The sequence below is a fragment of the Actinophytocola oryzae genome (genome assembly GCF_004364325.1).
Classification (GTDB): domain Bacteria; phylum Actinomycetota; class Actinomycetes; order Mycobacteriales; family Pseudonocardiaceae; genus Actinophytocola; species Actinophytocola oryzae.
Map to the genome: position 1 here is coordinate 113,050 of NZ_SOCP01000015.1, position 57,171 is coordinate 170,220.

Sequence of the window (57,171 nt, forward strand, 5' to 3'; positions counted from 1 at the left end):
GCCCGCTGTGGGTGCTGGGCAGCCGCTGGTTCGCGCCCCTCGGTGACGGCAGGTACGTGGTACTGCGCTCCGACCACCTCGCGGTCCTCGACGAGCACGCGGGCACGGTGACCGACGTCGACACCGACCTGACGGCGTGGAGCTCCGACGTTGCCGTGCACGGCAACACAGTCGTGTCGGCGGCGGGTGGACCGCTCACCGAGCCTGCCGTCGTGCGGCTGGACCTCGACACCGCGGCGACCACGTTCGTGTCCGGCCCCCGCGAGGACCTGCCACCCGTCGAGTACCTGCCCACCCCCGACCACCGGGTCTTCACCAGCCCGGACGGCCGCCGGATCCCGGCGCACGTGTACCTGCCGCGCAACCCCGGGTTCGCCGGCGAGGAGGGCGGGGCGCCGCCGCTGCTCGTGACCGTGCACGGCGGCCCGACCGGCAAGGCCTCCGACCAGCTCAGGCGGGAGGTCGCGTTCTTCACCAGCCGTGGCCTTGCCGTCGCCGCGGTGAACTACGGCGGCTCGTCGGGCTACGGACGGGCCTTCCGCGAGTCGCTGAACGAGCAGTGGGGTGTCGTCGACGTCCAGGACTGCGCGACCGTCGCGGCCACGCTCGCCGACGAAGGCGTCGTGGACGGCGCGCGGATGGCCGTGCGGGGCGGCAGTGCGGGCGGGTGGACCGCGGCCGCGTCGATGACCTCCCTGGACACCTACGCGTGCGCGACGATCATGTTCCCGATCCTGGACCTCACCGCGTGGACCGACCACGGCGGCGAGACACACGACTTCGAGTCCCGCTACATCGAGGGGCTCGTCGGCAGGCTGCCCGACCACGCCGACCGCTACGCGCAGCGCTCGCCGAGCAACCACGTGGACAAGCTGGCGGGGCCGGTACTGCTGCTGCAGGGTCTCGAGGACGAGGTGTGCCCGCCGGAGCAGGCGAACCGGTTCGTCGCGAGCCTGGACGGCAGCGGCCTGCCGCACGCGTACCTGACGTTCGAGGGTGAGCAGCACGGGTTCCGGCGCGCGTCGTCGGTGACCGCGGCCCTGGAGGCCGAGCTGTCGTTCTACGGGCAGGTGTTCGGGTTCGTCCCGCCCGGCGTGCCGGTGCTGGAGCTGAGGTCGTGAGCAGGGTCCGGCCCGCGCGGCTGCGGGTGGGGAGCAAGGTCGCGCTGGTCTCGCCGGCGGGCCCGGTGGCCGAGCCGATGCTGCGGCGTGGCGTCGGGATCCTGGAGAGCTGGGGGCTGGTCGTCGAGGTCGGCGAGCACGTCCTCGACCGCCACCCCACGCTGCCGTACCTGGCGGGGCTCGACACCCACCGTGCCGCCGACCTGCAGAAGGCGTGGTGCGACCCGACGGTGGACGCCGTCGTCTGCGTGCGGGGCGGCTACGGCACGATGCGGATGGTCGACCTGCTCGACTGGGACGCCATGGCGGAGGCGGGCCCGAAGGTCTTCGCCGGGTCGAGCGACATCACCACGCTCCACGAGGAGATCGGGTCGCGGCTGAACCAGGTGACGCTGTTCTCGCCGCTGGTCGGCGGTGAGCTGTCGTTCGACGTCGGCGGGCAGAAACACTTCCGGCAGACGCTGTTCGAACCGGAGTCGGAGCTGATGCTGACCGGGCCGTCGGCGACGTCGATGGGTGACGGGGTGGCGACCGGCATGCTGGTGGGCGGGAACCTGTCGCTGCTGGCGTCGGGTGTCGGCGCGCCCGACGCGTTCGTCCCGCCGGACGGGTCGCTCGTACTGCTGGAGGACGTCACCGAGGACCCGTACCGGATCGACCGCATGGTCACGCAGCTGCTGCGGTCGGGCTGGTTCACCGGCGCCGCGGGCATCGTGCTGGGGTCGTGGACGGGCTGCGGTCCGCCGGACGCGGTGCGCGACGTGGTGACCGACCTGCTCGTGGGACTGGGCGTCCCGATGGTGTGGGAGCTGGGGTTCGGGCACTGCCCCGACCAGCTGACCATGCCGCTGGGCGCGGAGGCCACCCTGGACGCGGACCAGGCCACGATCACGCTGGCAGAACCCGCGCTCAGCTGAACCCGGGGCGCCTACCATTCCCGGATGGAGGAACTGGGGCGCAGGGCCGTACTGACCGCCGGGCTCGCCACGGCACTCGGGCTCGCCGCGTGCGACAGTCCGACACCCGTGGCCGAGCCGGCGTTCGACCCGCACGACTGGAACGCGGTGCGGGCGTTGTTCCCGCTCGACCCGAAGCTCGTGCACATGGCGGCGTTCGTGCTGGCCACCCACCCGAAACCGGTGCAGGAGGCGATCGAGAGGCATCGTCGCGGGCTCGACCTCGACACCGACTGGTACCTGCACGCCAACGACGGCCCCCGCGAGGACGCCGTGCGTGCGGCAGCGGCGGCCTACCTCGGCGGCAGACCGGAGCAGGTGGCGCTCACCGACAGCACGACGATGGGCCTCGGCCTGCTGTACTCGGGGCTGCGGGTGCGCCCCGACCAGGACGTGGTCACCAGCACGCACGACTTCGTCGCCCATCACCGCGCGCTGGACGCCCTCTCCCACCGCACCGGCGCCCCGGTCCGCAAGATCGCCCTCTACGACGACCCCCGCGCCGCGACCGAGGCCGACGTCGTCACCCGGCTGAGGGCGGCGATCGCGCCGAACACACGGGTCGTCGGCGTGACGTGGGTGCATTCCGGTACAGGTGTACGACTACCGGTCCCCGCCATCGCCGCCATGCTCGCGGAGGTCAACGCAGGCCGAGCACCGGACGACCGGGCGCTGCTGTGCGTCGACGGCGTGCACGGCTTCGGCGCGGTTGACCTCGACGTGGCGGGCCTGGGCTGCGACTTCCTGTCGACCGGCACCCACAAGTGGCTGTTCGGCCCGAGGGGCACCGGTCTGCTGTGGGGCCGGGCGTGGGACGCGCTCGCCCCGGTCATCCCGTCCTTCGAAGCGGACGACGCACCCGGCGGCATCGGCCGCACCCCGGGCGGTTACCACTCCTTCGAACACCGCTGGGCCGTCCTCGAGGCGTTCGAGCTGCACCGGGGTATCGGCCGCGACCGGATCGCGCAGCGGGTGGCAGTACAGGCGACCCGGCTCAAGGCGGGCCTGGCCACGGTCCCGTCCGTCCGGCTGGTCACACCGGACGACCCGGCGATGTCCGCGGGGATCGTGTGCTGCGAGGTCGACGGCGTGGACGCCGTCACGGCGAGGGGTGCGCTGCGGGAGGCCGGCGTGGTCGCGAGCGTGACCCCGTACGCGCAGCAGTACCTGCGGTTCGGGCCGAGCATCGTGACCACACCGGCGCAGGTGGACGAGGTCGTCGGCGCCGTGCGGGCACTCAGGCCGTAGGCAGCGCGGAACCCGTCTCCAGCAGGGACTTCAGGCTCGCCAGGATCGCGGGCCACCCGTCGCCGACGGCCGAGGTCACCGCGGGACCGCCCTCGTGCACGACGGTCAGCTTCACGACGGGGCCCTGCTGGTCGAGCTGGAAGGTGACCGTCGAGCGTGGTTCGGCACGCAGGTCCGCGACCCGGTCGGCGGGCAGCTTGGCGTTCGAGGCCCAGTCGTCGGTGAAGGTGTGCCACGTGTAGGCGAGCCGGGTGTAGGGATCGGACTCGACGACGACCTGCTCGGGGTCGGCTGTCGTGGCACCCCGCTCGTGCCAGGTCATGGGCGAGCCCTTGGCCCAGTCGGTGTCGAACTCGACGCCCCAGTACTGCCTGGTGAAGGCGGGGTCGGTGAGGGCCTGCCAGAGGCGTTCGGGGGTGGCGTTGATGTAGGTGGTGTAGACGAACTCGGGCTTGCTCACGGGAGCCTCCAGGGCGGTTTTGAGGTCCGCGAGCGCGTGGACACGCGGACGGTCGTACTGGTTGATCCAGCGCTCGGCGATGGCGTTGATCGGCTCCGCGTTGACGTAGTGCAGCTTTTCGCGGCCACGCCACACCGTGCTGACGAGGTTGGCGCCCTCGAGCACGGCGAGGTGCTTGCTGACCGACTGGCGCGCCATGTCCAGGCCCGCGCACAGCTCACGCAGCGTCTGACCGTTGCGGGCGTTGAGCCGGTCGAGCAGCGCACGCCTGCTGGGGTCCGCCAACGCCCTGAACACCTCATCCATCGGAGCCCGTTCCATATGCAGCCATCTGGGTGCCTAATTTAGGCAGCCGCGAGGGTGCATGTCAAGGTGCGGCCACAGCCCACGCCTCCGGCGCGCTACACGCTTGCTGTCCTGACCGGGCGCACCAGTGCGTAGCCCGCCAACGCGGACAGGGCCACGGCCACGAACATCAGGGGCCACTCGTACAGCAGCTGCTCCCCCGCCGCCGAGTACGGGGCCACCATGAACACCGAGCCCCCGGCCGCCACCGCCAGCCAGCGCCGCCCCCACGGCAACGCGGCACCCAACGCCAGCCCCCACGTCAGGTACCACGGCAGCATCGTCGGCGACAGGACCGCCACCAGCAGCAACGCGACAGCCGCCCGACGCACCGCGTCCGGGCCACCGTCACGCGCCGACCACCACTGGCGCACCACCAGCACCACCAGCACGACCTCACCGAGAATCCGCGTCACGGTGACGAACGGATCGCGCGACGAGTCCACGAAGATGCCCACCAGCCCGTGGATCACCTCACCGAGCGCGGTCGGCGGCGACAGCCAGTTCACCAGCCGCGACGACGCGTTCAGCATCGACAGCCACCCGAGATCCACCCCGGCCGCGAGCGTCAGCACGGCGAACACCACCACGAACACACCCAGCGCGCACGCCCCGGCGCGCACGAAGTTGCGCCACCTCGTCGACGGCAGCCGCGCCGCCCACACCCACACCAGGAACGGCAGCGCGACCGCCGAGCTGGCCTTGACCGCCACGCCGACCGTCACCACCGCGATGCCGAGCGCGTGCTTGCCGTCCAGCACCAGCACAGTCCCCGCGGCCAGCAGACCGATCATCATGAGATCGTTGTGCGGCCCCCCGACCAGGTGCACGATCGTGATCGGCCCCGCCAGCAGCAGCCACGCGGCCACGGGAAGCCGCCCGCCCAGGTGCCGCACCAGCCCCGGCAGCGCACACACGAGCAGCCCCAAACCGACCAGCTGCAGGAGCCTGGTCACCACGATGCCCGCGTAGGCGTTCGAGCCCACCAGCCACACGGTTGCCTTGGCCAGCAGGATGAACAGCGGCCCGTACGGCGCTGGGGTGTCCTGCCAGAACGGGTGCACGTTGTTGACGAACTCCGTCCACATGCCCAGAACCGTGGGCGGCGCGGTGAACGGGTCGTACCCGTCGAGCGCGACCGCGCCCTGTGCGAGGTAGGAGAACACGTCCCGGGTGAACATCGCGGGCGCGAACAGCATCGGCACGGTCCAGCACGCGGCGGCGACCAGTACCGGCCGGGTACGGACACGGTCGGCGATCACCAGCCGTCCCAACCAGATCCACGCCGCCGCCATGAGCGCGTAGCCCGTGTAGACCGCGACCTCGGCGAGCATCCGACCGTGCCCGTAGTTCACCCAGTCGAGTGGTCCACTCAGGAACGGGTGCCGGAGCGAGCCCGCCCCGGCACCGAGACCACCGGCCAGCAGCAGGACGCTGCCCGCCGTGCCGAGGATGATCGTGGGCCGGGGGTTCGCCTGCGCGTCGGGAAGGGGTTTCGGGGCGGTCTGCGCCGTGTCAGCGCTCAACGCTCGGCCCGCCCGGCAGGAGCGGCTCGTGGTGCGGGAACAGGTTCAGCGGGTCACGGCGCAGCAGGGACAGACCCGCCAGGATCGACACACCCGCCGCGATCGCCATGAACAGCCAGTCGTACAGCAGGTCGTCGCCCGCCGGGGTGTAGGTGAGGACCAGGAACACGGCGAAGGTGACGAGCACGGCGAGCTGGCGGCGTTCCCAGCGCAACGCGGCGGCGATCACGAACCCCCACGCGAGGTACCACGGAAGGGTGGCTGGCGAGAGCACGGCGAACGCGAAGAGTGCGATCGCGGCTCGGCGGATGGCGTCCGGGCCGCCGTCGCGGGCGAGCCACCACTGGCGCACGAGGATCCACAGCATGAGGGCGCCGCCGATGATCCGCACCGCGGTCACGAACCACACCTTCGGCAGGTCGGCGAAGATGCCGACGAGGCCGTGCAGGATCTCGCCGGCGCCGGTCGGGATGGAGAGCCAGTTCACGATGGCCGTCGGCGCGTCGAGCGCGGAGATCCAGCCCAGGTTGACCCCGGACACGACGGTGGCGGCGGCGAAGGTCACCACGAAGATGCCGACCGAACACGCACACGCCCTGGCGAAGTTCCGCCATCGTGTCGACTCGAGGTGACCGGCCCACACCCACACGAGGAACGGCAGGGCGACCGCAGCCGTGGCCTTCACCGCGACCGCGAGGGTCACCACGACCAGGCCGAGCACATGTCGTCTGTCGAGCACCATGACCGTGCCGACGGCCAGGAGCCCCACCATGAGGATGTCGTTGTGCGGCCCGCCGACCAGGTGCACGACCGTCATCGGCCCGGCGACGGCGAGCCACAGCGCGACGGGAAGCTTGCCGCCGAGGTGGCGCACCAGCCCCGGCATGGCCCACACCATGAGCGCGACCCCGACGACGAGGCCGAGCTTCATCAGGATGACGCCACCGATCATGTTCGTGCCGGTGATCGAGATGACGCCCTTGGCGAGCAGGATGAACAGCGGCCCGTACGGGGCGGGGGTCGCCTGCCAGAACGAGTCGACGTTGTCGACGACGGGGTCGACGTCGAGGATGCCGGGGCCCACCGAGTACGGGTCGTAGCCGTGCAGCGGGAGCGTGCCGTACGCGATGTACAGGTAGGCGTCCCTGGAGAACACGGGCGGCGAGAACAGCATCGGAATGGTCCAGCACGCGGCGGCGATCAGCACGGGACGCGCGCCGACGCGACCGGCGAGCACGTGCCTGCCCAGCAGCACCCACGCCCAGACGACCAGCGCGAAGCCGGTGTAGAGGACGAGGGTGGCGAGGATGCGGCCGTGGCCGTACCGGATCCAGGAGAGGGGACCCCGCCCGATGAGGGGGTCCTCGGCGAGGATCGCGCCGGCGCCGAGCGCACTCACGAGGATGAGCAGGCTGCCGATGGTGCCCAGCGTGACAGTGCGCGTCGGGAACGCGGGCGCGCGGCGCCGCGGCGTGGCGGGCGCGGATGTCGCGTTGTCTACGGTGCTCACTGCGGGGGGCACCCCGTGGGCGTCGGTGGTCGTGGTCATGGCGGTCTGAGATTACACAGGCCGGTTGGTCCGTTCGTCGGAACCGTGGCCTTACGCCGCACCGGGCGTGCCGGGCGCGACACCGCAGGTAGCGGACCGGCCCCGTCAGACCGCGAACACCTGCGCGTCGTCGGCGAAGGCCTTGAACTCCAACGCGTTCCCGGCCGGGTCGAGCAGGAACATCGTCCACTGTTCACCGGGCAGGCCCTCGAACCGGACATAGGGCTCGATGACGAACTCCGTGCCCGCGGCACGGAGGCGGTCGGCCAGTTCGTGGAAGTCCGGGACGGTCAGGACGAGGCCGAAGTGCGGGACCGGGACGTCGTGCCCGTCGACGGGGTTGTGCACCCGCTCCCGGCGGCCAGGGGCGAGGTGGGTGACGAACTGGTGGCCGTGGAGGTTCCAGTCGGTCCAGGTGTCCGCGCTGCGGCCCTGGGCGAGGCCGAGGACCTCGCCGTAGAAGCGGCGGGCGGCGGCCAGGTCGTCGACCGGCACGGCAAGGTGGAATCTCGGCATCATGTCCTGATGTTAACATTCGGACATGGGGAACTTCGGTGTCGCGCCCGCCCGTCGCCGAGGTCTGGCGGAGGAGGTCGCGGACCGCCTGCGCGACGCGATCTTCGCGGGGGTCTACGTCCCGGGTGCGCAGTTGCGGGAGGTGGAGCTGGCGGGGGTGCTGGAGGTCAGCCGGGGTCCTGTCAGGGAGGCGCTGCTGCGGCTCGAAAGCGAGGGGCTCGTCCACAGCGCGTGGCATCGGGGGACCACGGTGACGCCGTTGTCGCCCGAGGACGTCGCCGAGCTGGACAGTCTCCGTGGTGCGCTGGAGCGGCTGGCCGTCGAGCGGGTGATCTCCTGCGCGACGGACGAGGACCTCGTCGCCGTCGAGCAGGCCGCCGACCGGATGGCGCTGGCCGGGGACGAGCACGCGATGGTCCGTCATGACGTCGAGTTCCACGACGCCGTGTACGCGGCCGCCCGGCATGCCCGGCTGCGGGCGGCGTGGGAGGCGATCAGGTCGCAGGTGTACCTGTTCCTGCTGACGCGGATCGGGGTCAGTGCCCAGGACTACCTGGCGCACGTGGCCGGCGAGCACCGCGACTTGGCAGCGGCCCTGCGCGCTCGTGACGCCGAGGCCGCGCAGGCGTTGTTCGCCACGCACCGGCGACACGCACTGGAGGTGTTGACCCGGCCGGATCAGATCCGGTCGGCGCCGTCGACGTCGCGGTAGAGCCAGTGCGGCTCGAGGACCCGGTAGGTGGGATGGGGCTCATGGAGCCACCGCTCCTCGACCTCGACGCCGGTCTGCCGCTCGAGGTGGGCCATACAGACCTGCCAGGTCACCGCCGACTCGACCTCGGGCCCGATGGCCCATGCCGGACGCCGGTCACCCCCACGCGGCCGCGGTTCGACGGGAAAGACCGACTCGAAGCTCGCGGTGACCACCCCGTCGACGGCCTGCGTCGTCATGCCTGCGGCGTGGATGTTCCAGCAGACGCTGAAGAACCACTCGCCGTCGGCGGAACACCGGCGTGCGATCTCCGGGAATGACCCACTCCAACCGTTGTGTTCGAGAGTGACCGTGTACTCGTCGCGCGTCAGCACCTGCAGAAAGGGCTCCACGCGCCCGGGGTCGGGACCGCGAAGCCGATCCAGTTCGGTGAAGACCGCGGTACCCACGGCCACGGCGTCACCGCGACCGAAGATCTCGACCACCTCGTCGTGGTCCCGGCGACGCATTACCGAGACAGTCCACCCCTCGATCGTGTTGACCCAGGCGTATTTGCCGACCAGAGCATCCAGTTCCATCCGAGGCCTACCGACAACCCTGGTCGACGGCGATGTCGGTACCGGTGAACGAACCTGACGCGATGAGATCCGGACGGCTGACGACTACCAGGAACTGCTCGCCGTCCGGTGGATACTGGTGGCGGTAACTGCCTCCCTGGCAGAGGTTCTCGCGAGCCGGTACCTCCTCGGTTCGGGCACCCGCACCTCCCTGCCTGGTGCTCGCCATCGGGTACTCGTCGCATTGCCCGCCATGGCCTCGCGTGAACTTCCCGCAGGCCTGCTTGCGGTTGGCGACCTGCCGGCCCCGATCCATCGTGAGAACGGCCGGTAGTCCCGACTCCCATGCCAGTTTCGTGTTCCGGGCGATGAAGGGCACCTTCGCGGCCTCGACGATGAGGATCCGCAGTCCGTCACAGGACCTCTGGGCGAGGATGGCGGCGCGCTCGCAGTTGACCAGCTTGGCCTCCGCGTTCGCCGCGACCATCAGTGCCCCCTCTCCCTCGCCGATGACGACCGCGTCGTTCGCGCCGACCAGGCCACCGAGGAACGTGCCGAACCGGTCCAGCGTCTTCGGCGCCGCGTAGGCGCCGAACCCGATCAGCGCGACTACCGCGACCGTTGTGGTTCTGCTCGCCATCGGGCGACCCCCAGAGCCGATCCCACCGAATTCGGATGGGCATCACACTGAGTGTCGCGGCTAATACTGATCGTCAGAAACGGCGTTCACCCGCTTGAGACTTGACTTTCACCCTCTCGCGACAGCGTCTCATTCGGATGAGTGGTCGGCAGGGCGGCCAACAATGACTTCGTGTAGGAGTGTTGGGGTTTGTTCAGCACCTCGTCGACCGAGCCTACTTCGACGAGTTCTCCCTTGTACATCACGGCGACGCGGTCGGCGATATTCCACGCCAAACCCAGGTCGTGGGTGATCACCAGTGCCGCCAGCCCGAGTTTCGCCCGCAGCCGGAGCAAGAGCGCCAGAATCTCACCCCGTACCGACGCGTCGAGCGACGCAACGGGTTCGTCAGCTACCAGAAGTTTCGGTTCCAACGCCAGTGCCCCGGCAATGACGACACGCTGCCGTTGGCCGCCCGAAAGCTGGTGCGGCAGCAGCGGCATGAACTCCTCCGGCGGCCGCAGCTCCGCGGCATCCAGCGCCGCCGCCACGTTCTCCCGTTCGTCACCGGGAACGCGGTGGATGCGCAGGCCCTCCGCGATCGCCTCGTAGACCGAGTGCCTGGGGTTCAGCGCGCTCGTCGGGTCCTGCAGCACCAGCTGGACCTGACGACGGTAGGCCTTCAACCCGCGACTCGACCGGGGCACCGCCTTCCCCGCGTAGGTCACCGAGCCGCTCGTCGGCTCCTGCAGCCCCAGGATCGTCCTGGCCAGCGTCGTCTTGCCCGAGCCGGACTGGCCGACCAGCGCCACGATCTCACCGGAGCGGACCTCCAGGTCCACGCCCTTGACCGCGTGCGTCAGGCCGCCCGACCGGAACGTCACGTGCAGGTCTGCGGTCCGCATCAGCACCTCACCGGGCGCCGGGGCCTCGTCGGGCAGCCCCAGCGCGCTGGTCGTCGCCGGCGCGTAGCGCGACACCGGGTCCCCGACCGTCGGGAACGCCGCGGCCAGGGTCCTCGTGTGCTCGTGGCGCGGCGAGGCGATCACCGACGCCGACGGACCCTCCTCGACGAGCGACCCCTGGTACATGATCGCCAGCCGCTCGCACGTCGACGCCAGCACCGCGAGGTCGTGGCTGATCATGATCAGGCCGATGTCCTTGCGTTCGACCAGGTCCGACATCAGCGCGAGCACCTGCGCCTGCACGATCACGTCCAGCGCCGTCGTCGGCTCGTCCGCGATCACCAGCCGCGGCTCGCACGCCAGCGCCATCGCGATCATCACGCGCTGCTTCTGCCCGCCGGACAGCTCGTGCGGGTAGGAGTCGCCCTTCGCCACGGGCAGCTCGACCTGGGTCAGCAGCTCGTCGACCCGCTTGCGCACGGCCTGGGCCGACAGCTGCGCCGTGCTGTGCAGCTCGATGGGCTCGGCGATCTGGTCCCGCACCCGGCGCACCGGGTTCAGCGCGTGCATCGCGCCCTGGAACACGATCGCCGCCGACGTCCACCGCACGGCTCGCAGACGGCCCCACTTCATCGTGGTGACGTCTTCGCCGTCCAGCAGGATCTGGCCGTCGATCTCGGCGTTCGCGGGCAGCAGCCGCAGCACGGACATCGCGAGGGTCGACTTGCCGCAGCCCGACTCCCCCGCGAGCCCGAGGGTCTCCCCCGCGTCCAGTGTCAGGGACACGCCACGCACGGCCTCGATCGACCGGTTCCGGTACCGGACGGACAGGTCCCGCAGTTCCAACAGCGGCACGTCAGCCCTCCCGCAGTCGTGGGTTCAGCACGGTCTCGAGTGCTCGTCCACACATCGTGAACGCCAGCACCACGATTCCGATAGCGATGCCGGGCGGTAGGAGATACCACCACGCACCGACGAGCGCGGCCGAGTCCAGCCACGCCGAGCGCAGCATCGAACCCCACGACGGCCGCATCGGGTCCGGGTCGCCGAGGCCGAGGAACGACAGCGTCGACTCGGCCACGATCGCCGACCCGACCGCGAGTGTGGTGTTGACGAACACCAGCGGCATGACGGCGGGCAGCACGTGTTTGGTGATCACGTGCAGGTGGCCGCCGCCGAGTGCTTTCGAGCGTTCGATGTAGGGCCGGGCCTCGACGGTGAGCGTCTGGGCCCGGACCACCCGCGCGGCGGCGGGCCACGACGTCAGCCCGATGGCCAGGATGATCGTGCCCATCCCCCGCGCCAGCACGGTGGACAGCGCGATCGCGAGCACGAGCGAGGGCAGGACCAGGAAGAAGTCCGTGACCCGCATCAGGGTCGCCGACACCCAGCGGCCGAAGTGCGCGGCCAGGATGCCGATGATCGTGCCGATCGCGACCGACAGCAGCGTCGCGACGAGCCCGACGGACAGCGAGACCCGCGCGCTCCACAGCGTCAGCAGCAGCACGGAGCGCCCGAGCCGGTCGGTGCCGAGCGGGTACTCCCCGCTCGGCGACTCCATGGGGCCGCCGGTCGCCTTGATGACGTCCAGGCCGTCCTGGTCGGTGATCACCGGTGCCAGCAGGGCCAGCACCACGATCACGAGCAGGATGGCGAGCCCGACGAGACCGGACCGGTGCCGGGCGAACTCCCGCCAGCCGCCTGCGAACGCCGCGCCGCGGCGTCGCCAGGCCAGCGCACGGGGCGAAGGAGCCGTCATGACGCACGCACCCTCGGGTCGAGCACGCGGTAGAGCAGGTCCGCGAGCATGTTCATGAAGATCACCGCACCGGCCAGGACGATGAACGTGCCCTGCAGCAGCGGCAGGTCACCGGCCTTGAGCGCGTCGTAGGTCAGCAGCCCGAGGCCGGGCCAGGAGAACACCGTCTCCACGCTGATCGCGCCCGCGATGACCATGCCGAGGTGCAGGAACACCAGCGTCACGGTCGGCAGCAGCGCGTTGGGCACGGCGTGCCTGCGCCGCACGACGTCGTCGCGCAGTCCCTTGGCGCGGGCGGTCGTGAGGTAGTCGGCGCCGGACTCCTCGATCAGCGACGACCGCATCACCAGCTGGTACTGCGCGTAGGTGACCGCGACCATGGTGATGGTCGGCAGCACCATGTGGTGGGCGATGTCGATGGCCTGCGAGAAGAAGTCCGGCGGGGTGTCGGAGTTGACGAGCCCCGCGGTCGGGAACAGGCCGGTCGTGGCGGCCATCAGCAGCAGCCCGAGCCAGAACGTCGGCGTCGACCACAGCGTGAGCGCCACGCCGGTGGAGATCCGGTCGAACCTGCTGCCCCGCCGCCAGCCCGAGCGGGTGCCCAGCCACAGCCCGAGCGCCACCGAGATCAGCGTCGACACGCCGACCAGCAGCACGGTCGGCCAGAGCCGCTCCCCGATCTTCTGGAGGACGGGCACGTTGTAGAAGTAGGAGGCGCCCATGTCGCCGTGGAACAGGTCCCCGAGGTAGTTCAGGAACTGCTTCCACAGCGGTTGGTCCAGGCCGAGGCGGTGCTCGAGCTCGGCCATCATCTGCGGTGTCGCGGGCCTGCCCCGGGTCATCGTCTGGACCGGGTCGCCGGGCAGCGCGCGGAACAGCAGGAAGCCCAGCACGATCACGAGGCCGAAGCTGACCAGCGCGCCGCCGATCTTGGTCAGCACGTAGCGGAGGGCTCCGCCACCACGGGTGGGTGGCGGAGCCTCCGCGAGTGCCTCCTCCGTCGGGACGAGGATGTCGGTCACGGTTCGCTACTCGCGATCGTCGGCCGTCTTGCGCCTGCTCCTGGCGAGCAGCAGACCACCGACCAGCAGGATCACGACGACGCCGCCGATGATCCCGAGGATCAGCCCGGTGTTGGAGCCGGTGTCCTCGGCCGCGGCCTGGGTCGTGCCCTCGCCGGAGGCGGTGTTCTGTCCGCCCTCGCCGAAGTGCGGGACGGGACCCTCACCTTTCGGGGTGGCGCCGTAGTAACCCCAGTACCCCTGCTGGTTCATGATCACGCCCTTGTTGGGCTGCAGCGGGAAGCCCTCGAACGCGTCCTTGTTGTAGGCCTCGAGCGCGTTGTCGTAGCCCAGGATGACCAGCGGGGCCTGGTCGTACAGGCGTGCCTGCATCTGCTTGACGATGTCGGCCCGCTTGGCCGGGTCGAGTTCGCTGAGCTGCTTCTTGTACAGGTCGTCGTAGGTCTTGTCGCAGAAGAACGAGTCCGGTGTGCCGCCCTTGCCCTGTGCGTTGGGGCGGTTGGCGCAGGTCTGCAGCGACAGCACGTAGTCGGGGTCGGGGTTGGCGTTCCAGCCGGAGAACGCCAGGTCGAACTCGCCGCGGGTGGTGGCCTCGTTGACCTGGGTGTCCGACACCGGCTCGATGGTGATGTTCAGGCCGATCTCCTTGAGCCAGCCCTTGATGAACGGCCCCGCGTTCTCGTCGACGACCGACTCCGCGTGGGCCAGCAGCCGCAGGTTGAGCGGCTTGCCCTGCTTGTCGGTGCGGATGCCGTCCGGGCCCTTCTTGTAGCCGGCCGCGTCGAGTGCCTTGTTGGCCGCGTCGAGGTCGAACGTGCGCTTCTTGTCACCCGGTGACCAGGCGTAGTCCTTGAACGCGGGCGGGATGTAGCCGGCGGCCTCGGAGGCGTAGCCGCCCCACACCTTGTCCACGAGCGTCTTGGAGTCGATCGACTGGGCGATCGCCTGCCGCAGCTTGACGTCCTTGAGCGCGGGGTTGCCGTTGCCGATGGGCGTCCCGTCGTTCGCGGCCGCGCCCGGGTTGATCACGATCTCGTTGAAGCGCCGGTTCTGCGCGTTGTTGGTCGCGACGTTCGGCAGGCCCTTGAGCGCGTCGAACTGCGTCGAGGTGAGCCGGTTGACCAGGTCGACCTGACCGCTCTGCAGCGCCGTGACCGCGGCGTCGGAGTTGCGGTAGTAGATGAAGTGCACCTCGTCGACCTTGGACTTGCCGCGCCAGTAGTTCGGGTTGGCCTTCATCTTGGTGAACTGGGCTTCCTTGAACTCGGTCACGTAGAACGGACCGCTGCCCACCATCGGGAACTGTGGCTCCGCCCCGAAGTCGGTGACCTTCGACCAGACGTGCTCCGGCACGATCGGCACGTCGATGGCCAGCATGGTCGACTGCGGCACCTTGGTCTTGATCACCAACGTGTAGTCGTCGGTGGCCTTGACCGAGGCGAACTGCGCGATGTAGCTGCCGTTCGCGGTGCGCGCGGTCTCGTCCTGCAGCATCTTGTTGAACGTGAACGCCGGGTCCTTGGCGGTGACGGGCTTGCCGTCCGACCACTTGACGCCCTTGCGGATCTTGAACGTCCACGTCAGCTTGTCATCCGACGTCGTCCACGACTCCGCGAGGCTCGGCTCGACGGAGTAGTCGTCCTGGCTGTAGACCGTCAGGTAGTCGAAGTTCGCGCGCAGGATATCTGTACCCGTTCGGGTGATAGAGATGAACGGGTTCAGTGAGTCAACCTCTTGCGTGACGCCGATACGCAGGATCTTGGAGCTCTGACCGCTCGCCGCGGTGGCGGCGGCCGGTAGCACTACCGGGCCTGTGATCAGGGCCGACGCCATTAGGGTGACACCGAGCGCCCGTAGCGTCGATCTCACGATGATCACCTCTTCCTCGTAAGTTGAGAGGAAGTAACCACTTATGGGTACTTGAAGTCAATCTGTGTCGGCAACGTGTGCCAAGACGTAACGTGTGCGCTTGTGCGGATCATGATCTCAGCCGACATGGAAGGCGCCAGCGGCGTCACCTGGACGGCAGACGTGCAGGTCGGGACCGATGAGTGGCAACGTTTCCGGAAGATGTTCACCAGCGACGTGAACGCGTGCGTGGCCGGGCTGTTCGCGGGCGGCGCGACCGACGTGCTGGTGAACGAGGCCCACTCCAGCCAGCGCAACATCCTGCTCGAGGACCTCGACACGCGGGCGAGGATGCTGACCGGGCGGCACAAGCCGCTGTCGATGATGCAGGGTGTCGACACGGGCATGGACGGTGTGGTGTTCCTCGGATATCACACGGGCGCGGGGGTGGAGGGTGTGCTGTCCCACACCTACCTGCCCAACCAGATCACCGGCGTGTGGCTCGACGGCGTGCACGCGAGCGAGGGCAGACTCAACGCGGCACTCGCGGCCGAGCACGGCGTGCCGGTGCTCGTGGTGACCGGTGACGACCTGACCTGCGAGGACGCCGGCTCGTACGCACCGGAGGCGCGGCCGGTGGCGGTGAAGGAGTGCGTGAGCCGGTACGCGGCGATCTGCCTGCCGCCCACGGTGACCGCGACGGCCATCGAGGAGGCGTCCAGGGCGGGAATGGCGCGGGCGGGACGTTTCGCGGGGTCGGTGAGCGGGCACCGCATCGAGGTCGAGTTCGACGCCGCCCACCTGGCCGCCGCGGCCGCGGTGGTGCCGACCGTGGAGCAGTTCGACGTGCGGCGGGTGGGGTTCGACGCCGAGTCGATGACCGAGGCGATGAAGGCGTTCAAGGTGGTCACGGCGATCGCCAGTGGCGCGGTGGAGGGAAACTATGGGTGAGTTGGCCGTTGACGAGCTGTGTGCCGAGCTGATCAGGTTCGACACCACCAACCTTGGCGCCGGCCAGTCGCGGCTCGGTGAGCGGGCGATCGCCGAGTTCGTCGCCGAGTACCTGACCGACTTCGGGTTGGCCCCGGCGATCCTGGAACGCTCGCCGACCCGCTCGAACGTGGTCACGCGGGTGCCGGGCACCGACCCGTCGCTGCCCGCGCTGCTGGTGCACGTACACCTCGACGTCGTGCCTGCCGACCCGGCGGAGTGGACCGTGCCGCCGTTCGCGGGCGAGATCCGCGACGGGTTCGTGTGGGGCCGTGGGGCGGTCGACATGAAGGACATGTGCGCGACGCTGCTGACGGTGCTGTCGCGCTGGTCGGCGGCGGGCACGGTGCCGCGTCGGGACCTGGTGCTGGCGTTCGTGGCCGACGAGGAGGACCGCGGCCAGTGGGGTGCGCACTGGCTGGCCGATCACCACCGGTCGCTGTTCGAGGGTTGCGCGGTCGCGATCGGCGAGTCCGGCGGCTACACGGTCCGCACCACGCACACCGACGGCGGCCCGGTCCACCTGTACCCGGTCGCGACGGCCGAGCGCGGCACCGCTCACATGCGCCTGACCGCGGACGGGCGGGCAGGCCACGGCTCGCGCCGCAACGACGACAACGCGGTGATCAAGCTGGTCCACGCGCTGTCCCGATTGGCGGCACACCGGTGGCCGGTGCACCTGACGCCCGCGGTGCGGGCGTTCCTGCGCGCGGCCGAGCCTGCGCTGGGCATCGAGGTGGACCTGACCGACATGGACAAGACCCTGGCGCGTCTGGGGCCGGCCGCGAAGATCATCGAGAACACGGTCCGCAACAGCACCACCCCGACGGTGCTGGAGGCGGGCTACGCGGTGAACGTGATCCCCGGCACGGCGTCGGCGCTGGTGGACACCAGGGTGTTGCCCGGCACGGAGGACGAGCTGCTGGCGGAGATCGACCGCCTGACCGGTCCTGGCGTGACCCGCGAGTTCGTCCACCGCCAGGGCGCGGTGCAGGCGCCGGTGGAGTCGCCGTACTTCGACGCGATGGCGGCGGCGCTGCGTGCGTTCGACCCGGCGGCGGTGGTGGTCCCGTTCTGCATGGGCGGTGGGACGGACGCGAAGGCGTTCGTGCCGTTGGGGATCGACTGCTACGGCTTCGCACCCCTGTACCTGCCCGACGGCTACGACATCCAGCGGATGGCCCACGGCGTGGACGAACGCGTGCCGGTCGAGGGCCTACGTTTCGGGGTGGACGTGCTGGACCGGTTCCTGTCGACGGTGTGAGCGGTAGTGGTAGCGGGAGACCTCGGTGTACCCGGCGCGCTGGTAGAGGCGTCGGGCACCGAGGTTCTCGGCGCGGACCTGCAGCCATGAGCGGGTGATGCCGCGTTCCCGGCCCGCGGCGAGCAGCCCGTCGAGCACGAGACGCCCCAGACCGCGACGGCGCGCGTCGGGGCGCACGGCGAGGCAGTAGACGCCGCCCCAGTCGTCGACGAGGGCCAGCCGTCCGACGCCTGCGGCGCCGTGTTCGTCGCGCACGGTGGCGTAGAGGGCGGGGCCGCCGGCGAGGATCTTCTGGGCGACGGCCAGGGCGTCGCTGTCACCGCGGCCGTCGACGGCCCACCATAGGTCGAGCCAGTCCTGGTCGGGTGCGTCGGCGATGTCGACCCCGGGTGCTGCACGTGGCGTTCCCAAGTCGACTGTATGGACAGAGGTGGGCGAGCCGCCGACGTAGCCTCTGGCGGCGAGCGCGTGGTCGAGGTCGGTGCCCGGGGTGAGCTGGAACAACGTGGGGAGACCGCGTTGTTCGTAGAGGTCCTGGACGGTGGCGATCGCGGCGTCGAGGTCGGCGGGTGCGGCCTTCGGCACGACGGAGTTGGCGCGCTGGGTCACGCCGCTGGAGAACCGGGCGATCCACCCGTCGACGCGGGCCTCTTCGATGGCGGGCCATCCCGCACGCATCAGTTCGTCGAACATCCTTTGAGGATAGTCATGCACTCAACCGAATAATCATCCATCCATGGCGAGCGGGTCGTCTGGCTATATAGAGTTCTCCATATGACGACTCCGCGGATGACGTTGCAGACGCAGGCCGTGCTGGCGGTGCTGCTGGAACGCGAGTCGTGGGGGTTCGACCTGAGCAGGGAGAGCGGGCTCCCGGCGGGCACGATCTACCCGATCCTGCGGCGGCTGACCTCGGTCGGGTGGGTCACGAGCCGCTGGGAGCAGGCGGAGGCCGCGCAGGAGGATGGCCGTCCGCCGAGGCGCTACTACTCGCTGACCACCGAGGGCCGAGCGCGGGCCACGAACGCCCTGGCCGAGGCGGCGAAAGACCGTGGCCGCCTGACGGGACTGCTGGCTCCCCAGCCGGGGCAGGAACACGCATGACCGCCCCACCAGCCGACAGGCCGGCGCCGACCGCCCACCGACAGCTGGACCGACCCGGCATCAACGCCCCGGAGGAGACGGCCCCCAACCAGCCACCGGTAGCGGCGCCATCGGCAGTCGCGCGGAGGGTGGCGACGCCCACGGTCGCGGTGTGGAGGGTGGCAGCGCGGTGGGTAGCGGCGCCATCAGTCGCAGCGCCCTCGGTCGCGGCGCGGAGGGTGGCGGTGCGGTGGGTGGCAACGCGGAGGTGGCCGGCCCGGTCGGCGGTCACCTCGCTCGTGGTGGTGCGGTCGGCCTTGGTGGGGCTCGTTGGTGTGGTGGGGGTCCTGGGCGTTGTCCGGGTTCTCGGTGGCTGGGTGTGGCCGTTGCTCTTCCTGGGGGTGGCGATCCTCGTCGGCACGTTCGTCGGGCGTCGGCCCTGGCTGACTGTCGGGATGGTGGTGGCCACGGGTGTGTTGCTGGCGGTACCCGACGGTGCCGTCGGGTACGTCGGGACGCTCTGGTTGTGGATCGCCGCTCTTGTCGGGGCGGCTGTGGTGCTGGGGAGTGCTCGGCGGTGCGTGCCCAGCGGGTCCGTCGTGCTGTGGCATCTTGCCGTCTTGTTGCCCCGTGGGGAGCGGGAGTCGTGGCGGTCGGAGGTTGTCGCGGTGCTTCATGCCTGTGGTGACCGGGCGGAGCGGCGGCGCCAGGTTCGTGGGTTCCTCGCCGCTGTTCCCTCGACGGTGGTCACCGTCTGGCGGGTTCGCCGATGATGCGGCTCGTCGGTGTCGGCAAGCGGTACGGGCGTGGGCCGCTCGTCCTCGATCGCGTTCATCTCGAGGTCCGGGTCGGTGAGCCGCTCGTCGTGCACGGGGCCAACGGGACCGGGAAGTCCACGTTGCTGCGTGTCATCGCCGGGTGTCTCGCGCCCAGCACCGGGCGGGTTACCGGTCGTCCCGCCACTGTCGGCTATGTGCCGGACCGGTTTCCCGGACGGCTTCGCATGCCCGCCGACGCCTATCTCCGTCACCTGCGCCGGATTCGTCCCGGGCGGCCTGCCTCGGGTGATCCTCACGATCTTCTCGCGCGCCTCGGCTTTCGCGGTGGGCTGGACACGCCGATGAACCAGCTCTCCAAGGGCAACGCCCAGAAGGTCGGGCTCGCCCAGGCTCTCTGTGCCGGCGCCCCGTTGGTCGTTCTCGACGAGCCCTGGTCCGGTCTCGACGCTGACGCCCGCCCGGTGTTGACCTCCGCCGTCGCACGTCTCGTCGGCGACGGGATCGCGGTGGTGCTCGCCGACCACACGCGCACCGCGGTGACCTTGCCCGGGCATCGGTCCGTGCTGCTTCTCGACACCGGACTCGCCGAGACCGCCCCCGGACTTGTCGAGCCCGGCGGGGCGGACTTCGGTCTTGTCGACGGCGGCGGGACAGTCGGGCCGGGTCCTGTCGGGAACGGCGGGGCCGGGGTTCGGATCGGCGAGGGTTCCGGGGGTCGGCGGGTCGCGGTCACTTTGTGGTGTGTCGCGCCTGACCGGGTCGCGGGGCGGCTCGGTGTGTTCGGGGTCGTCGAGCGGCGGGTCGACGGGCTCGTGCTCCTGGTCGACGCCGCGAGCGTGGATGACCTGTTGCGGGCCGCTCTCGGTCTCGGGTGTTCCGTTCGGGAGGTGCGCGAGTGCGTCCGCTGATCGCCCTGGTGCGTTACCTCGCGTCGGACCTCCTGCGGTCCCAGCGGTTCCTGCTTCCCATCCTGCTCTACGTGCTCCTCCTCGCACCGCTGTTCAAGGAGGATCCCGGGCCACCGCCGCAATCGTGGACCGTCACCGCCCTGGCGCTCTACCCCGTCTCCTGCTGGCTCGCCGTCATCGTCGCCAACACCGAGGATTCCGGGCAGCGCGATGTCACCATCGCCGCCGCGGGCAGGCGTGGCCGGGTCGCCGCCGGTGTGCTCCTCACGTGCCTGCTCGCCGACCTGCTGCTCGTCGCCGTCGCCGTGTGCTGGCCGATGCTCACCACCGGGTACGCCTTCTCGGCGCACGTCGTCGTCGCGGGTGTGCTCGGGCACGCCGCGGTCGCCTCCACGGGCACGGCGATCGGGCTCGTGTGTGGACGGCCGGTCGTGCGCAGCGTCGGCTGGAGCGTCGTCCTGGCCGGCGGCGCCCTGTTCCTGACCGTGAGCCAACCCTGGCTGCCGCCCGTGGGCAGCACCCTCGATGCCCTCAGCGGCACGGCCGCGTCCACCCTCACTCTCGCCGCGCAGGCCGCCATCGGGCTGGTGCTCTCGGGCGCGGCCGCCGGGGTGACCGCGTTCGTCCAGGGGCGTCGTTAGGCGACCGTCGTCGTCTCGGCGAACTGGGTCGTGTACAGCTCCTCGTACCTCCCTCCCCGCGCCAACAGCGACTCGTGGGTGCCGCGTTCGACGATCCGGCCGTCCTCCACCACGAGGATCAGGTCCGCGGCACGCACGGTCGAGAGCCGGTGGGCGATCACCAGCGCCGAACGCCCCGACAAGGCCTCCGCGAGCGCCTCCTGCAGCGCCGCCTCGGACGTCGAGTCCAGGTGGGCCGTCGCTTCGTCGAGGATCACCAGGCGCTGCTTGGCCAGCAGCAGCCGCGCGATCGTCAGGCGTTGGCGTTCGCCGCCCGACAACCGGTAGCCCCGCTCCCCCACGATCGTGTCCAGCCCGTCGGGCAGCGAGCGGATCAGGGTGTCCAGGCGGGCCCTGGCGAGGGCCTCCCACAGGTCGTCCTCCGACGCGGCGGGTGCCGCGAACAGCAGGTTCGACCGCACCGACTCGTGGAACAGGTGACCGTCCTGGGTCACCATGCCCATCGACTCGCGCAGCGACGCGAACGACACGTCCCGGACGTCCACACCGGACAGCCGGATGGCGCCGGAGTCCACGTCGTAGAGCCGCGGCACCAGCGAGGCGATCGTGGACTTGCCCGCACCCGACGAGCCGACCAACGCCACCAGCTGTCCCGGTTCGAGGCGGAACGACACGTCGTGCAGGATCTCGACGCCGCCGCGGGTGTCGAGCTTCGCGACCTCCTCCAGCGACGCGAGCGACACCTCGGACGCCGCGGGGTAGGCGAACGACACGTGGTCGAACTCGACCGACACCGGCCCGTCGGGCACGGCCACCGCGTCGGGCTTCTCCTCGATGAGCGGCCGCAGGTCCAGCACCTCGAAGACCCGCTCGAACGACACCAGCGCGCTCATCACCTCGACCCGTGCGCTGGCGAGCGAGGTCAGCGGCGCGTACAGGCGGGTCAGCAGGAACGCCAGCGACACGACCGCACCGGCCTCCAGTGTCCCGGCGAACGCGAACCAGCCGCCGACCCCGTACACCAGCGCGAGCGCGAGCGCCCCGACGAGCGTGAGTGCCGTCATGAACACGGCCTGGGACATCGCCCCGCGCACTCCGATGTCCGCCACGCGCCGCGCCCGGGCCGCGAACTCGGCCGACTCGTCGGCGGGACGGCCGAACAGCTTCACCAGGGTCGCACCCGGCGCGGAGAACCGCTCGGTCATCTGCGTGCTCATGGTCGAGTTGTGGTTGGCCGCCTCACGTTCGAGCCTGGCCAGCCGGGCGCCCATCCGCCGCGCGGGCACCACGAACACGGGTAGGAGCACCAGCGCCATCACCGTGATCTGCCACGACACCCCGATCATCACCGCGAGGGTCAGCACCAGCATCACGACGTTGGACAGCACCCCGGACAGCGTCGAGGAGAACGCGTGCTGCGCGCTCACCACGTCGTTGTTCAGCCGCGACACGAGCGCACCGGTGCGGGTCCGCATGAAGAACGCGACCGGCATCTTCTGCACGTGGTCGAACACGGCCGTGCGTAAGTGCAGGATCAGGCCCTCACCGATCCGCGACGACAGCCACCGCGCGACCAGCCCCAGCGCGGCCTCCGCGACGGCGATCACCGCGATCAGCACGGCCAGCAGCACCACCAGGCGCAGCGACGAACGCGCCACGATCGCGTCCACCACCGAACCCGCGAGCACCGGTGTGGCCACGGCGAGGACCGCGGTCACCACCGACAGCAGCAGGAACCACGCGAGCAGCCGCCGGTGCGGCACGGCGAAGGCGCCGATCCGGCGTAACGTCGCCGCAGAGAAGGGTCTGCGGTCGTCCGGCGCGTACATCGCGTTGTGCAGCGACATCCACGCCGTGGTCTCCATGTCCATGAGGGCACCTTCGCACGGTCCACCGACAGTTCCGGTTCCCGACCGTAGGAGCTACACCGAACTGGAGGTCAAGGCCGAGAAACGCCGACCGGGTTCGCCATCGGCATCAGGCCCGAGTCCCACACGGCCGCCACCGACGGTGCGAGCACCTCGACCACCTCGTCGACCGGCAGCGACGACAGACCGCCCTGCCACGCGAGGGCGTCGGTCATGTCCTCCACCGAGTCGAGCACCGCCGAGCCCGCCGGGGTGAGGCCGTCCGAGAACAGCAGGTCCCGCTCGACGAGCGACTCGCGCGCCGCCGACCACTCCTGCGCCGACCAGCCCCGCACCTGCCGCATCGCCTCGGGGTCGAACCCGGTGCGCGCCAGCTGGAGGTGCATGCCGTCCAACCCGGACAGTCCGGCCGTCATGAGCGCGGCGATGTGCCCGTCGCCCCGGTGCTCCCGCAGCGTGGTCGCGACCTGCCACAACGCCGCGACCGGGTCCTCGGACAGCGGCAGCACCGCGTTGGCCGCGCCCAGCGGGCGTGCCGTCGCCGCCAGCCGCAGCGGCGAGAGCAACGCGACCGCCGACGCGCACGCCACCTCGGACACCCCGATCCCGCGCAGCACCTGGGCGGCCACCGACGAACGGGCGCTCAGGCAGGCCTCCACCGAGGAACGGGTCCACGCCGCGGGCAGCGCCTTGGCCACCATGCCCGGCTCGAACACACCGAACATCGCGACCACGCCTGGCGCGTCCACCGGCCCGAGCGGAGCGGCGCGGAACGCGAAGTAGGTGTCCCAGTAGCCGCGCAGCCCGATCGCCTTGCCCGCCTCGCGGACCTCGGGGGTGAAGTACTGGACCCCGTGGAGCGGTTCGAGGGTGGACCACAGTCGGCGCGCGGCGTGCATGACGGCATTCAATAGGATCACGGCCACGCCGGCCACCTCCAGCGGGGAGCGGAACTGTGACCACCCGGGGCTTCTTCTCGTCCTTCGAGAACACCGACCCGCCGCTGACCTGGACAGACACGACCGACCTCGACGGCAACGACGTGCCGAGAGCGGCGGGCGCGACCCTGAGCACCAGGGAAGGCGCCGGCCCCACCAGGCCCGCCACCGCCAAGCCGCGGGTGGGCTTCACGGGTGTGCAAGCCATGCGGTACGCGGGCAGCCACACCGCCGCAGGGCCGGGCAGCGTCACCAACAGGCTCTTCCTGCTCGAGGTGGCGATCACCGACGACACCGAGCTGTCCTACGTGATTCTCCCCGAGTCCACCGGCGACGACCTGCGCTTCCCCAGCACGTTCGTGGCACTCGACCTGGTGTTCTCCGACGGGACGAGCCTCAGCGACCTCGGCGCGCGCGACCAGCTCGGGTTCCCGCTCACCGCGCGCGGGCAGGGCGAGTCGAAGGCGCTCACCCCCGACCAGTGGAACCTGCGCAGGGTGCGGCTGGGCGCGGCGGCAGGCAGGACCGCGGTGCGCGCTGTCCTCACCTACGACAACCCGGACGGCCCGGCCCAGTTCGCGGGCTGGCTCGACGACGTCTCCATCGCCGAACGCCCCCTGCCCGAGGACAGGCGCCCGGTCGACCACGTGGTCACGACCCGAGGCACCGACTCCACCAGGGCGTACTCGCGCGGCAACACCATCCCCGCCACGGCCGTGCCGCACGGCTTCACGTTCTGGACCCCGGTCACCGACGCGGGCGCGCACGGCTGGCTCTACAGCTACCACCGCCGCAACACCGAGCAGAACCTGCCGGCGCTGGAGGCGTTGGCCGCGAGCCACCTGCCCAGCCCGTGGATGGGTGACCGGCAGACCTTCCAGGTGCTGCCCTCGGTCGCGCCGAAACGCCCGAGCACCAGGCGCCGCAGGCGACGGCTCACGTTTCGCCACGGCAACGAGCTGGCCCGCCCGCACCACTACCGGGTGCGGTTCACCAACGGTGTCGTCGCCGAGGTCGCGCCCGCCGACCACGCGGCGATCCTGCGGTTCGCGTTCCCCGGCGAGGACGCGAACCTCGTCCTGGACAACATCACCCGCCACGCCCGGCTCACCATCGACCCGGTCGCCGGCGTGGTAACGGGCTATTCGGACGTCCGGAGTGGACTGTCCGAGGGCGCGGGCAGGATGTTCTTCTACGCGACGTTCGACCGTGCCGTCACCGGCAGCGGCAGGCTGTGGCGGGGGCTGTCCCGCAAGGTGAGCGGCTACCTGAAGTTCGAGCCGGACGTCGACGGCCCGACCGTGGTCACCATGCGCGTGGGCACGTCGCTGATCAGCGTCGCGCAGGCGAAGAAGAACCTGTGGCTGGAGATCGCCGACGCCGACACGTTCGAGACGGTCCTGGGCCGGGCCGCCAACCAGTGGGACGAGGTCCTGTCCCGGGTCGAGGTCGAGGCGGCCACGGAGGACCAGCTCACGACCCTGTACTCCAACCTCTACCGGCTCTACCTCTACCCCAACAGCGGCCACGAGAACACCGGCACCGACGAGGTGCCCAACGTCGCCCACGCGAGCCCGGTGCTGCCGTCGGCCAGGAAGGACACCCCGACCCACACCGGCAAGGCCGTCGAGGCGGGCAGGATCTACGTCAACAACGGCTTCTGGGACACCTACCGCACGGTCTGGCCCGCCTACACCCTGCTCACCCCCAACCACGCGGGTGAGCTGGTCGACGGGTTCGTGCAGCAGTACCGCGAGGGCGGCTGGATCGCACGCTGGTCCTCCCCCGGCTACGCCGACCTGATGACCGGCACCAGCTCCGACGTCGCGTTCGCCGACGCCTACCGCAAGGGCGTGCGCGGCTTCGACGTCCGGTCCGCCTACGACGCGGCCGTCCGCAACGCGACCGTCACCCCCGACCGCGACGGCGTGGGCCGCAAGGGCCTCGACCGCTCGATCTTCCTCGGCTACACCCCCACCTCGACGGAGTACGGCCTGTCGTGGACGCTCGAAGGCTGCCTCAACGACTTCGCCATCGCGGGCCTCGCCAAGGAGTTCGGCGACACCGAGCTGCACGACTACCTGCTCGACCGGGCCATGAACTACGTCCACTCCTTCGACCCGGCCACCGGCTTCTTCCAGGGACGCAAGGACAACGGGCAGCTGCGCCACGCGCCGGACCGGTTCGACCCGCGCGCGTGGGGCGGTGACTTCGTCGAGACCAACGGCTGGAACACCGCGTTCAGCGTGCCGCACGACGGCGCCGGTCTCGCGAGCCTGCTCGGCGGGCGGGCGGCGCTGGCGGCCAAGCTCGACGAGTTCTTCGCCACCGCCGAGACCGGGCGCTCGCGTGGCGCGTACCGGCGCACCATCCACGAGATGACCGAGGCCCGCGACGTGCGGATGGGCCAGTACGGGCACAGCAACCAGCCCTCGCACCACATCATCTACATGTACGCCCACGCGGGTCAGGCCTGGCGGATCCAGGAGAAGGTCCGCGAGGTCATGTCGCGGCTCTACGCGGGCAGCGAGATCGGCCAGGGCTACTGCGGCGACGAGGACAACGGCGAGATGTCGGCGTGGTGGCTGTTCAGCGCGCTCGGGTTCTACCCGCTGCGGATGGGCAGCCCGGAGTACGTGATCGGCTCACCGCTGTTCCGCAGGGCGGTGGTGCGCATGGACAACGGCAACGAGCTGGTCGTCGACGCCCCCAACAACAGCCGGGAGAACGTCTACGTGCAGGGACTCACGGTCAACGGCACGCCGTGGGACCGGGTGTTCCTGCCACACGAGATGATCGCGGGCGGCGGCACCCTCTACTTCCGGATGGGGCCGCGACCGTCCACCTGGGGCTGCAACCCCGACGCGCTGCCCGCCTCGCTCACGCAGGACGGGGCGGTGCCGACGACCATGCGCGACATCACGTGCGCGGTCGACGGCCACGGCGAGGGCAGCGACGGCATCAACGTCGCCGCCCTGTTCGACGACACCAGCCGCACACAGGTCACCTTCCGCACACCGACGCCGTGGCTCGCCTACCGCCTGCCCGGCCAGGGCGCCGAGGTCCGGTACTACACGCTGACCTCCGGTGCACGCGGCGACGACCCGAGGTCCTGGACGCTGCGCGGCTCCGACGACGGCGCACAGTGGACGGTCGTGGACGAGCGGGTGGGCGAGAGCTTCCGCTGGCGCCGCCAGACCCGGCCGTTCTCGGTCTCCCGCCCCGGCACTTACCGCCAGTACCGGCTCGACGTCTCGGCGAGCGCGCGCGGCGAGGCCGTGTCGCTGAGCCAGGTGGAGCTGCTGGCGTGAAGGGAGAGGGCGCCTCCCCGGTGACCGGGAAGACGCCCTCTCGGAGAGATGTCAGCGGGTCTTCGAAGCCTCGTACTGCTTGGCCGCGGCACCCATGATCAGCGCCAGTGCGATGATCGGCATGATCAGGTACGCGAACCCGATCATCGCGCCCTGGATGATCCAGACGATGCTCAGCAGGATCTGCAGCGCACACGCGATGATCATGAGCTTGGAGCCCGTGCCCCCGAGTGCCTTGACCCCCGCCCAGATCAGCAGGCCGGCACCGACCAGGCCGACGATGGTCACGACCCACGCGATCGCCAGGCCGCCCTCGTCGACGTCGAACCCACCGACCGACTCGTTGGCGGCGCTGGTCACCGCGCCGAGGATCGTCATCACGAGGATCGTGGAGATCAACGTGATACCGGCCTGGACGAACGCCAGCACCGCGGCACCCGTGACCGAACCTGGACGGGCCACCGGACCCCCGCTGTACTCCGGCGGCGCGGAAGGCATACTCCCGAAGCCCTCGCCCTGGTTGAAGTTGCCGGGGGGCTGCTGCCCGTACGGCTGTGACATGTTTGTTTACCCCTCTCGCGCGGCTCAGTGTCCGCGACGTGACTGCAAGAACTGCGTGGTGTTCGAACCGAGCGCCATGACGAGACTGATCGTCGGCATGATCGCGAAGAAGATGGCGATGCCGATGATCACGCCCTTGCCCGCGTCGACGAGATCGGCGTCGATTCCCTCCGACTCGACGGCGGCGGCCTGGATGATCCAGTACACACAGACCGCCAGCTCGACGGCGGCCCCGGCGATGAGCAGCGCCCGACCCTTGCCGCCCATGATCTGCACACCGCCCGCGATCAGCAGCGCGGCGCCGACGAGCTGCGCGACCACGATGAGCCACCCCAGGGCCACGTCGCCGCCGTTGCTGGTGCCCTGGGCGACACCGATGAGCATGAGGATGGTCGGGATCAGCGTGATGCCTGCCTGCACGTAGCCGAGCACCGCGGCCGCCGTGATCGTGCCCGGCCGCGGGATCGGCCCTGAGCTGTACTCCGGCGGCGCGGCGGGCATGCTCCCGTACGGCGAGGCCTGCGGATAGCCCTGCGCCGGGGTCTGCGGATAGCCCTGCGGCTGGCCGTAGGCCGGGCTCTGGGGGTAACCCTGAGCAGGCTGTCCGTAGGGCGGGCTCTGCGGGTAACCCTGCGCCGGTTGTCCCTGGCCCGGCGTCTGCGGATACCCGCCCTGGGGGTACCCGCCCCCCTGCTGCCCAGGCTCCTGGCCGTATGGCTGTGTCATTACCACTCCTATGAACCCGCCGAGGCGGTGATGCTGAGTGCACAGATACTGGCACAGTCGTCAGGGTTTTCCCCGGTGTTTCACCCAGATCGTGACTGGGTTTTGCGTGACGGGAAGGCCAGGTCAGGCCGTGGTGCCCGGGTCGCCGCCCGGCACGGCGTCACCCGGACGGATTCCGTCCGCTTCGCTCGGCTGAGAACCGTCCTGAGAGTCCGCGGGTTTCGGCGCGGGCGGCACGATGCTCGCCAGCTCGCCCCCGTTGTCGTTCATCCGGAGCACGAACGGCCTCGTCTCGGTGTACTGCACGACCGAAACCGACGCCGGGTTGACCACGATCCGCTGGAACGTGTCGAGGTGCTGACCCAGCGCGTCGGCCAGGATCGCCTTCAGCACGTCACCGTGGCTGCACAGCAGCCACACCGCGGACGGACCGTGCTCCTCGGTGATCCGCGCGTCATGGGCCCGGACCGCGGCAACGGCCCTGGCCTGCACGTTCGCGAGCCCCTCACCGCCGGGGAACACCGCGGCCGACGGGTGCGCCTGCACCACCGACCACAGCTTCTCCTTGCCGAGCTCCTTGAGCTCCCGGTTCGTCCAGTCCCCGTAGTCGACCTCCGAGAGCGACGGCTCGGTCACCGGCGTCAGCCCCCGGGACGCCACGAGCGGGGCGATCGTCTGCTCACACCGCAGCATCGGTGAGCACACGACCGCGGCGACCGGCACCGCGGTGAGGCGCTCCACGAGACCCTCGGCCTGCTTGCGGCCGGTCTCGTCCAGCTCCACCCCTGGTGAACGGCCCGCGAGCCTGCCTGCGTTGTTCGCGGTCGAGCGTGCGTGCCTGAGTAATACGACGGTGGCCACAGCGTCAGACTATCCAGTGATCAAGGAGCGGGCCCGGCGTCGGGTGCCAGGGCGCCGATGCCGACGAGGACGAACAACGCGATGCCGAGCGCGATCCGGTAGAGGACGAACGGCATGTAACTGTGCGTGGAGATGTACTTCATCAGCCACGCGATCACCGCGTAGCCGACGACGAACGCCACCACCGTGCCCACGATCGTCGGCCCCCACGCCGGCGAGTCACTGCCCCCGATGTCGGTCAGCTTGTACAGACCCGACGCGAACACCGCGGGCACCGCCAGCAGGAACGCGTACTCCGTCGCCTCGTGGCGTTTGTAGCCGAGCAGCCGGCCCGCCGTGACGGTGCCACCCGACCGGGACACCCCGGGGATCAGCGCCAGAGCCTGCGCGAAACCGTAGACCAGACCGTGCGGCACGGTCAGGTGGTCCAGGTCGCGTTCCTTGCGGCCGACGAGGTCGGCGATGCCGAGGATGATGCCGAACACGATCAGCGTCGTCGCGATGAGGCGCAGGTCACGGAAGGCGTGCTCGATCTCGTCCTGGAACAGCAGTCCCAGCACCGCGATCGGGATCGTGCCGATGACGACCAGCCACGCCATCCGCGAGTCGGGGTTGTCGCTCCAGCCGCGCGGCCTGCGCAGCGACCGGAACCACGCCACCAGCAGACGCCCGATCTTCTTGCGGAAGTAGAGGATCACCGCGGTCTCGGTGCCCAGCTGGGTCACCGCCGTGAACGCGGCACCCGGGTCACCCCAGCCCGCGAAGGCCGCGCTGATCCGGATGTGCGCGCTTGACGAGATGGGGAGGAACTCGGTGAGGCCTTGTACGAGACCCAGAACAACGGCTTCGAGCCAGCTCAACTACCCACTCCCGCAAGCTCCAGAGCTTCCGCCGCGACCCGCAGGGCAGCGACACTGTGCTCAAGATCTTGCAGTACGGCGGAAACGGACAGAGTGGTGACCCCCGATTCGGCCAGGGCCTGCATCTTCTCCGCGATGCGCTCCTTGGGACCGAGCAGCGCCGTCGAGTCGAGGAAGCCCAGCGGCACCTTCGCGGCCGCCCCCGCGTAGTCCTTCGCCAGGTAGAGGTTCTGGATCTCGGCGGCCTCCTCCTCATAACCCATGCGGCAGGCGAGATTGTTGTAGAAGTTCTGGTCGCGGCTGCCCATGCCACCCACGTACAGCGCCGCGTAACCCCGAACCTGGTCGGCGGCCGCCTTCCAGTCGTCCGCCACCACGATCGGCGTGGTCGTCACCACGTCGAACCCCTCGAGAGTCCTCCCCGACTTCTCCCGGCCCTTGCGGATCAGCTCGAGCGACTCCGGGCCGTACTCCGGCGAGTAGAAGATCGCGAGCCACCCGTCGGCGATCTCACCGGTCAGCTCCAGGTTCTTCGGCCCGATCGACGCGAGGTAGATCGGGATCTCCTCACGGACCGGGTGCACGATCAGCTTCAGCGGCTTGCCCGGCCCGTCCGGCAGCGGCAGCGTGAAGTGGCTGCCCTGGTGGGAGACCCGCTCCCGGCGCAGCGCCTGCCGCACGATCTCCACGTACTCACGGGTACGCGCGAGCGGCTTGTCGAACTTGACCCCGTACCAGCCCTCCGACACCTGCGGCCCGGACACGCCCAGCCCCATCCTGAACCGGCCACCCGACAGCGTGTCCAGCGTCGCCGCGGTCATCGCCGCCATCGTCGGCTGACGCGCCGGGATCTGCAGGATCGCCGACCCCACGTCGATCCGCTCGGTCTGCGCCGCGACCCACGACAGCACGGTCGGCACGTCCGACCCGTACGCCTCCGCCGCCCACGCCACCGAGAAGCCGAGCCGGTCGGCCTCCTGCGCGAGCTTCAGGTTGTTCGCGTCGTTGCCGCCACCCCAGTACCCCAGGTTCAGTCCAAGTCGCATGACCGAACCCTACCGTTCAGTAGCATCGCCGTCGAACACCTCTCCGGTGTGCCTGCCTGCGGGAACGTGGCCGTGCCCGTACTCTTCGCCCGGTGGAGCAACGACACCTCGGCCGCAGCGGGTTGCGGGTGTCCAGGATCGGCCTGGGCACGATGAGCTGGGGCCAGGACACCGACGCCGACGAGGCGGCCAGCCAACTCGTGGCCTTCGCCGACCTCGGCGGCACCCTCGTCGACACCGCCGACGTCTACTCGGGCGGCGAGAGCGAGCGCATCCTGGGCAGCCTGCTCGACGACCTCGTGTCCCGCGACGAACTGGTGATCGCCACGAAAGCCGTCGCACGCCGCGACGACGGCCCCTTCGGCGGCGGCGCCTCCCGCGGCGCCCTGCTCCACTCCCTCGACTGCTCCCTGCGGCGCCTGTCCCTCGACCACGTCGACCTCTGGCAACTCCACGCCTGGGACACCGCCGTACCACTCGAGGAGACCCTCTCGGCCCTCGACGCCGCCGTCACCAGCGGCAAAGTCCGCTACGCAGGCGTGTCCAACTACGCGGGCTGGCAGCTCGCGACAGCCGCCACCCTCCAACGCGACAAACCGTCCGCACTGGTCAGCACCCAGGTCGAGTACTCACTGCTCGAACGCGGCATCGAACGCGAGGTCGGCCCCGCCGCCACCCACCACGGCCTCGGCCTGCTCGCCTGGGCACCACTCGGCCGCGGCGTACTGACCGGCAAGTACCGCGCGGCGACCCCAGCCGACTCCCGAGGCGCGTCCACCCACTTCGCCCCCTACGTCGACCACCACCGCACCGACCGCGCGGCCCGCATCGTGCAGGCCGTCGTCACCGCCGCCGACGGCCTGGCGACCTCACCGCTGTCCGTGGCACTCGCCTGGGTCCGCGACCGCCCAGGCGTCACGGCCGCGATCGTCGGCGCCCGAGACACCGGCCAGCTGCTCGGATCACTGGTGTCCGAGGAACTGACCCTGCCCGCCGCGATCCGCGCCGCCCTCGACGACGTCAGCGACATCGAGCTGGGCTACCCCGAACAGCGACTCGGCTAGCCGCCGAACCGCCACCGCCCGCGCCCGACCTCGTAGACCGTGTAACCAGCCTCCGTCCCCATCAGACGGGCGCCGACCGGGGCATGCGGCGTACCGAGGACGGGCACGTGGACCTCGGCGGTCGCACCGAACGGCACCTCGACCGTCACCACGATCGACGACCCGGCGATCACCCAGTCGACCGACGCCCGCCCCCTGACCGTCTCCACCGAGGTCGCGGCGCGCGTAACCCCCACCCGCGCGTCAGGACGGACCGTGAACCGCCCGTAACCCGCGTCGCCGGGCCGAAGACCCGCCACGTTCTCATACAGCCACTGCACCACGGTGCCGAAGAAGTAGTGGTCACGAGACCGCGAGTCCAACGGCCACATCTCCCACATCGTGTCCGCGCCGTTGTCGAACCAGTAACCCCACCCGGGACAGGTCCGCTGGGTGGCCACGGCGTGGGCGAGATCCGCGTGGCCGTACGCGGTGAGAACCGGCAGGAGCACACTCGTACCCAGCGCACCGGTGTTGAGATGGTTACCGCGCGCCCGGATGTCCGCGACAAGACCCTCGACCACGGTCCCCGTCGCGTCGCCGGGCACGAGCCCGAACGCGAGCGGGACGGCGTTGGAAGTCTGGCGGTACCCGGGATCCCGGTCCGTCCGGTACACGCCCTCCCGCAGGAAGGCCGCGTTGAGCGCGTCCCGAAGACCATCCGCCGCCACCCGGTACCGGCCGGCCACGTCCGTGTGACCGAGAAGATCACCCAGCTCGGCCGCGGCGGACAGGCCCCGGTGCAGGTAGGCGGTCGCGGTGAGCCGGGTGTCCTCCGGCGGGATCCCGTCCTCGTAACCCGGCGGCAACCAGTCCCCCAGCGCCGTGACCGCGAGCCCGTCCCGCAGCCGCGCGAGCTCCCAGTCCAGGTACCGCACCAGAACAGGCCAGTGCTCTGCCACGACCCGGTCATCCCCATACACGCGGTACATCTCCCGCAACACGAACGGGTACACCGTCGTCCACTCCGGTGACGGCGCCAACTGCTGATAGCCCCACCCACCGCTGGGCACGATCACCGGCAGCTGCCCGGCAGCGTTCTGGCTGTCGGCGACATCACCCAGCCACTTGGTGAAGAACCGCTGCATACCCAACGCGTACACCATCACCGGCGTGCCGAGCTGAGCGTCACCCGTCCACCCGTTCTTCTCATACATCGGCGTGTCGGTCGGAATACCGTGCAGGTTGTTGCGAACAGTCCGGCGCATGGCCCGTTCCAGCCGCTCGAAGAACGGCTCCGAGCAGCGGAACTCAGACGTGTCCGGCACCGCGCTGTGCACGACCCGCCCCTCGAGCACCGGCGGCTCCGCGAGCCCCGTGACCTGCACATACCGGAAACCCTTGTAGGAGAAGCGAGGCTCCCACGTCTCCCGGCCCGCGCCGGCGCACACGTACTCGTCGAGCTGGTGACGCCCCGGAACATGCTGGTTGTCCCCACGAACGGACCCGTCCGAGGCAAGCCGCTCGCCATACTGCAGCCGGACCCGCGTCCCCGCAGGCGCGGTGACGGTCAGCCGAACCCACCCCGCCATCGTCCGCCCCATGTCGACCACGAACCCGCCGGCCAGCGCTGTCACCCCGGTGGGAGTGACCGTCTCGGCCACCTCGATCGGCTCATGCTGCTGAGCCCTGACCCTCCCCCGCGGCGCGTCCATTTCGGCCGCGGCCACCCACGTTGGCGTCCACCTCGCGTCGTAGGTCTCCCCCGCGTAGACCGAGTCGAACACGGTCGCACTGTCCGACACCTCCCACCCCGCACCAGACCCGACGACCGTCCGCGACCCGTCGGGATGGGAGATCACGAGCTGGGCCAACAACCGAGGCTCACCGTGCCAGGGCGTCCGATGCCAGTTCCACACGTTCGGGCTCGTCAGACCGAAGAACCCGCGCCCCAGCGTCACCTGGATATCGTTGACACCACGGGAAAGCAGCCGTGTGACATCGTGCGTCGCATAGAGGACGGTGTCGTCGTAGTCGGTGAAACCCGGGTCGAGGACCTGCGTACCCACCCGACGACCGTTGACGACAGCGTCGTAGTACGCGAGCCCGGCGATGTAAAGCCTCGCCGACGCGACCGGCCTGTCCACCGAGAACTCACGCCGCAGCACCGGCGCGGGCCGCTCGACCAGAACCGACACCTGGCTCCCCCACGGACCACCGCCGTACGCCGCGAGGACGGCCACCCGTGCCCACGCACCGTCGTCGAACCCGGGCAGCTGCCACCCGGCCTGCTCGACGTCGCTCACCCGCCAGTCCCCGTCCGTCACCACCTCACGGCGGCTCCCGTCGTCGAACTCGACGAGCAGCCGGACGAGCAGCCCACCCGGGTTGACGCCCCCACTCCCCCGGTTCGTGGCGACAACGGCGAACGTCACCGACCCGCCTTCGACCCGAGCGGTGACCTCGGCGAACCGCGCGACCTTCCACCCGTCGACCTGCTCGGGCGCGTGTAACACCTGCTCCCCGCCGACATACAGGGTGAAGTCGTCATCGGCGGTGACAACGAGTGTCGCAGCCGTCACCCTCCCCGCCCGAAGCGTTGCCGTACAACGGAACCAACACGTGCCGGGAGGTGCCCCGCTGGGCGTGCCACCGGGCGCCCACACCCACGAGGCACCCTCGAACCCGGGCGGCTCCGCCACCGGCGCGGCACCGATCCACCGTGCCTGCCAGGCCGAGTCGAGGAAACCCGTCTCCCACCAGCCACCGGAACTCCAGGGAGAGACGCGACCCCGCTCGTCCCACACCCGGACTCGCCACTGATAGCGGGTGTGCGGTGCGAGCGCGGGGCCGCCGTAGGGGATGCCGAACGTCCGAGACGACACGACCTTCCCGGAGTCCCACAACCCGTCCACCCGCACCTGGTACGCGGACTGCCGCTCACCGCCACCACCGACCACCCACGACAGGCGAGGCGCCACGACATCCGTGCCCAGGAGCCGATCCGCGTACTCGACCGTGGTCCGCACGACCTCGGGATGGCCCGCAGTGCCGGGCGCGCCTCCAGGAATCGCCAACGCACCCGCCCCCACCGCCGACCTCTGCAGGAAGACCCGACGACTAACGCCCTCACCCATCGCAATTCCCTCCATCGGGCTCACGACAGCCGTATGAAACGTTTCATATAGCGTAGAGTGCCGGCCTGATCACGTTCAAGCCCCCGGGTGCCACTCCATCGTGCGGCGCCACCACCCACCAACAGACGGAAACACCACCGACGGCCCCGCACTCAGCCTTCGATACCCCGAGGACTTCCCGCCCGCCGCATCGCCGGCTGGCAACGACCTCGAATCCGGCAAGGACACATGTGTCCACCGTGATGCCGCCCCGACTATCGCGCGACTAACGAACGCACGGCGGCCGCACATCGCAGACGTCCGGCACCGCCGCCGGCCCGCACCACGCAGGACTGCAAATCGGCAGGCCAGCGCCAGCGACGGCACCCCTTCGTGCGCCTCGACAAGCGCTACCGCTCCCCCGCACCCCACCAAGAAGCGAGCCTCGACTGCCCTCTCCACGCAACGAGCGCCCCACCCAGCTATCCCTTCCCCAAGGTTTCCTTCAAGGTTTTTCTCCTCTCTGCGTATTGCCTGCTGGAGGCAGGCGTGCTCGCGCCGCCCACGCTCGGCGCAATAATCGGACATCTATATAGTTAGTAGTGGATTTTGAGTCGCAAGGTCGGGGGAGTGACAGCTGGAGCCAACGATCGTGGAAGGGACGCCGGGGACTTCTCGACCGCGTCCGTTACGGCCCGCTGACAGTCGGTAGTCGACCCCGCGTACCGGCACCCCGTAACGGGGGTTAGCGTCCAGTGCGTCTTTAGGGGATGCTGGACAGATGTCCCGCCGGCGCGGCATAAGCCCGGCGAGACCGGGTAACGCGCCGGAGGTCGATGTTGCGTCGCAAGGTTGCCGTGCTGCTGATGGTCTGCGCGGCGGTCGGCTCTGGCTGCAGTTCGAACGGGCCGAGCGACGAGCTGATGGTGACCGACAACCCGGTAGCGGCCACCGCGGCCACCTCACCACCGGCCGCCACCAAGCCCGCAGGCACGGTAAGTGCCCTGAACGGGACCGCCACCGCCGCCGCGTTCGACCCCGACAGCAACACCCTCGCGGTCGCCACCACGACCGACATACAGCTGTACCGCCTGAGCGGTGACACGCTGTCGCCGACGAAGACCGTCCAGCTCCAGTCCGAGTCCCTCACCGCGGACCAGGGCGCGTTCCTGGCCACCGGTAAGAACCAGGTGATCAGGCTCACCACCGACGGCAGCACGAGCCCGGCGACCGAGGAGTTCCGAGGCAAACCCGTCAGCGCCACGACATTCGAGGGCCGCACCCTGGTGGCCGTGAAGGACGAACGCGCGGTCGCGGTGGTCAAGGACGACCGCATCCAGAACATGATCACCGGCGACCTCATGAGCGCCGACCAGGTCCTGTCCACCGGCAAGGGCGCGGTCGTCCTGGACCGCCTGCGCAACGCGGTGTTCCAGCTGGACGTCCAGGCAGGCGACATCAAACAGGGCCTGCGAGCGGGCCTCGGCGCGACGAACGCCGTCACGGATCGCTACGGCAGGGTCCTCGTGACCGACACCCGAGGCGGTGCACTGCTCGCGTTCTCACTGGACCCGCTGCTGCTGCGGCAGAGCTACCCGGTGGCCGGCGCCCCGTACGCGATCGCGTACGACCGGGAACGCGACATCGCCTGGGTGACGTTGACCAAGACGAACGAAGTGGTCGGCTACGACGTGGCCGGCGAGCAGCCGAAGGAGAAGTACCGCTTCCCGACGGTGTCCCAGCCCAACACCGTCGCGGTGGACCCGACCAGCGGTCGCGTCATTGTCGCGTCCGGCACCGGAGATGGGATTCAGGTGATTTCGATATGAGCTCAGAGGTGGTCGACGGGGATTGGGAGTATCGGCCGCTGCGCCTTCCGCCGGGAGTTTCCCGCAGGTCAGCGGCCACGCAGCTCTCGATCCACGCCGAGTTCGCCGGGTGGGAGCTGTCCAACGTCCGGCTGTACTCCGACGGAAGCCGACGGGTGCTGCTCAAACGACGCCGCGCCCGCGGCCTCCTGCCGGGTCTGAGTACCTAGGCCCGCTCAGCCACCGTTCTGCACGGGAAGGTTCTCGACACCTTCCCAGACCGCTCGCGCCCCGGCGTCGCCGACACGGTAGACGTGTATCCCCGCACCGACCGCGACACCGACAGTGATCACCGCGAGCACGATCACGACCAGGACGGGAGCCTTCGCGGGCTCCGTCTCCCGCACGTCCTCGGCCCCGCCGGACCCGACCGCCACCTTGGTGGTCACCCGACGTGCGGCCATCGTGTGCACCACCATCAGCGCGCCGACCGCCACCGTCAGACCGGCAGCCCACCAGATCATCAGGTCACCGAGCGCCTCGTGCTTCTCGATAGCCGGGTTGTTCGGGTACCGCGCAGCCAGGTTCGCGCCACTGGTGGTCGTGAACGGCACGAGCAGGGTGCCGATCGCCGAGGCGCCCACCGCGAGCCAGCCGTAACGGCGACGCACCGCGGGCCACACGGCCGTGAGCACAGAGCCGACGACGGCGATCACGATCAGCACCACGGTGAAGTGCACCAACAGCGGGTGGACCGGGAGCCCGCCAATGAATTCGGGCACGAATGCCTCCGTCTGTGTTCGGATGTCGTTGTGGGCTGGTTACGCACCGCTAAGGCGAATGGTTCACCCGCAAGCACCACCCACACGCCGACCGAGGTGCAGTGCGCACGTTCGGGCAGCCCGGCGGCCTCCGAGCTGCCCGAACACGCGAGGTCAGCAGTGACGCAGGAACCGGTCAAGCACACGCGCCCCGAACCTGACGGCGTCGACAGGAACCCGCTCGTCGACCCCGTGGAACAGGGCGGTGAAGTCGAGATCGGGCGGCAGCCGCAACGGCGCGAACCCGAAACACCGGATCCCGAGCGTGTGGATCGCCTTGGCGTCGGTCCCACCACTGAGGACGTAGGGGATCGTCCGCGCGCCGGGGTCCTCGGCCTGCAAGGCGGCGGTCATAGCGGCGATGAGGTCCCCGTCGAAGGTGGTCTCGACGGCGGGCAGGTGCGTAACCCACTCCCGCTCGATGTCAGGCCCGAGCACGTCGTCAAGCTCCCGCTCGAAGGCCGCTTCACGCCCAGGAAGGACCCGACAGTCCACAACGGCCTCGGCAAGCGAGGGGATGACGTTGGCCTTGTAGCCGGCAGTGAGCATCGTAGGGTTAGCCGTATCACGCAGAGTGGCCCCCACAACGCGGGCAAAGGGCCCCAGCTTTGCCACGGCGCCAGGCAGGTTGTCCTCATCGAACTCGAGCCCCGTCAACTCGGTGACAGAGGTCAGAAACGAACGCACAGAGTCGGTAACGACAAGCGGAAACTCATGCGCCCCAAGCCGCGCGACGGCCGCAGCGAGCTTGGTCACGGCGTTGTCGTCGTGCAGCATCGACCCGTGCCCCGCCCTCCCCCGCGCCCGAAGCCGCATCCAGGCGATCCCTTTCTCGGCGATCTCGATCGTGTAAGCCCGAAGATCCTCCCCAAGGGTGACGGAGAACCCCCCAACCTCACCCACGGCCTCGGTAACCCCGTCAAACAGATCGGGCCGATGGTCGACAAGCCACTGGGACCCGAAAGCGCCCCCGGCTTCCTCGTCGGCGAGAAAGGCGAAGACAAGGTCCCGAGGCGGCACGATCCCGTCCCGCTTGAACCGCCGAGCCGTGGACAGGGTCATCCCGACCATGTCCTTCATGTCGACGGCGCCCCGGCCCCAGATGTACCCGTCCTGCACAGCGCCAGAGAAGGGATGAACAGACCACTCGGTAGGGTCAGCCGGCACCACGTCCAGGTGACCGTGCACAAGCAAGGCACCACGCGCCGTGTCCGCCCCCGACAATCGAGCGAAGACGTTCCCCCGCCCAGGTGCACCAGACTCCACGTAGGTGGTCTCGTACCCCACCTCCTCGAGCTTCGCGATCACATACTCGGCGGCAGCCCGCTCCCCCACGGTAGTTTCGGGTTCCCCAGTGTTGGTGGTATCGATCCGGATGAGCTCGCTAGTGAGCTCAACGGCCTCGTCCTGGGCCAGGTCAGTCAGCTCGGTCACGGCCCCTTCCTACCACTGCCCACCCCCCACGAGCCCACCGAAGACCGTCCGCTACGCTATGCACACCACAGAGTCCGAGTGGCGGAATGGCAGACGCGCTAGCTTGAGGTGCTAGTGCCCTTAACGGGCGTGGGGGTTCAAGTCCCCCCTCGGACACGCACACTATTCACCCGCATCGAAATCTTAGCGGTGGAATCCCCTGGCTCATACAGAACCTGCAGGTCTGTGCCTGCATAGAGTTCGGCCAATCGTTCTCTACTCCCCCGCTTCAGCGTCGCAGGCACGTCTCCCAGGGAGTCGAGACGCGCGTAGACCTCGGCGGCTTCCATCAGGTTCGGCGCGGGTATGTTGTTGATCTCCGCCTGAGCAGCCGCCCGCTCAGCCTGCGCCGTGTTGATCACCTCTACCAGCGCCATGGGATCAACCCCTGCCGCGATCGCTGCTTGGAACCGCCGGATCTCCGCCTCCGCCTTGGTGAGCCGGTGTTCCGCCGCGTCTCGCCCGACTGCCTTCCGCCTGGCTCCGTCCTGAGAGGCCACGAGCGCGGCAACGGTCTCGTCAACATGGTCCCGGCGGAACAACTCAGCGAACCATTCGTTGACCGCGTCCCGGATCGTGTCCTCACGGAGGTAGACCGCACCCGGATGCGTTGCCAACGACGGAGAACCCGGCGCGAGCGTCCTGGCAGGACACCGGTAGTACATGGCATGCTTGCGCGGACTCCCCTCCATCTTCCGCCCACAGATCGCACACCGGATACGACCCCGGAACAAGTACGACTGCTTCACCGGCCGCGCCGAACGCTCCGTCTTCCGAGCCGTCCGCAACCCACCAGCCGACTTGGAACGCCGCAGCAGTTGAGCCTGCGTGAAGTCCTCCACAGAGATGATCTCCGGGTGCGCAGGCTTCCGAGACCGGACGATCCGGTCCGGAGTGGACCGACGAAACCGGACCACGTGCCCGGCCGCTACGTCGTCCGGGTCGAGCAGCGCCTCCTGCTTGGTCCACCGCCCGAAGATCGCGTATCCCGTGTAACGCGGGTTCTCCAAGATGGACCGAACCGTGCTGCCCTGCCATCCATCGGCGAGCCGGTGCGTGTTCTGCTCCGGCCGTCGCGCCGAGGGACACGGCACGCCATCTCGGTTGAGCCCGTTGGCGATAGCGCGGTCGCCGAGACCGGCCATGTACCCGGAGAAGATCCGCCGCACCACCTCGGCCGCTGGCTCATCGATCACCAGGACTCGAAGGCGATAGCCCTCCGCCGCCTTCCGCGGGTTCGGATGCTGCCCGCCATCGACGACCTTGTACCCGTACGGCGCCCGACCGCCCTGGTGCCTTCCCTCGTTGATCACCTGCGCATCCATGGCGGCCCGCACTCGGGCTTGGACGTGCTGGCGCTCAGACTCGCTCATCCCGCCGAGGACGCTCATCAGCATCTTGTGCGACGGGTTCCGAGCGTCGAACTTCCCGCCCAGCTCCGGCACCCACAACTCCACCCCGTAGGCAGCGAACCGCGGCGCAATCAACGAGAACTGGTTACCGAACCAGCACCGCGTCCCTTCGCCCACAACCACCGCGTTCCACCCACGGTCCGGCCGCTTCAACGCGGCCAGTAGACGAGACGCGTCCGTCCGACGCTCCCACGGCACCGACCGGGACTGACCCACATCGAAGAACTCGGCAACCACCTCCCCGCCAAGCGGCCCGACGAACTTCGACGCGTTGCCCAACTGCCAGCCGTGCGACGTCTCCGGATCCTGGTTGTCCTCCGTCGAGCAGCGTCCGTAGAACGCGACCGGTCCGATCCCCTCCTCGACCTCGGCGACAGGCTCAACACCCAGGATCTCGTCGAGCGTCGCCCACGGATCTGAGCTGATCTCAGCGGTCATCGCACGTCCCCTTTCCCGGCCGGTCCAGCACCGGAGCGTCAGTCAGCTCGACCAGTATCGCAAGAAGAGCGCGTGCCGCGCGTGGTGCCAGCGTCGGAGGCCCGGCAGGCAGCCGCACCGTGACCCCATCCTCGGGAGAGCTGATTTCACGCCAGACACGCTCACCGGCTGCCCACGCTGTGACAGCATCCTCAATCCGCCTCGATTCGACCCTCGGGGAGGGGCCATTCGGGGCGTTGTGACGGCACTCAGCCTCTCCGCAAATGCCGTCACATCGCCCGTCTTCGCAGGTCAAGCCACATTTCTTGCCGTCACAGCCGGTGTGACAGCAAGACGGCATCGGCCGGTCCGTGTGACGGCATTCCCGCTGTCCTGTCACAGCTCACCATCCGATGATCCGGAGTCCTCGGCAGCGGCGAACAGGTCGGCTGTCAGGTAGCCGCGGATCTGCCGGACCTTCCCCGACTCGGACGTCACCCGCTCACGCGTCGACTGGCATCCCAACTCGGCAAGCCGCCGACCGAGCCACGCGGGATCGAACTCCAGCGCCTCGGCGAGTTCGGCAGTCGAGACGAACTCCGGCACGTCACCCAACTCGTCCAGGTGATCAAGGATTCTGGCGAGAGGCTCGGGAACGTCATCCGATCGCGACGGTCGGCACGTACCTGTCCCGATCGCGCGGACAGCCGCCGAGTGGTCGAGCGCTGACATCGAGGCATCCCCGGCAGCATGACCAGTCAACGTGCCCTCGGCCTCCCGCAGCGCCCGGCCACGCTGGCAGATGACCTGCCAGTCCTCGTTCGGCATGTAGTAGGTCCGCACGGTCAAAGCCAGTACGTCCGCCCCAGCCTGCGTGTCGCCGTCCGGCCGCAGGATGCCCACCCCCTTGTGCGATGCGAGCAGCCGACTGCTGTCGTACCCGCGCGTGTTCATCTGCTCCCCGAGCACGATGTTCGAATCCCGCCAATCCATGACCCGCAGCGCGAACCGCGACCCGAGCACCGCCCGCAGCCCCGACGGGATCGTCTTGGAGTCCGGCCGCTGCGTGGCCAACACGAGCACGATCCCGGCGGCTGGCCCCTTCTTCGCGAGCCACGTGAGCAGTTCCCCGACGTACTCCCCCGCCGCGAGCCGCTTTCCCTCGACGTCGACCGGCGTTCGGTCCTCCAACGGCACCTGCACCTCATCGACGAAGACCGCCGTGATCGGCATGCCGAGCGCCCGGTCCCGCGACATCTCCGGCGTCACCTTCGACTCCGGACACATCACGTCATCCAGCTCCCGCATCCGGCGATACCGGCCCTGGACCTCGGCCACCAGCTCCACGAGCCATCCGACCAGCTCGACCACGTGCGCGGACTCGTCGCCGGACATGAACCGGTGCGCCACCTGCCCGGCCGCGTCCCAGTCTTTCCCGGCCTTGAAGTCCGCGACGTACAGCCGCGTGTGCGGGTCCAACACGAGCCCGGCCGCGGCCAACCGAGCGGCGAACGTCTTGCCCTGTCGAGGAATCGCACCGACAAGCAGCGACGTCCACACCAGAGGCAGGTCTATCCGCCTGTCCCGAGCGTCCCGGCCGAACGGCACCGGCCGCCACGCGTCCCACCGCTGCGCCGCGAGCAACGGCGTCCGAAGTGGAGGAGACGCGTACGGGTCCGAGTCCGCGACCCACATCGAGACCCGACCGGCGTGCCCGCCATTCCCGCGGACCCGCTCCACGATCAACTGCACCTCGTCGACCGCCAACGCAGACGCCAGCGCCTCCCGGTTCTTGATCACGTCCGCGGCCTTCCGGGTCGCAGGCAGGTCCACCACGACCGCCCACCCGTCACCGACACGCGTCGCCCGCTCCACGAGCCGCAACGTCTCGTCCTTGCCGATGAGCTTCGCGTCCCGGAAGGCGTCCACGAGCACCTGTGGATCCATGGTCCACATCAGCGTGCGAGGCCCGGCCAGCACAGCCTTGCGACCTGGACTGCCATCCCGCCGCCGCCCGAGCACCGCCAACGCGACCGCAACGATCCCGATCAGCAACCACAGCCCACGACGCCCGTAGACCAGGTCAACGACCGCACCGCCGAGCAAGGTGACCACGGCAACCGCCCCGGTCACCTTCCACCGGAACAAGGTCAACGCCCGTATCTCAACGAACTTGTCCGCCAGCTTCTCGGACGACTCGGCGGCCTCCCGGTACTCCCGCACCGTCACCCACCGACGCCACCACCGCGCTGCGACGACCAGCCCGCGCACAACCGCACCGAGGAACCGATCCGGTGCCCGCAACGCGCTGACCAGCAGATCCTTTCCAACCTGCACAGCCTGCCGCCGGCTCTTGAGCCAGACCGGCACCCGCGGCGACCGCATCCACCAAGACGCGAACCACCCGAGCCGAGGCGAGTAGTAGTGCGGCTCCTCGACCAGCTCAGCGTCGTACACCGGATCAGCAGGCAGGACCTCCCGCGACTCGGCCCGCACGGGCAAGGTCTCGTGGCCTTCCGTGGACGGCTCGTGAGCGTTCATGGCCGACCACCAACCTCATCCGCGAGCGCCCGAGCGACACGCGGAGCCAACCCACGCGAGCACCCGGTGACCTCCCGAACCCAGCCGGAGGAGATCACCACGTCAGACGTCCACGCCGACCGCGCATCCTCCAGGTAGTCAGCGAACAGCTTCCGCCGAACCGCAGGCCGCTCCGCCGCCGGACGACCGCCCGCCTCCGAGTACGCCACGCCAACCGCCTCGGTCAGCTTGTCCCGCAGGTCCGTGATCGCCTCGGCCGCGACGAACACGACCAACGGCGGCACCGAGTGCAGCACGATCGACGCCAGAGACCCGGCCGCGTAGGACGCCCACGTGTTCATGACATACGTAGCGACCAGCGTCAGCCACTTCGCCCGCCGCACCCACGGCCCGGTCTGCACCTGGTACCGAGCGGTCACCTGCTCCGCCCGCAGGATCGCGAGCAGCACCAACGACACGGTCGGATCGAGCACCCAAGCAGCGAGCCAGGCCAGCGACCACGCGGGACTGCCCGCCGAGGCGAACCCCTGCACGTTGGTCATCGTGAACGCCAGCCCGAGCACGATCCCGGCCCAGCACATCCGGTCCACCTGCGACCGAACGCGCTCGATCCGCAACGCCACCACATCCGGGTGCGTCAGGTACGCCCGTGTCTCGGCGGCCTCGGCCGCGTCCTGCGCGAGCTTCTGCGCAGTGTTCAGCGGCACGTGCCGCGCGTCCTGGGCCGTCATCGCCGACCACCCCGATCCGACGTGGTCACGGTCAACGCCTTGGTCAGCGCGTACGACGCGAACAGCGCAGGCAACCCGAGCACCGCAAGAACCAGCCATGGATCGGCCGACGGATGGCTGATCACGAGCCACTGAACACCGACGATCAGCCCGGCCAGGGCCAGCACACGACCGCCGAGCGACAGCAGCCGACCACCCGAACGAGCCGCGTCCGCAGCCCGCCGCGCCCGACGAAGACCAGCCCGCCAGACCACGAACACCGTCATCAGCACGCCCAGACCGGCGAGCACCTCGGTAGGAGTCAGGTCGAACGTCATGCCGACCTCCCCCTCCGAGCCCGCCACACGGGGTAGAGCGCCCGGATGTCAGCACCTGGCAGCGCGCCCCAGACACCGAGCGACTGCCCGCCGTGCGTCCGCAGCTCCAGCTCAAGGCAGGCCCACCGCACGGTGCACCCAGCACAGATCCGGGCGGCAACCTCCCGGTCAGTCAGCTCGTCGCCGGTCCAATCCGGCTCAAGATCGTTCGCGTAGAGCCATGTGCAACTGCCGTCACGCGTGACGATCTCCCAGAGCACGTCATCAGGCACGTGCTCGTATCGATCGAGCTGAGCGGCCAGTTCCTCGTAGTAGTTCATTGCCGCTCACCCCCAGCCGCCTCGCCGAAAAGTCGCTCCACCACGTGAGCAGGCACAACGAGGCGGTTGCGCCGCCGAACCGCAGGCACCTCCCCGGTCCGGATGGCCCTGCTGACGGTCGAGCGCGCCACGCCGAGCAGCCAGGCGGCCTCATCGACGCTGTAGTACTTCCGGTGCCCGGATTTGGGCATAGGTGTCCCCATGACAGAAAATCCTTTGTGATCGCAAGCCGAATTCAGCTCGAAAAGACTGATTTCAGCGCAAACGCGGACACAGTTGTCCGCCCGCGCCGCGAAACGCGCGGTATTGAGCCGCGAAATGAACGAGAAGCGCTAATCTCAGCGCTGAGGCGGAGCGCGGAGGAATGGGTGTCGGAAGACTGGGCTGCGGTCGCGAAGGCGATCAACGAGCGCGTGCACGAGCTGGGCTGGCGCCAGCGCGAGCTGGCGGAACGCTCCCGGGTGTCGCAGGCGATCGTCCGCGAGCTTCAACACCACACGGTGGAGCGCCGCAGAAGTGCCAGAACCCTTGAGTCCCTGTCCATCACGCTGGGCTGGCACCCGCACCACCTGGACGCCGTACTCCACGGCCGGCGTCCGCCCGAACCCAACGAGCCGGTGACTGACCACGACGAAACCCTGTGGTCCCGCCTCGACTCGCTGGAACAGCGACTCGACGAGATCACCGAGCGTCTCGACGACCTGAAAACGGGCCTGTCGACGGTCATCAAGAACGTGAAACCCGGCAGGTAGAGCTGTGCGATTCCGGTTGCTGAGCGGTGCGTTTTCCATGCCTCCAATTCCACGGCGAATTCGCCGGGGAACCCATGCACAACCACTGCAGAAGCACCGCAAAACCACTGCATAAATCACGAACTCGGGGGAATTGAGTGGCAGCGGCAGAAGGCTGGACGGGCCGAACAGCGTGCGCACTGCAGGCAGCGATGCGCCTGAGCCACGAGGCGTTCGCCCAGCACCTCGGCGTCAGCGCACGCACCATCGCCGGTTGGCACCAGAAGCCAACAGCCCGCCCGCAGTCGGAGATCCAGCAGCTCCTGGACACGGCGCTCGACAGGGCCGCCCCCGCGGTCAAGGCTCGGTTCGCGGAGCTGACCGGCGAGAAAGCCGCCCCGTCAAGCGACGCCGAGCACCGCCTGAGCGCGGACCCGAACATCAGTGCGGCTCTCCACTGGCTCGACCTGCACGCAGGCTGGGAGCCGGGCACAGCGCGCCGAGACGTAGCGGCCCGACTGGAACGCATCGACCTGCGGCAACTCCAGGACCGAGGGACGCGCCGCGGCCGCGTCGACCAACGCCAGATCGCCGAAGTGCTCCGCGCGTACTACGGCGACCACCGCGGAGACCACGGCCAGTACGCCGCGGCAGGCGCGCTGACCAGCGTCCTGACCCGCGCGGAATGGCTCGACCTGCACTGTCCACTGATCCCACCCGCCGACCGCCTGACCGTCACGAACACGACCGCTGACGTCAACGTCGACCTGTCCGAGGACATGGCGAGCCGGGCAGCACAGCGGCTCGCCGAGACGCTGGCCCTCAACATCCGCATGACTGACAGCCCGCTGTTCCGCCTGGTCAGCATCGAACCGCGTCCCGGTGCCATCACGGGGACGGCCGAGGTCACCCGCTTCGTGCGGTACGCCCTGACCATGGACCTGCTGGAAGGCGAGCTGGTAGACGCGATCGCGACCGGTACCCCGGTCCAACCCGGCACACTCCCCCTGCGGGACGCGTACCTACCAACCACGGACGCGGTCCTCGATCTGCCGAACCGCCTTTGCGCAGGCGGCACGCTGGCCCTATGCGCGATCGCACGCCCAGCAGACCCGTTCCGCGGCCCGGCCGACTACGTGCTCTTGGTCCAGGAACGGTCAGGTCACGTGGTCAACGCAGCTCGCCGCCTGGCCGTGATCCCGAAGGGCTTCCACGAGCCCCTGACCGACTACCGGTCCGACTCGCACCTGGGCGCGACCCTCCGCCGAGAGATGGAGGAGGAGCTGTTCGGCCGCGACGACGTCGACAGCACGTACGGCGAGCAGACCCAAGCCGACCCGATGCACCCCAGCCGCCTGTCCGAGCCGATGCGATGGCTGATGGACCACTTGGACACGCTCCGCATGGAATGCACCGGGTTCGGCCTCAACCTGGTCAGCGGAAACTTCGAGTTCCCAGCCCTGATCGTCATCGACGACGAGACATTTTGGGCTCGCTTCGGCGGCCAGATCCAGGCGAATTGGGAAGCGTCGAGTCTGCGGCAGTATTCGAGCAGGGACCGTGATCTACTAAGCGAACTGGCAGCCGACGAGACCTGGAGCAACGAGGGATTGTTCGCACTGCTCCAGGGCCTCCGCAGACTGAGCGAAGTAGGCGGAGACAGGGTCAGTGCGCCGACGATCGAGTGGGAGATCAGCTAGTGGCAGCGAACTGGTGCTCCGGCAACGCCGCAGAGGACACGAAGGACAACCGCGGCTGGCTGCTGGGCCACTTCATCCACCCGTCGGAAGGCGTCCGCCACAGCAAAGACGTAGAGGTCAAGTGGGCCACCCACCAGGCAGGCGAAGTACGCCATGAATGGACGAAGGACGACCAGCGCACAACGCTGGTCGTCCTGATCCAGGGCGAGTTCCGGGTGGACCTGACGGAGGGCAGCAAGGTCCTGTCCAAGCAGGGCGACTACGTGATGTGGGGCCCAGGCATCGACCACTCGTACGAGTCCCTGACCGACGCGGTGGTCATGGTCGTCCGCTGGCCGTCAGCCACCTGACACCACCTCGACGCTCGGCAGCCGCACACGCGGCCCACCGATCTCACGCAGCCGCCGCACCCCCTGCAGGAACGAGAACAACCCCTCGTTGCTCCACGACTCGTCCATGATCAGCTTGCTGATCAAGTGCTCATCCAGACTGGAGTAGATCCGCAAACCGGCCGACTCCCAGTTGGCCTCGATCACTCCCCCGAACCGAGGCCAGAACTCCTCGTCGTCGATGACCACCAACGCGGCGAACTCGTAGTTCCCACTGACCAGGTTGAGCCCAAAGCCCGTGCACTCGGTCCGCAGCCGCCCAGGCTCGTCGAGCAGCCACCGCATCGGCTCGGAAAGCCGCCCAGGATGCATGGGTGCCGCTGCTCTGCCGTGCCCAGTGGTGGAGTCGACCTCGGCACGTCCGAACAACTCCTCCTCCATCTCCCGGAGCAGGGTCGAGCTGATCCGCGCGTCACCGCGCACGTCGGTCAACGGCTCGTGGAACCCCTTGGGTATGACTGCGAGCCGCCCGGCACCGTTTACGACCTGTCCGGACCGCTCCTGGACCAGCAGCGCGTAGTCCGCGGGTCCGCGATACGGGTCGGCCGGCCGCGCGATCGCGGTGAGCCCGGCGACCCCACCCGCGCACACCCGATTCGGCAGATCGAGCACGGCAGCGAGGTCGGGCAGGTACCGGTCACGCAGCGGTAGGTCTCCAGGGCGGGTATCCCTCCCGGCCACCAGCGCCTCGGCTATCTCGCGCTCCAGCAGGTCCATCGTCAGCGCATAAACACCGAACGATGCCAACCCCACGCCCCCGGCCAGGACACCGTCTCGGATGTCGACGTCGACCAGCCGATACAGCGGCTTGTTGGTCATCCGCACGCCCAGGGCCGCGGCCTCGGCGAGCCGCTCCACGGCGACAGGGTTGTCCACGTGGACTACTCGATCGATGCTCTCCAACTCAGGATCGGTCAGCGCCACCTGCTCCGTGTCGGACCTCAGCGGCAAGGCCGCATGGGACCAGTCCGTTCGAGTCAGGACCGAGGTGCACACTGGCTGACCATCGACGTCTGCGGTATACACCCGATGAGGTGGGGCGCTGTCGCCGTAGTAGTCCGTCAATGCCTGCGCGAGCTGGCCTCGGCCGACGTTCCGCAGCGCAAAGCCTCGCTCCCGCGCGTCGCCGAGATCCCACGTCTCAAGCCGCTCGGCCACCCTCCTCCGAGTCGAATCGGCCACCCAACCGCCGAGATCCTCCAGCAACTCGGCGCGCGCCACGCCCGACCTCCCCTCGGGTCCAATGGCAGTTGATGCGCGGCGAACCTCCGCAGCGTTCACCCCGAGTTGACGCGCACCTGCCCCGGTCATAGTCGCCGAGGTCGCGTCAGCAGCCTCACCGTGTGAGCGCACCAACGAGTCAGGTGCCGACGCTGATGCGATCGGCCTCCGTGACGTGCTCCCTGCCCGAAGAGGGGGACAAAACCCGAGGTCAATATCGGCTGCTACACCGAGGACCGCTCGGAAGGCAGTGCGGTACACGGCCGTCGGCCATCGAACCTCACCTCGTTCGTACCGCCCAACGGCCTGAGCGTCGAGAGACGTGTAGTGCTTCTTGGTCGTCCGCCACAGGTACTCGTTCACAGCTTCCGCCAGCTCAGCTCGACTCATGCTGTAGCCCGGTGTGGTGGGAGACGGCGTCGACTCTCGCGCAGTCCGAAACTTCAGATTCGCTTCAACGGACCGCACCTCCCTGATGTGACGCTCCTGTTGCTCAGCCGGGGCTGGTTCCTCTGCGTCAGCCGGGGCCACCTCGGCAGGTGGCGACAACAACTCTTCGACGCTTACCCCAAAGATCCGCTCAAGCAACCGAGCGGTAGCAGGGCGAACCGCGCCGAGCGGCTGGCCACCGACCCCCCGACCGGCAACGAGCCGCTGAAGATGCCGAACACTGATGGTTCCAGGCTCACCGTGATCACGAGCGAAGAGCTCGGCGAACTCAGCGAACTCCTCGAAAGTCTGAAGCCGTTCCTTGATCATCTGTTCGAGCAACGTCCGATGCAACCTCATGCTGAAGCCCCTCCCACCTGCACAGATGCCGCGTCAAGGTCGTGGGGATGTCGCACCGAGATCGTTGAGCTGATCTAGAGCTGACACCACGATGATTTCAAGTGAAGCACACGCGTCACTGCAGGTCACTACGCCCACGCCTAGGGCGAGAGAAGGGGCGACATGCGCAGCTCGCAGACTCCCGGCCGCAGCACTCCAGGTGCCAGCAACGCCGCCGTATATGCACGGTTGGCCGCCATTGAGAGGCACGTGGCCGAGATTGCCAAGCGTCTCGACGAGATGAAGATCCTCATCACAACACTTGACCTCATAACACCGAACCATCAGCACCAGCCGGACAACGAAGAGAAACCGTGATCTTGGTGTCACGGAGCAACCAAGCGCTGCTCGCCGGAGACACACTGATGCTTACCAGCGCCGACTCTCTTAGACACCACTCCGCCGAGCGAACTGGACTACACCGAAACCGTGAAGCAGCATACAAGGCTCTCAAACAGCAACCAGGTCCAGGTCTGGCGGGCAAGAAGGACATTGGATTCGGAATCAGCTAAACAAATCCCAATGTTCACAACTCAATCCTGCAGGCAATCCGTCGCGGCAGATGACAATATCATTAGACTGATCCTCAGGATCGCCTAACGCTTTATACACGGTTGACTCGGAAGGATGCTCTCCGTAGGTAATCACTAGCACTCGTCTCACTTTCGCGCTAGAACGAAAAATTTCTCCTAGCCGACGATTCAGGATTTGATCTCCAAATCCATATCCGCAAATGATCCATATATCGCTAGCGCGCAGGCGGCCAAGAAATGCCTCATAAGCTAGGCTGAACGGGTGCTCGGCGACAAGTCGCACTTTGCCTGCTTGACTGGTGAGAACTACCGCCGGGGTCCAGAGCGTCCTACCTTGTTCGAGTCTCTCCCAGTACTCGACAGCTCGAAGGTCGCCTAGCCTGAATTTATACACTCTTCCTTCGGGAGAATTTAGCCATCCTAAGGAGCCATGCAATTGTATAACGACGATCGGAGAAGGAGGGAGGTTGTCCACACCTCGTATCGCCCAACAATCGACCAAGGCTTCATCAGTAATACTACTTGAACTTTTCGCATATCCGGCAGCGAGATCAGATACGTTTGAAGAATCGTCTAGTACACCCTGCAGAAGCAGACTATCATAGTTAAGTGTCGCGATCGTCACGGACGACGACCTGTCGAGCGCCTTGACAGCTTCAACAAAGCGGGTAGTGACTGACTTATCCAAGGTGGACGTGCTAATACTTTCTTTATCGATGGCGCGCAGAGTAATCGCAACACCTCGCGTATACACAGTTCTCAAGAAACCGGAAGAAGCTTCTATCTGGTTGACGATCTCAGTCTGATCAGTCCCAAACATTGCTGGCAAAGGCGCAATCGCCGCGAGCGCAGTGGCCATTAGGTCGAGTGGACCAAGGATACTTTCGAAACCAGACGGCTCGTCCTCCGGGTTAATAGCATTCGCAAGGTGGGCAAGCACCTCATTCGCTTGATCGCCACCAAGCTTGGCAAACTCGTCTGCAAGGCGAGTTGACAAGCTCGTCACATTCAAATCCGGGTTGTCCGCAATAGACACACCGTTGCCCATCAGAACGGTAATGGTCACTATCACTCTCCCGCAATATCCCGCAGGGACATTTCACTAAGATCAAAATAAGTGCGCAGTATGCAAAAGTCGGAGCGACATCAATCGTGACACCTGCGCATGCTATGTCAATTGACGGGAAACGCTTGTGCGCGCAATATCTGTCGCCAAGCGCTGACAGTCTCACGCGCCCACTCCGGTTCCACACTCATAGCAAAAGCCAGGCAACCATCTATATGGTTAACAAACGAAAACAGAGATCGGAACCCGCGGTGTATTGCATGGGACCGGAGACCGAACTTATCGACTCCACGTAAATGTACATTAATCCGGCGTCGAAATTCCGGAGTAAGGCGAACAACATCACCGTCGACTAGCAGTCCAAGCACGATGTGGCGAGCGCCTGGCGGGATGATTCTTGTCTTCCTTTCATGCAAAATGAATCCTTGCGAACGAACAGCGCTTGTAGCCTTACCAATAATCCGTACAGCGATTGCCCGATTAAACCCGTGACCAGCTGAAAATACGAGGTCATCGGAATACCGAGTATAGACAAGACCCCACTCTTGAGCTAACCCAGCAAGTGCATAGTCCATCGGTGTTGCAACCGCATTGGCAAGTGCGCCACTTGTTGGCCCACCTTGCGGTAGATAACCTACTGTATTCACCGCATATGATGGAATTGCACTATAGCGAGTTGAGCCAACCCTCTGCGATCCGGACAGGCCAGCACGAGTGCAAAGTCGCGCCAACTCTAGCGACATCAGCCGAGAGTACCCCCTCGCGCGAAATACCAGGTAAACCTGCCGCTCAGAGATACTTCCGAAGAAATCATGTAAGTCAAGCTTGACAAGCCACCTGGCACCCAAGTGACGTCGGGCGCACTCAACAATCGATATACCCTGCCGGTAGGCGAAGCTAGAAGGATGCTGGGGAATGTTTCCAAGCGCTCGTTTCAATATGACTCGTTGCACATCCATGAGTCCCGGCTCAGGAGCAGAGATGTGCCGTTTTCCGCCAGACCTCTTCGGTGCCACGATGTCGGTATAAGGATCAGCTACACGCGCGACAATATCGCGCAAGTACAGGTATGGCGCGCCGGTAAGGTGCGCCAAGTGCTTGAGGCTCAAAATCGGCAATGCGTCGCGGGCTTCATTGCGCACCATCTGTTCAAGGGCGTGGTCGAGCACAGCTCTTTCGACTCCAGCCGCAAGTCCGGCCTGCCGGTAGAGGTGAGGAGACGAGTGGTCCATCTACTTTGGTGATATCCCGACAGGGGAGGCGAAGTCCTCCCCAGTCTCCGTCGGGCCAGAGGGCTTCGCCTCGCCAACCGTAGCGCAGGCTCGTCCGGCGGTTGCAGTCAGCCGCAACCATTGAGCCATAGGACTCAACGCGCCGATACCATGTATCGGCATCACTAGGTGTTCCACAAGTCTCCTCACCTCAACCGCTGAGGATAGTACGGCAACGTCGATCCTTCCAGATGCGCGGTCGCGACACGATCCATTCTCTTGGAGAATTGAAGTTCAGCGCGCCCCGCTGCGGTTACTCGAAGCGGCAGGAGAGTGACAAATCCGAGACCTGCTAGCAAGTTTAGGTATTGCTGAACTTCGGTTTCGGATATATTCAGCCTGTGGGCAATGAGAGTCTCAGTTTGTTGACTATGTCCGACCAATGCAAGAACCGCCAGCAGCAGATCAATAGGGCGACGGAAGCGACCCGCATCAAAAGCTTTCGACAGCCTCGCCTGACTGGCCTGCTTGACGACTCTCCCAAGATCGCGATTGGGCACATAGGCGCCCAATTCCGCCACGAGCTCTGATGGAAATACTCGGCCATCGAAGAATCGATACCAACCCTTTCTCCTGCTACGCAGTATCTCGGGGACGTTATTGGGCACACCCGTGTGCATGACAAACAGCCCAGCGCTACCAGCAAACCCGAGACCCGTGCCGCTTGACTTTGAACGTGGCACATATCGACGACAGATATGCTCTACTTGCTTTTGCTCTTCTTTTGTCCAATCGGCGGTTTCAAACGACGGTGCCGGAGCGGCCACCAGCAAGCGGTCAACGCTCGACGTCCGCGCTATTCGCCGATGGGCCACGGCTGACACGGCGTACGCGACGACAACGATTTTTATCCACCCAAAAGAACGCCAACTCCGGATCCTAGGATGTCTAACAAGCATGTCGGCGTAGCGTTGCACTTGAGTACCTGATCCAGAGTAGTCGGTCACAAGAACGAAAGCACGACAACGCCTTCGATAAAGGTCGTAAACATCGGTAGCCGGATGAAGCCACATTGATGGTTCTCGACCTGGCCGATCACCCGTGAAATCCCGAATCAGATTCCCAACGGCGCCCTCACTACCTGGCGTAGATGAGATAGGATCGCCAGGGGAAAAAGTCGTATATGCAACATGCCGATGCCCGGGTTGATTCGACCCTGGTATATCTTCCGCGGAGAGGATCGGCAGCAATACTGCATGCGTACCAGACGGTAGCTCACTACCGAGCGATTCGATCTTCTCACGGAGGCCCACGCGGATCATGGTCGCGTCTGCGACCTGCAGACTATCGACAAGAAGCTCCGCAGCCGGTCGATCCGGCTCGCTGAAGTTCTGCAGCCATGCGACACCCCGAGTGGTCCGACTCGGGCGCTTGGGTTCCATCTGAACATCATCGTCGAACGGCCGGACCTACGCGACCCCTAGAACGGGGTCGACAGCAATATTTCATCATCCGTGGAAAAAGTGCTCCCAGCCTGAGGTCGGCTGACACGCTCTTAAGCTGCACGGCTCCACCCATGCGAGCTTTCACCGGAGGAGCACGCAACGGGTGAATAATGTGCAACTCCGTCCTCGGACACCGATATCCAGGAAATCCCCGGGCAGCAGCCAGTATCCTTCCTATCACGCTGCGCTCATCTCTCGCGTCCTCCCCGCGTTCGTTCCCGGGGGTGGTCGCCGTGGCTGACCGCAAGATCGCCCCGCTGATCCCGCCCAAGCTCACGCCTGGAGCGGGACGGCAGCGGCTCGCCGCCCGCAACGCGCACCTCGATGTGGTCGATCTCCTCGCCCCGCCGCGCACGGGCACGCTCGTGTACGGCATGGGCAAGATCGACACCTGGGGTGTGATCACCAACCGGTCCACAATCGACGCTCTCGGCTGGACAACCGGCGACCGCCTCCACATCGCCCTGGTCGGCGGCTCGATCGTGGCCCACCGCGACGAAACCGGCGCGTTCGCCATGGGCACCAAGCCCTATTTCATGATCCCAGCCGCGGTACGGCACCGCAGCGGCCTGCACTCCCGGGATCTGGTCCTGATGGCCGCCGACCCCAACCACGACGTCCTGGTCGTGCACCCCCTGTCCGCGCTAGACACGATGATCACCACCTACCACGCCACCCTGACCACAACCGGCACAGCGGGCGGTGGTCAACGATGACGACCAACCTTTCACCCGCAGGACCGGGAACCACGGGCGACCGCGAGCTGATGGCGGCGGCGCGGATGATGCTCCAGCGCATGGGCGTCGACCCGGCCGACCTGATGACCGATCCCGCCGACCGGCCACCGGTGCCCACCTTCGACGCCTACATCTCCGAGGTCGAGAAGGCTGTCTCCCCCGGCACCGCCAAGACCTACGGCTCGTACTGGAACCGGATCCGCGCGAAGTGGGGTACGCGGACCCTGCTGGAACCGACCGCGACCGAGATCAAGCAGTTCGAGGAGGAGATCAAGGCCAACGCCGTCCCCCGCCGCAACTCACGCGGCGGCCGCGGCACCGCCGAGAACTTCATCGCCGCCCTCCGCTGCATCTACCGCCACGCCGAAGACGACGAGCTGATCAAACCCGACGAGAACCCCGCCCGCCGGACCGCCAAACCCCGCCGCCAGGGCTCCAACCGACACGCACTGTCCAACGACCAGATGAGCGAGATCAACTTCTACGCCGGCACTACCGGCGACGACCCGGAACTCGACACGCTCTTACTGCGGCTCCACACCGAGTCAGCCTGCCGCACCGGCGGCGCCCTAGCCCTACGCCCCCGAGACCTCAACGAGGACCAGTGCCTGATCTACCTGCGGGAGAAAGACGGCACCACCCGCTGGCAACCGGTCTCGCGATCGCTGATGACCGCGCTCCTCGACCACACCGAGGCCCGAGGCGCGGCCGATGACCCGAGTGGGCAGCTGCTGCGGTACCGGAACGGCAACCCGATCACCCACCGACGCTACGACCACCTCTGGGTCCGCCTCGGCCGCCACCTCCCCTGGATCACCACCCTCAACGTATCCGCCCACTGGATCCGCCACACCACCCTCACCTGGGTCGAACGCAACTTCGGCTTCGCCATCGCCCACGCCTACGCCGGCCACTTCGACGAAGGAGACACCAAGAACGCCACCATGACCTACGTCAAAGCCGCCGTCCACGACGTCGCCACAGCGCTGTCCGCTCTCACCGGCGAGCCACATCCGCTCGCCAGCTAACCTCGCGGTGGTACTGGTACCGGTTCCCTCGTGGAGCCGGTACCAGTGGATAGATAGTCTTGTCAATCCGCCGCAACGTCAGCCGTCAGGTCGGATCTGTGCACACACCAGCACCGATCCACAGCCGGGCTGGTACTGGTACCACCGACCATCGCGAGCGGTACCAGTACCACTGCCGTGGGAAACAGATGACTCTGCGTATGTCAGGGACCGTGTCGGGCGGGGGCAGATTGGATTCGTAACCCTTCCGTGATGTCAGCAGGGCCCGGGCCGTGCCGGCGACCTGCGGTTCGGGCCCTTGTCGGGTCCGGGATGCGACCCATGCTCGGCGATGCTGTCGAGGTCGTGCCGGCTTCGCCGAACACAAATTTCGCCGGGTGTCCCACCATGCCGTGTCGGGCCTTCATGCCCAGATGATCACCGCTATCGTTCTAGCAACAACAGTGATCTCGGTGTTCGCCACACCCGGCGGTACGGGACAGCGCGAACGGAAGGGGGTCACGGGTGTGGACAACGGCTCTGCGGTGAACGCAACCGATCAAGGCCTGCTTCAGTTGATCTACGACCTGATGAGTCAGCGTGGAGATTGGCCCACGTTCACGGCTGTGGACCTGCGGGCTGACCGTGACCTGGGGGTCGAGGATGCTCAAGCAGCGTTGCTCGCGATCCCGGAAGGTTACATCTCCAGGCCATGGCAGGCCCACGGCTTCTCGGACCGCGATGCAGTGCGCCTCACCCTGCGCGGCGTAACGATGTGCGCGGGTGGTCGGCAGGACCTGGACCTCTCGGCCCGGTTCGTCGCCTGGGTCGTGAAGGTTGAGAGTGAGGCGTCGGACGACGGCGAGACCCCGCTCGTAGCAAAAAGCGTGGACTTCGCGGCGTACCTGGAGTTGCCCCTTGAGTCAGCACGACCTGGACCGGTGGAGTCCGCAGCCGGCGCCGAGTCCGATACCGAGACGGAGCAATCCGCACCGGCGCAGGACCCTGACGAGACGCCTGACTTCGTGCGCACACGAGCAGCGCTGTCGCGGGTGCGGGTACTGGTTGATCTTCTTCCCCATTTCTGGATAGGCGTTAATTGGCAGCAAGAAGAGCCATGGTTGTGGGAGCTCACCATCGATCGCCGGCGTCTACGGCCCTACCGGCGGCTGCAGGGGCCGGACGCGCTCCTGGAGTACGCCGAGTCGGCTGAGCGCGAGCGCTTGGCCGCCCAGAACGTGAACTCCCTGCGCCAGGGATCAGTG

The 57,171-nt window shown here is 68.1% G+C and carries 53 protein-coding genes and 1 tRNA gene (2 of these 54 cut by a window edge); 23 read left to right on the top strand and 31 right to left on the bottom strand.

What is annotated here, in order from left to right:
* The 3 genes in view from CLV71_RS33335 to CLV71_RS33345 are tightly spaced (at most 24 nt apart) and all read left to right on the top strand, a layout consistent with a single transcriptional unit that may run on beyond the window.
* Window positions 1-1,121, top strand: partial view of a S9 family peptidase gene (locus CLV71_RS33335; protein ID WP_133906866.1) — the 3' portion only. The gene continues 802 nt to the left of window position 1, outside the view; 1,121 of the gene's 1,923 nt are visible here — the last part of the coding sequence; its start codon lies off the left edge, out of view; the stop codon is at window positions 1,119-1,121.
* The gene (locus CLV71_RS33340; protein ID WP_133906867.1) at window positions 1,118-2,038 is read left to right on the top strand and encodes a S66 peptidase family protein; all 921 of its coding nucleotides are present in this window, start codon (window positions 1,118-1,120) and stop codon (window positions 2,036-2,038) included. Before CLV71_RS33335 ends, CLV71_RS33340 begins: the two co-directional genes overlap by 4 nt.
* A 24-nt stretch (window positions 2,039-2,062) precedes the next feature.
* Window positions 2,063-3,325: an aminotransferase class V-fold PLP-dependent enzyme gene (locus CLV71_RS33345; protein ID WP_133906868.1), complete on the top strand. Its 1,263-nt coding sequence runs from the start codon at window positions 2,063-2,065 to the stop codon at window positions 3,323-3,325.
* Here the strand turns inward: CLV71_RS33345 and CLV71_RS33350 are convergent.
* The 4 genes from CLV71_RS33350 to CLV71_RS33365 all read right to left on the bottom strand — a co-directional run bounded on the left by CLV71_RS33350 (window position 3,315) and on the right by CLV71_RS33365 (window position 7,724).
* Window positions 3,315-4,091 carry an ArsR/SmtB family transcription factor gene (locus tag CLV71_RS33350; protein WP_133906869.1) on the bottom strand — a complete coding sequence of 259 codons (777 nt, stop codon included), beginning with the start codon at window positions 4,089-4,091 and terminating at the stop codon, window positions 3,315-3,317. The genes CLV71_RS33345 and CLV71_RS33350 overlap by 11 nt on opposite strands.
* A gap of 95 nt (window positions 4,092-4,186) precedes the next feature.
* Window positions 4,187-5,656 carry a polyprenol phosphomannose-dependent alpha 1,6 mannosyltransferase MptB gene (gene mptB / locus CLV71_RS33355; RefSeq protein ID WP_133906870.1) on the bottom strand — a complete coding sequence of 490 codons (1,470 nt, stop codon included), beginning with the start codon at window positions 5,654-5,656 and terminating at the stop codon, window positions 4,187-4,189.
* Window positions 5,646-7,166, bottom strand: coding sequence for a polyprenol phosphomannose-dependent alpha 1,6 mannosyltransferase MptB (gene mptB, locus CLV71_RS33360; RefSeq protein WP_243866916.1), 1,521 nt, complete (start codon window positions 7,164-7,166; stop codon window positions 5,646-5,648). The genes mptB (CLV71_RS33355) and mptB (CLV71_RS33360) overlap by 11 nt, the downstream gene beginning before the upstream one ends.
* A gap of 144 nt (window positions 7,167-7,310) precedes the next feature.
* Window positions 7,311-7,724 (bottom strand): VOC family protein, encoded by a 414-nt coding sequence (locus CLV71_RS33365; RefSeq protein ID WP_133906872.1) that lies wholly within the window; start codon window positions 7,722-7,724, stop codon window positions 7,311-7,313.
* 22 nt (window positions 7,725-7,746) lie between these two features.
* On the opposite strand from CLV71_RS33365, the gene CLV71_RS33370 reads away from it, so the two are divergent.
* Complete coding sequence (locus CLV71_RS33370) at window positions 7,747-8,433, top strand: GntR family transcriptional regulator (RefSeq protein WP_133906873.1); 687 nt, start codon at window positions 7,747-7,749, stop codon at window positions 8,431-8,433.
* Here CLV71_RS33370 and CLV71_RS33375 read toward each other — a convergent pair.
* From CLV71_RS33375 to CLV71_RS33400, 6 genes are all read right to left on the bottom strand, one after another.
* The gene (locus tag CLV71_RS33375; protein ID WP_133906874.1) at window positions 8,400-8,942 is read right to left on the bottom strand and encodes a hypothetical protein; all 543 of its coding nucleotides are present in this window, start codon (window positions 8,940-8,942) and stop codon (window positions 8,400-8,402) included. The genes CLV71_RS33370 and CLV71_RS33375 overlap by 34 nt on opposite strands.
* A gap of 76 nt (window positions 8,943-9,018) precedes the next feature.
* Window positions 9,019-9,630 carry a NucA/NucB deoxyribonuclease domain-containing protein gene (locus CLV71_RS33380; RefSeq protein WP_133906875.1) on the bottom strand — a complete coding sequence of 204 codons (612 nt, stop codon included), beginning with the start codon at window positions 9,628-9,630 and terminating at the stop codon, window positions 9,019-9,021.
* 86 nt (window positions 9,631-9,716) lie between these two features.
* On the bottom strand, window positions 9,717-11,369 hold the full coding sequence (locus CLV71_RS33385) for a dipeptide ABC transporter ATP-binding protein (RefSeq protein WP_133906876.1): 1,653 nt from the start codon (window positions 11,367-11,369) through the stop codon (window positions 9,717-9,719).
* Window position 11,370: 1 nt separating this feature from the next.
* Window positions 11,371-12,273 carry an ABC transporter permease gene (locus tag CLV71_RS33390; protein WP_133906877.1) on the bottom strand — a complete coding sequence of 301 codons (903 nt, stop codon included), beginning with the start codon at window positions 12,271-12,273 and terminating at the stop codon, window positions 11,371-11,373.
* Window positions 12,270-13,295: an ABC transporter permease gene (locus CLV71_RS33395; RefSeq protein ID WP_133906878.1), complete on the bottom strand. Its 1,026-nt coding sequence runs from the start codon at window positions 13,293-13,295 to the stop codon at window positions 12,270-12,272. Before CLV71_RS33395 ends, CLV71_RS33390 begins: the two co-directional genes overlap by 4 nt.
* A gap of 6 nt (window positions 13,296-13,301) precedes the next feature.
* Complete coding sequence (locus CLV71_RS33400) at window positions 13,302-15,164, bottom strand: ABC transporter substrate-binding protein (RefSeq protein WP_341771690.1); 1,863 nt, start codon at window positions 15,162-15,164, stop codon at window positions 13,302-13,304.
* 102 nt (window positions 15,165-15,266) lie between these two features.
* On the opposite strand from CLV71_RS33400, the gene CLV71_RS33405 reads away from it, so the two are divergent.
* The gene (locus tag CLV71_RS33405; protein ID WP_133906879.1) at window positions 15,267-16,094 is read left to right on the top strand and encodes a M55 family metallopeptidase; all 828 of its coding nucleotides are present in this window, start codon (window positions 15,267-15,269) and stop codon (window positions 16,092-16,094) included.
* Complete coding sequence (locus tag CLV71_RS33410) at window positions 16,087-17,397, top strand: M20/M25/M40 family metallo-hydrolase (RefSeq protein ID WP_133906880.1); 1,311 nt, start codon at window positions 16,087-16,089, stop codon at window positions 17,395-17,397. Before CLV71_RS33405 ends, CLV71_RS33410 begins: the two co-directional genes overlap by 8 nt.
* Here the strand turns inward: CLV71_RS33410 and CLV71_RS33415 are convergent.
* Window positions 17,350-18,090 carry a GNAT family N-acetyltransferase gene (locus CLV71_RS33415; protein WP_133906881.1) on the bottom strand — a complete coding sequence of 247 codons (741 nt, stop codon included), beginning with the start codon at window positions 18,088-18,090 and terminating at the stop codon, window positions 17,350-17,352. The two genes, CLV71_RS33410 and CLV71_RS33415, sit on opposite strands and share 48 nt — an antisense overlap.
* Window positions 18,091-18,171: 81 nt before the next feature.
* Between CLV71_RS33415 and CLV71_RS33420 the strand changes: the two genes are divergently transcribed.
* From CLV71_RS33420 to CLV71_RS33435, 4 genes are all read left to right on the top strand, one after another.
* Complete coding sequence (locus CLV71_RS33420) at window positions 18,172-18,501, top strand: PadR family transcriptional regulator (protein ID WP_243866918.1); 330 nt, start codon at window positions 18,172-18,174, stop codon at window positions 18,499-18,501.
* A gap of 233 nt (window positions 18,502-18,734) precedes the next feature.
* Window positions 18,735-19,253, top strand: a complete 519-nt coding sequence (locus CLV71_RS33425; protein ID WP_133906882.1) for a hypothetical protein — start codon at window positions 18,735-18,737, stop codon at window positions 19,251-19,253.
* A complete protein-coding gene (locus tag CLV71_RS48810; protein WP_208297872.1) occupies window positions 19,250-20,167 on the top strand; it encodes an ABC transporter ATP-binding protein in 918 nt (305 codons plus the stop codon). Before CLV71_RS33425 ends, CLV71_RS48810 begins: the two co-directional genes overlap by 4 nt.
* A complete protein-coding gene (locus tag CLV71_RS33435; RefSeq protein WP_133906883.1) occupies window positions 20,155-20,808 on the top strand; it encodes a hypothetical protein in 654 nt (217 codons plus the stop codon). Before CLV71_RS48810 ends, CLV71_RS33435 begins: the two co-directional genes overlap by 13 nt.
* Here the strand turns inward: CLV71_RS33435 and CLV71_RS33440 are convergent.
* Window positions 20,805-22,679 (bottom strand): ABC transporter ATP-binding protein, encoded by a 1,875-nt coding sequence (locus CLV71_RS33440; protein WP_133906884.1) that lies wholly within the window; start codon window positions 22,677-22,679, stop codon window positions 20,805-20,807. The genes CLV71_RS33435 and CLV71_RS33440 overlap by 4 nt on opposite strands.
* A gap of 68 nt (window positions 22,680-22,747) precedes the next feature.
* Complete coding sequence (locus CLV71_RS33445; RefSeq protein WP_133906885.1) at window positions 22,748-23,602, bottom strand: SCO6745 family protein; 855 nt, start codon at window positions 23,600-23,602, stop codon at window positions 22,748-22,750.
* Between the two features lie 29 nt (window positions 23,603-23,631).
* Between CLV71_RS33445 and CLV71_RS33450 the strand changes: the two genes are divergently transcribed.
* Window positions 23,632-26,925: a GH92 family glycosyl hydrolase gene (locus tag CLV71_RS33450; RefSeq protein WP_208297873.1), complete on the top strand. Its 3,294-nt coding sequence runs from the start codon at window positions 23,632-23,634 to the stop codon at window positions 26,923-26,925.
* A 51-nt stretch (window positions 26,926-26,976) separates the two neighbouring features.
* Here the strand turns inward: CLV71_RS33450 and CLV71_RS33455 are convergent, their stop codons facing one another.
* The 5 genes from CLV71_RS33455 to CLV71_RS33475 form a co-directional block, all read right to left on the bottom strand.
* Entirely contained in the window at window positions 26,977-27,486 is a 510-nt protein-coding gene (locus CLV71_RS33455; protein ID WP_133906886.1) for a hypothetical protein, read from the bottom strand.
* A 24-nt stretch (window positions 27,487-27,510) separates the two neighbouring features.
* A complete protein-coding gene (locus CLV71_RS49630; RefSeq protein ID WP_133906887.1) occupies window positions 27,511-28,212 on the bottom strand; it encodes a hypothetical protein in 702 nt (233 codons plus the stop codon).
* 123 nt (window positions 28,213-28,335) lie between these two features.
* On the bottom strand, window positions 28,336-29,073 hold the full coding sequence (locus tag CLV71_RS33465; protein ID WP_133906888.1) for a histidine phosphatase family protein: 738 nt from the start codon (window positions 29,071-29,073) through the stop codon (window positions 28,336-28,338).
* A gap of 20 nt (window positions 29,074-29,093) precedes the next feature.
* Window positions 29,094-29,933 (bottom strand): undecaprenyl-diphosphate phosphatase, encoded by an 840-nt coding sequence (locus CLV71_RS33470; protein ID WP_133906889.1) that lies wholly within the window; start codon window positions 29,931-29,933, stop codon window positions 29,094-29,096.
* A complete protein-coding gene (locus CLV71_RS33475; RefSeq protein WP_133906890.1) occupies window positions 29,930-30,979 on the bottom strand; it encodes an LLM class F420-dependent oxidoreductase in 1,050 nt (349 codons plus the stop codon). The genes CLV71_RS33470 and CLV71_RS33475 overlap by 4 nt, the downstream gene beginning before the upstream one ends.
* A 92-nt stretch (window positions 30,980-31,071) precedes the next feature.
* Between CLV71_RS33475 and CLV71_RS33480 the strand changes: the two genes are divergently transcribed.
* Window positions 31,072-32,043 carry an aldo/keto reductase gene (locus CLV71_RS33480; protein ID WP_133906891.1) on the top strand — a complete coding sequence of 324 codons (972 nt, stop codon included), beginning with the start codon at window positions 31,072-31,074 and terminating at the stop codon, window positions 32,041-32,043.
* Here CLV71_RS33480 and CLV71_RS33485 read toward each other — a convergent pair.
* Window positions 32,040-35,159: an alpha-L-rhamnosidase gene (locus tag CLV71_RS33485; protein ID WP_133906892.1), complete on the bottom strand. Its 3,120-nt coding sequence runs from the start codon at window positions 35,157-35,159 to the stop codon at window positions 32,040-32,042. The genes CLV71_RS33480 and CLV71_RS33485 overlap by 4 nt on opposite strands.
* Window positions 35,160-35,974: 815 nt before the next feature.
* On the opposite strand from CLV71_RS33485, the gene CLV71_RS33490 reads away from it, so the two are divergent.
* Window positions 35,975-36,967, top strand: a complete 993-nt coding sequence (locus tag CLV71_RS33490; protein WP_133906893.1) for a YncE family protein — start codon at window positions 35,975-35,977, stop codon at window positions 36,965-36,967.
* Window positions 36,964-37,176 (top strand): DUF5703 family protein, encoded by a 213-nt coding sequence (locus CLV71_RS33495; RefSeq protein ID WP_133906894.1) that lies wholly within the window; start codon window positions 36,964-36,966, stop codon window positions 37,174-37,176. The genes CLV71_RS33490 and CLV71_RS33495 overlap by 4 nt, the downstream gene beginning before the upstream one ends.
* A gap of 6 nt (window positions 37,177-37,182) precedes the next feature.
* Here the strand turns inward: CLV71_RS33495 and CLV71_RS33500 are convergent, their stop codons facing one another.
* Window positions 37,183-37,728, bottom strand: a complete 546-nt coding sequence (locus tag CLV71_RS33500; protein WP_133906895.1) for a DUF2231 domain-containing protein — start codon at window positions 37,726-37,728, stop codon at window positions 37,183-37,185.
* A gap of 153 nt (window positions 37,729-37,881) precedes the next feature.
* Window positions 37,882-39,201 (bottom strand): M20/M25/M40 family metallo-hydrolase, encoded by a 1,320-nt coding sequence (locus tag CLV71_RS33505; protein ID WP_133906896.1) that lies wholly within the window; start codon window positions 39,199-39,201, stop codon window positions 37,882-37,884.
* 72 nt (window positions 39,202-39,273) lie between these two features.
* Here CLV71_RS33505 and CLV71_RS33510 point away from each other — a divergent pair.
* Window positions 39,274-39,357 (top strand) — tRNA-Leu (locus CLV71_RS33510).
* Here CLV71_RS33510 and CLV71_RS33515 read toward each other — a convergent pair.
* The 6 genes from CLV71_RS33515 to CLV71_RS33535 all read right to left on the bottom strand — a co-directional run bounded on the left by CLV71_RS33515 (window position 39,339) and on the right by CLV71_RS33535 (window position 45,181).
* On the bottom strand, window positions 39,339-41,090 hold the full coding sequence (locus tag CLV71_RS33515; RefSeq protein WP_133906897.1) for a recombinase family protein: 1,752 nt from the start codon (window positions 41,088-41,090) through the stop codon (window positions 39,339-39,341). The two genes, CLV71_RS33510 and CLV71_RS33515, sit on opposite strands and share 19 nt — an antisense overlap.
* Window positions 41,091-41,465: 375 nt before the next feature.
* Window positions 41,466-43,610: a cell division protein FtsK gene (locus tag CLV71_RS48080; RefSeq protein WP_166664365.1), complete on the bottom strand. Its 2,145-nt coding sequence runs from the start codon at window positions 43,608-43,610 to the stop codon at window positions 41,466-41,468.
* Window positions 43,607-44,341: a hypothetical protein gene (locus CLV71_RS33520; RefSeq protein WP_133906898.1), complete on the bottom strand. Its 735-nt coding sequence runs from the start codon at window positions 44,339-44,341 to the stop codon at window positions 43,607-43,609. The genes CLV71_RS48080 and CLV71_RS33520 overlap by 4 nt, the downstream gene beginning before the upstream one ends.
* Window positions 44,338-44,658, bottom strand: coding sequence for a hypothetical protein (locus CLV71_RS33525; RefSeq protein WP_133906899.1), 321 nt, complete (start codon window positions 44,656-44,658; stop codon window positions 44,338-44,340). Before CLV71_RS33525 ends, CLV71_RS33520 begins: the two co-directional genes overlap by 4 nt.
* Entirely contained in the window at window positions 44,655-44,978 is a 324-nt protein-coding gene (locus tag CLV71_RS33530) for a WhiB family transcriptional regulator (protein WP_133906900.1), read from the bottom strand. The genes CLV71_RS33525 and CLV71_RS33530 overlap by 4 nt, the downstream gene beginning before the upstream one ends.
* Window positions 44,975-45,181, bottom strand: coding sequence for a helix-turn-helix domain-containing protein (locus tag CLV71_RS33535; RefSeq protein ID WP_133906901.1), 207 nt, complete (start codon window positions 45,179-45,181; stop codon window positions 44,975-44,977). Before CLV71_RS33535 ends, CLV71_RS33530 begins: the two co-directional genes overlap by 4 nt.
* A 165-nt stretch (window positions 45,182-45,346) precedes the next feature.
* Between CLV71_RS33535 and CLV71_RS33540 the strand changes: the two genes are divergently transcribed.
* The 3 genes from CLV71_RS33540 (at window position 45,347) to CLV71_RS33550 (ending at window position 47,759) form a co-directional block, all read left to right on the top strand.
* Window positions 45,347-45,730 (top strand): XRE family transcriptional regulator, encoded by a 384-nt coding sequence (locus CLV71_RS33540; RefSeq protein ID WP_133906975.1) that lies wholly within the window; start codon window positions 45,347-45,349, stop codon window positions 45,728-45,730.
* A 137-nt stretch (window positions 45,731-45,867) separates the two neighbouring features.
* On the top strand, window positions 45,868-47,409 hold the full coding sequence (locus tag CLV71_RS33545; protein ID WP_133906902.1) for a transcriptional regulator: 1,542 nt from the start codon (window positions 45,868-45,870) through the stop codon (window positions 47,407-47,409).
* Window positions 47,409-47,759 (top strand): signal peptidase I, encoded by a 351-nt coding sequence (locus CLV71_RS33550; RefSeq protein WP_133906903.1) that lies wholly within the window; start codon window positions 47,409-47,411, stop codon window positions 47,757-47,759. The genes CLV71_RS33545 and CLV71_RS33550 overlap by 1 nt, the downstream gene beginning before the upstream one ends.
* Here CLV71_RS33550 and CLV71_RS33555 read toward each other — a convergent pair.
* On the bottom strand, window positions 47,748-49,019 hold the full coding sequence (locus CLV71_RS33555; RefSeq protein ID WP_133906904.1) for a transcriptional regulator: 1,272 nt from the start codon (window positions 49,017-49,019) through the stop codon (window positions 47,748-47,750). The two genes, CLV71_RS33550 and CLV71_RS33555, sit on opposite strands and share 12 nt — an antisense overlap.
* Before the next feature lie 477 nt (window positions 49,020-49,496).
* Here CLV71_RS33555 and CLV71_RS33560 point away from each other — a divergent pair, with 477 nt between their 5' ends.
* Both CLV71_RS33560 and CLV71_RS33565 read left to right on the top strand, forming a co-directional pair.
* Window positions 49,497-49,886 carry a hypothetical protein gene (locus tag CLV71_RS33560; RefSeq protein ID WP_133906905.1) on the top strand — a complete coding sequence of 130 codons (390 nt, stop codon included), beginning with the start codon at window positions 49,497-49,499 and terminating at the stop codon, window positions 49,884-49,886.
* An 84-nt stretch (window positions 49,887-49,970) separates the two neighbouring features.
* Window positions 49,971-50,165: a hypothetical protein gene (locus CLV71_RS33565; RefSeq protein ID WP_133906906.1), complete on the top strand. Its 195-nt coding sequence runs from the start codon at window positions 49,971-49,973 to the stop codon at window positions 50,163-50,165.
* 186 nt (window positions 50,166-50,351) lie between these two features.
* Here CLV71_RS33565 and CLV71_RS33570 read toward each other — a convergent pair whose 3' ends face one another.
* The 3 genes from CLV71_RS33570 to CLV71_RS50750 form a co-directional block, all read right to left on the bottom strand.
* The gene (locus CLV71_RS33570) at window positions 50,352-51,446 is read right to left on the bottom strand and encodes an SIR2 family protein (RefSeq protein ID WP_133906907.1); all 1,095 of its coding nucleotides are present in this window, start codon (window positions 51,444-51,446) and stop codon (window positions 50,352-50,354) included.
* 107 nt (window positions 51,447-51,553) lie between these two features.
* Window positions 51,554-52,678: a reverse transcriptase family protein gene (locus CLV71_RS50745; RefSeq protein WP_133906908.1), complete on the bottom strand. Its 1,125-nt coding sequence runs from the start codon at window positions 52,676-52,678 to the stop codon at window positions 51,554-51,556.
* A gap of 185 nt (window positions 52,679-52,863) precedes the next feature.
* Entirely contained in the window at window positions 52,864-54,099 is a 1,236-nt protein-coding gene (locus CLV71_RS50750; protein ID WP_424923928.1) for a phosphoribosyltransferase-like protein, read from the bottom strand.
* Between the two features lie 296 nt (window positions 54,100-54,395).
* On the opposite strand from CLV71_RS50750, the gene CLV71_RS33585 reads away from it, so the two are divergent.
* The 3 genes from CLV71_RS33585 to CLV71_RS33595 all read left to right on the top strand — a co-directional run.
* On the top strand, window positions 54,396-54,878 hold the full coding sequence (locus CLV71_RS33585) for a hypothetical protein (RefSeq protein WP_133906910.1): 483 nt from the start codon (window positions 54,396-54,398) through the stop codon (window positions 54,876-54,878).
* Window positions 54,875-55,927 carry a tyrosine-type recombinase/integrase gene (locus CLV71_RS33590; protein ID WP_133906911.1) on the top strand — a complete coding sequence of 351 codons (1,053 nt, stop codon included), beginning with the start codon at window positions 54,875-54,877 and terminating at the stop codon, window positions 55,925-55,927. Before CLV71_RS33585 ends, CLV71_RS33590 begins: the two co-directional genes overlap by 4 nt.
* 413 nt (window positions 55,928-56,340) lie before the next feature.
* Window positions 56,341-57,171, top strand: partial view of a TIGR02391 family protein gene (locus CLV71_RS33595; protein WP_133906912.1) — the beginning only. It continues 2,046 nt past the right edge of the window; the window shows 831 of its 2,877 coding nt (coding positions 1-831); the start codon lies at window positions 56,341-56,343; the stop codon falls past the right edge of the window.

What these genes read in the sequence shown, in the direction of transcription:
- CLV71_RS33365 (WP_133906872.1), bottom strand. Translation starts at nt 7,724, where the DNA reads ATGATGCCGAGATTCCACCTTGCCGTGCCGGTCGACGACCTGGCCGCC.
- CLV71_RS33565 (WP_133906906.1), top strand. Translation starts at nt 49,971, where the DNA reads ATGCGCAGCTCGCAGACTCCCGGCCGCAGCACTCCAGGTGCCAGCAAC.
- CLV71_RS33590 (WP_133906911.1), top strand. Translation starts at nt 54,875, where the DNA reads ATGACGACCAACCTTTCACCCGCAGGACCGGGAACCACGGGCGACCGC.
- CLV71_RS33520 (WP_133906898.1), bottom strand. Translation starts at nt 44,341, where the DNA reads ATGACGGCCCAGGACGCGCGGCACGTGCCGCTGAACACTGCGCAGAAG.
- CLV71_RS49630 (WP_133906887.1), bottom strand. Translation starts at nt 28,212, where the DNA reads ATGACACAGCCATACGGCCAGGAGCCTGGGCAGCAGGGGGGCGGGTAC.
- CLV71_RS33380 (WP_133906875.1), bottom strand. Translation starts at nt 9,630, where the DNA reads ATGGCGAGCAGAACCACAACGGTCGCGGTAGTCGCGCTGATCGGGTTC.
- CLV71_RS33485 (WP_133906892.1), bottom strand. Translation starts at nt 35,159, where the DNA reads ATGGGTGAGGGCGTTAGTCGTCGGGTCTTCCTGCAGAGGTCGGCGGTG.
- CLV71_RS33475 (WP_133906890.1), bottom strand. Translation starts at nt 30,979, where the DNA reads ATGCGACTTGGACTGAACCTGGGGTACTGGGGTGGCGGCAACGACGCG.
- CLV71_RS50750 (WP_424923928.1), bottom strand. Translation starts at nt 54,099, where the DNA reads ATGGAACCCAAGCGCCCGAGTCGGACCACTCGGGGTGTCGCATGGCTG.
- CLV71_RS33525 (WP_133906899.1), bottom strand. Translation starts at nt 44,658, where the DNA reads ATGACGTTCGACCTGACTCCTACCGAGGTGCTCGCCGGTCTGGGCGTG.
- CLV71_RS33390 (WP_133906877.1), bottom strand. Translation starts at nt 12,273, where the DNA reads ATGACGGCTCCTTCGCCCCGTGCGCTGGCCTGGCGACGCCGCGGCGCG.
- CLV71_RS33535 (WP_133906901.1), bottom strand. Translation starts at nt 45,181, where the DNA reads ATGGGGACACCTATGCCCAAATCCGGGCACCGGAAGTACTACAGCGTC.
- CLV71_RS33420 (WP_243866918.1), top strand. Translation starts at nt 18,172, where the DNA reads ATGACGACTCCGCGGATGACGTTGCAGACGCAGGCCGTGCTGGCGGTG.
- CLV71_RS33345 (WP_133906868.1), top strand. Translation starts at nt 2,063, where the DNA reads ATGGAGGAACTGGGGCGCAGGGCCGTACTGACCGCCGGGCTCGCCACG.
- CLV71_RS33495 (WP_133906894.1), top strand. Translation starts at nt 36,964, where the DNA reads ATGAGCTCAGAGGTGGTCGACGGGGATTGGGAGTATCGGCCGCTGCGC.
- CLV71_RS48080 (WP_166664365.1), bottom strand. Translation starts at nt 43,610, where the DNA reads ATGAACGCTCACGAGCCGTCCACGGAAGGCCACGAGACCTTGCCCGTG.
- CLV71_RS48810 (WP_208297872.1), top strand. Translation starts at nt 19,250, where the DNA reads ATGATGCGGCTCGTCGGTGTCGGCAAGCGGTACGGGCGTGGGCCGCTC.
- CLV71_RS33410 (WP_133906880.1), top strand. Translation starts at nt 16,087, where the DNA reads ATGGGTGAGTTGGCCGTTGACGAGCTGTGTGCCGAGCTGATCAGGTTC.
- CLV71_RS33370 (WP_133906873.1), top strand. Translation starts at nt 7,747, where the DNA reads ATGGGGAACTTCGGTGTCGCGCCCGCCCGTCGCCGAGGTCTGGCGGAG.
- CLV71_RS33455 (WP_133906886.1), bottom strand. Translation starts at nt 27,486, where the DNA reads ATGTCACAGCCGTACGGGCAGCAGCCCCCCGGCAACTTCAACCAGGGC.
- CLV71_RS33375 (WP_133906874.1), bottom strand. Translation starts at nt 8,942, where the DNA reads ATGCGTCGCCGGGACCACGACGAGGTGGTCGAGATCTTCGGTCGCGGT.
- CLV71_RS33415 (WP_133906881.1), bottom strand. Translation starts at nt 18,090, where the DNA reads ATGTTCGACGAACTGATGCGTGCGGGATGGCCCGCCATCGAAGAGGCC.
- CLV71_RS33515 (WP_133906897.1), bottom strand. Translation starts at nt 41,090, where the DNA reads ATGACCGCTGAGATCAGCTCAGATCCGTGGGCGACGCTCGACGAGATC.
- CLV71_RS50745 (WP_133906908.1), bottom strand. Translation starts at nt 52,678, where the DNA reads ATGGACCACTCGTCTCCTCACCTCTACCGGCAGGCCGGACTTGCGGCT.
- CLV71_RS33350 (WP_133906869.1), bottom strand. Translation starts at nt 4,091, where the DNA reads ATGGATGAGGTGTTCAGGGCGTTGGCGGACCCCAGCAGGCGTGCGCTG.
- CLV71_RS33530 (WP_133906900.1), bottom strand. Translation starts at nt 44,978, where the DNA reads ATGAACTACTACGAGGAACTGGCCGCTCAGCTCGATCGATACGAGCAC.
- CLV71_RS33440 (WP_133906884.1), bottom strand. Translation starts at nt 22,679, where the DNA reads ATGGACATGGAGACCACGGCGTGGATGTCGCTGCACAACGCGATGTAC.
- CLV71_RS33490 (WP_133906893.1), top strand. Translation starts at nt 35,975, where the DNA reads ATGTTGCGTCGCAAGGTTGCCGTGCTGCTGATGGTCTGCGCGGCGGTC.